Here is a 49675-nt window from a genome sequence, read left to right on the forward strand (position 1 = left end):
GTCTGGACTTCAATCGCATAAAATCCCGACCCGACTTTGACGAGATGTGCCACTACGGCGCTATCGCGTCATGAAACTGTCCTAACCATTGCGGTAAGAGGACGGCAAAAATTATCTTGATTGGGTCAGTCGCAGTAAATGCCATTAAGCCCTCTTTGCTTTTAAGTGCATAACGCTTAGATCCACCTACACTATAGTTATTTACTTCAATGTAAAGAAGTGTAGTCTTTCGCGTGTCCACCTGAGACGCGGATAGGTAAGGGCAAACGCACTATAGCTTGACCAGCATTTTACCGGTGTTGCCACCGTCAAACAGGGTGAGGAAGGCGTCAGGGGTGCTTTCAAGCCCTTCTTTAACTGTCTCTTTATAGTCGATCTTGCCTTCCGCTATTTGCGAGGCCACTTCGTTAAGAAAGTCTGGATAATTTGACCAGTGGTCGGCAACGATAAAACCCTGCATCTTAGCTTTGCGCACCACCAGTTGAGATAGATTGCTGGGGCCAGGGGTAGGCGTTTTGGCGTTGTAGCTTTCGATCATGCCGCATACGGCGATGCGCGCGCCTTCATTTATCTGGCTAAGCGCCGCTTCAAGACACGTGCCACCGACGTTTTCGTAGTAAACATCGATGCCGTTAGGGCTGGCAAGCTTTATGGCGTCGCTTAACTCCTGTGCGGTACGGTCACGATAGCTAACCGGTTCAACGCCCAGCGACTCTAGCCAGGCAAGTTTGTGAGCAGCGCCCGCGATACCGACGACATGGCAGCCCTTGGCTTTGGCTAGCTGTATTGCCATGGAGCCCACTGCGCCGCTTGCCGCGCTGACTAGCACATTATCGCCCGGCTTACAGTCGGCAACCACGTTTAGGCCTGTCCAGGCAGTCATGCCGGGCATGCCTAAAACGCCCAGATAGGCCTGTTCGGGAACATCGATATCGGGTAATGGAGTAGCACTTTGTGCAGGCACCTGCGCGATATCTCGCCAACCGCCCATATGGCTCACTTTATCGCCCACTTTTAGGCTTGAGTCATTGGTCTCGATAACCTCGCCAATGGCACCGCCTTCCATTGGCTTGCCAAGTTCAAACGGTTCCACATAAGTACGTACACCGCTCATGCGACCGCGCATGTAAGGGTCAACTGAAAGCCAGCGATTACGTATACGTACTTCGCCCTCGGCCAAGTCTGGGAGGGTTTGTGTTTCTAATTTAAAAAGTTCGCGGTCGGGTAGGCCGTTGGGATAATCGGTAAGCGTATAAAATTGCGACTGCATAAATGCCTCCTGCGAATACATATCATTCTATATACGTATCATGCGAATACGTATTTCGTGAATACATGGCGTATGGAACGCCTATAGCATAGAGATCATTAGCCTGCTTGCAAGCTCGGTCACGTATACGCCAATAAGCACAATCGAGTAGGAAGGGGAGTTGCCTCCCCTGCCCTCTCACACCACGTCAACACGCCCTAGCCAGGCGGTGAAGTCTTAATAGCGGCTGCATGCCACGCGGCGCGCAGTCATTAATGTTAAAGGAGCAGGGGACATCGTGTATTTCCTCGATAGGTGGTGGCGCCCGGGTAGGGCGCAAAAGCTCACTTGGGCCGGATAAGCCTGCGTGATATGTTAGACATACGTATACCATAGAGGCTCGCTTTTCTGGTGGGGAGCTTTTCTTTGCAACAAGCTGGGGCGTTACTAAACTCAAGAGACTTGGCTCTATGGTTCGATCTCACTTTGGCCTATAAAAGTACCCGAATGGGAGACACTAATGGTAACCCTGACCATAAACGGACAGCAGCACGAGCTGGATATTCCCAGTAATATGCCCTTGCTTTGGGCAATCCGCGATGTAGTGGGAATGAAAGGTACCAAATTCGGGTGCGGCATCGCTAAATGTGGCGCCTGCACGGTGCATTTGGATGGTGTTGCGACGCGCTCCTGCATAACGCCGGTTTCCACTGCCGAAGGAAGTGAGATCACCACCATTGAAGCCATGGCGGATGACGCGGTGGGCAAAAAAGTTCAGCAGGCCTGGTTGGATTTGGGGGTAGCCCAGTGTGGCTATTGCCAAGGCGGACAGATAATGACGGCAACAGCGCTATTAAAGGAAAACACCCAACCAGGCGCTGATGAGATACGTGATGCCATGGCAGGCAACTTGTGCCGCTGTGGTACTTATAATCGCATCCTGGCGGCCGTGGAGCGTGCCTCTACTGAGGAGGTCAGCTCATGAGCCAGTTAAAAGATACTCAGTTAAAAGATACATTGTTGCTCGCCAATGTTAGCCGCCGCGGTTTGTTGAAAGGGCTAGCCGCCGGTTCCGCGTTTTTGCTGGCCGCCCGCTGGGATTTAGGCTTTGCCAATGAACAAGCGCAGTTTGGGGCGGGCGCCATGCCCGGTGGTTGGGTGGATGACCCCAACGTGTTTATCCATATCGATACTGACGGCGTGGTCACCATCGTTAACAACCGTGCCGAGATGGGCCAAGGTATTCGCACGAGCCTCGTGATGGTCGCGGCCGACGAGCTGGGCGCGGATTGGGAGCAGGTTCGGGCAGAACAGGCGAATGCAGATCAGGACAAGTACGGCAATCAAAATACCGACGGTTCTCGCAGCATGCGCCATTGGTACGACCCTATGCGTCGTGCCGCGGCGGCCGCACGGCTAATGCTTGAGCAGGCGGCGGCCGACCAATGGGGAGTGCCGGTGCACGAGGTGCGTGCTGAGATCCATAAGGTGGTGCACCGCTCCTCTGGACGAGAACTCGGATTTGGCGAACTTGCCGAAGCGGCTCGGGAACTAGAGGTGCCCGGTCGGGATGCGTTGGTCTTGAAAGCTGACAACGAGCTGCGCTTTATTGGCAAAGAAACGGGCCTGATCAATGGCGAGCTTAAATCTGCTCACCCCAAAGCCATCGACGGTGAAGACATTGTTTCTGGCAAGGCGGTATTCGGGGCTGATGTGGATCTGGAAGACACCCTATACGCGGTTGTGGCGCGTCCTCCTGTTTACGGCGCAAAGGTGAAAAGCGTCGATGACAGCGAGGCGCTGAAAGTCACCGGCGTCAACAACGTGATGCGCATTGAAGGCACCGACCAGCCCGGCGCATTCCATCCACTCGGTGGTGTGGCGGTTGTGGCAAGTAATACCTGGGCGGCGATGGAGGGCCGCAGGGCGCTGAAGATCGAGTGGGACTTGGACGCGGCTGGAGACAATGCTGATTACACCTCTGAGACTTACCGCGAGTCGCTGGAAAAGGTCGCGCAATCGCCGGGTAAGGTCATTCGTCAATCGGGCGATGTGGAGGCGGCCCTCGAAGAGGCTAGCCAACGGGTCTCCGCGACGTATTACATGCCCCACATGGCTCAGGCGCCGATGGAGCCCCCTGCTGCAGTGGTGAGATTCACACAGGGGAAGGCAGAGGCCTGGGCGCCGGTTCAGAATCCAAGAGCGACTCGCGAAGGTATTGCGGGCGCGCTGGGCCTGGATAAGGAAAACGTCACCGTTCATCAGACACTGCTGGGCGGTGGGTTTGGGCGTAAGTCGAAACCGGATTTTGTGATCGAAGCGGCCTACGTGGCGAAAGCATATGAGGGGCGGCCCATTAAGCTGCAGTGGTCGCGGGAAGATGATATCCAACATGCTTACTTTGGTGCGGTTTCCGTCGATCACCTGGAGGCGGGCCTCGACAGCGAAGGCAAGGCCTCCAGCTGGCGCCATCGCACGCTTTCCCCGAGCATTGGCTCGCTATTTGCGCCCGATCCCAAACACAAGCAGGAATTTGAGCTGGGGATGGGCTTCAATACCATGCCCTTTAGCATTCCAGCCATCCGGCTAGAAAACCCGCCGGCTCCCGCTCACGTGCGCATTGGCTGGTTCCGCTCGGTGTATAACCTTCCCCACGCCTGGGCGATTCAGAGCTTTGCCCACGAAATGGCCGTCGCGGCCGGCAAGGATCACCGAGACTATGCGCTGGAACTCCTGGGGCCGGACCGGGAAGTGCATAACCTGACCGTGGGCGATAGCTGGAATTACGGAGAAGACCCGGACAAGTACCCGATCGATGTGGCGCGGATGCGTCGTGTGATCGAACGCGCCACCGAAGAAGCCGGCTGGGGCCGGGAGATGCCGGAAGGTCGCGGCGTTGGGCTTGCTTTTCACCACAGCTTTGTTTCCTACACCGCCGTTGTCTTCGACGTGGAAGTGAACGATGGCGGCGAGCTGACCATTCACCGGGCAGATATTGCCTTCGACTGCGGCCCCCAGGCTAACCCCGAGCGTATTCGCGCCCAGATGGAAGGTTCCTGCATCATGGGGATTGGCGTTGCCCTGCAAAGCGAAGTGACGTTTGAAAACGGCGTCGCCCAGCAAAGTAACTTCGACAACTACCTAATCCCGCGTATGCCTAACGCGCCAAGAGAGATCCGGGTGCATCTAATCGACAACCCCAACGATGCGATGGGGGGCGTCGGGGAGCCAGGCTTTCCACCGGTGGCACCGGCGCTTTGCAATGCCATTTACGCCGCTACAGGCAAGCGCATCCGGCGTCTTCCGGTCGGTGACCAGTTGAGCTGATGTCCATGCAGAGCTTGGACTATCAGGTCATTGGGCAAGCCATCGCGTGGGTGGAAAACGGTGCAACCGTTTGGTTGTGCACCGTGCTGTCAACCTTTGGCTCCTCGCCCCGGGAACCAGGATCGCTCATGGTGGCAAAGGCCAACGGGGAGCATGTCGGTTCACTCTCCGGTGGGTGCGTGGAAGAGGATTTTCTGGCGCGTTTAGCAGCCGGTGATTACGCGCTGCCAGCCGTTATCGTGCGCTACGGTGCCCCGGCTGATACTTTAGAGGGTTCATCGATTCGCCTGCCCTGCGGAGGTATCTTAGATGTGCTGGTCGAGCGAATCATCGCGACGTCCGATAATCTGGCGCATCTTGAACAGGTTAGGGCGTCTTTGTCGGGTGACAAAACAAACGAGAAAGGGCTTGCGCGATGTATCCGGATGACCGACGGCAAACGCTGGCTGGAAACGATGGTGCCCACCGGGCCACGCGTTGAGTGGCAGGAAGGTGAAGAGATCGCCAAGGTGCGTATTGGGCCCGTCGCGAAACTCATTCTTGCCGGCTACTCAACGGTGGCCGCCGCCTGCGCGCAGTTTGCGATCAGTTTGGGCTATCAGGTGGTGCTCTGTGATCCTCGCGAGGAGGTGACGCGAAATATCGTGTTGCCAGAGGGCGTGGCGTTTATTCCTCAGTTACCTTCGTTATATATCGCGGCCCAGGGAGCGTGCACGCCGTCAACGGCCGTGGTGGCCGCCACCCATGACCCGCGCATTGACGATCTGGCTATGATGGCAGCGGTCAAAACGCCTGCTAGCTATATCGGCGTGATGGGTTCACGGCGCACCTCCCAGGCCCGGGAGGAAAGACTTCGACGCACGGGCGAACTTAATCAGGCAGAAATCGAGCGAATACATATGCCTATCGGGCTCGATCTTGGCAGCAAAACCCCCGCTGAAATAGCGCTTGCGATTGTGGCCGACATCGTTCGAGTAAGGCGTGGGCGCACGCTCGCTGAGCTATGAACCGAACTGCTGCGTTGATAATGGCGGCGGGGGCTAGTTCACGTTTTGACGGATGTAAGCTGCTGGCTGAAGTTAACGGTCAAGCGTTGCTGCAACAAAGCATCGACTTGGTATCCGGAGTGTTGCCAGATAATGTCTACGTGGTTACAGGCGCTTGGCATCGTGAACTCATGCAGGCAAAAAAAAAGAGAAAGCTATCTGGGGGGGCTTTTATTTATGCCGATACCTGGTCTGAGGGCTTGTCAGCCTCTTTGGTAACCGGCATCTGCCATCTAGAGCGCGACTACGACGCTGTGCTTGTCGTGCTCGCGGATCAGGTCGCGCTTTCGCGGGATGACTTAGAGCGATTGTTAGCTACCTTCGATGGGCGCAACATCGCCTGTGGTTTTTACCATGGCCGGCGGGGCGTACCCGCTATCTTTGGCCGAAATAGCTTCCCTCGATTAAAGCAACTTAGCGGAGATCAAGGAGCCAAAGCAGTGTTATACGAAACGGCCATCCCTGTTCTTGAGTGCTCGATCCCCAATGCCTCTCTAGATATTGATAACCGTGAGCAGCTAGCGCAGTGGAAAGGGTAATGTTTAATGTCTTACGCGGAATTCCACGTCCAAGCCACGCATTGGGCGTGGATGGATAGCGTGCCGTCCGCTAGGACGGCTTGGCTTGGTTTTCGATATAGCGCCTGATGATATCCGTCGTGGTGTCATCGCCCACACTGAGCAGGCAATAAGGCCCCGGCCAAAAACGATCGCGCCAACGCTTCGACTTGATCGCATCTCCGTCATCTTTGCGAATCCGGCGGCTGGTCACGGTTTTGATGCTGTTGATCAACTTGGCCGGCATCACCGAGGAATGCAGTTCCAATAGCGCATGTACATGATCGGCTTCACCCGAAAACTCCACCACCCCAACGTCCTGCTGCCCAAGGCAAGGATCGTACATCGGAATGTCTTTCAGTGAAGCTGATGATTGAGGAGCCGGGTGCGTCAATCGCGCATGCCCTGATCTGTGGGGGCCGGGTCGAGCAATCGCCCGGTCTACCCAACCAATTTACTAATCAATCGATACGCTAAATTGTGGTGGGGTATGCTGCTAATGCAGAGTGCTTAAGGGGGGTTTATCGCTAGGCATCGAACTTGCAGGCGTGCAAGGGTGTTGTCGACTAACCTTGAGTCATCCGCCGCTAATTACTCGGGATACTTGGCAGATCAATGCCTGGAGCCCATTCCGACAACCGGAGGCTCTTAACGTGGAATTTAAGGATTATTATCAGGTGCTCGGCGTGGAGAAAACCGCAACGGCCGAGGAGGTTAAAAAAGCCTACCGCAAGCTGGCACGCAAGTTTCACCCCGATATCAGCAAAGAGTCGGATGCCGAGCAGCACATGCAGGAAATCAATGAGGCCAAGGCCGTGCTGTCTGATCCCGAGAAGCGTCTGGCCTACGACCAACTCGCTCAGCAGTATCATTCTGGCCAGGATTTCCAGCCACCTCCCGACTGGGATGCAGGTTTTGAGTATAGCGGGCACGGTTTCGAGGACGCCGACCTCGGTGAATTCAGTGATTTCTTTGCCAACCTCTTCGGCCAAGGCGGCCGGCAAAGGGGAGCAGGGCGCGGCTATCAGATGCGCGGCGAGGATCGTCATGCCAAAGTGGTTATTGATCTCGAAGATGCCTACCACGGCGCTACCCGTTCGATCACGCTGTTAGTGCCCCAGGTCGATGCCCAGGGTCGCGTCAGTTCTAGAGAGCATACGCTTAACGTGGGGATACCCAGGGGTGTAAAAGCGGGCCAGCATATCCGGCTCTCGGGTCAGGGCAGTCCTGGTATCGGCGGTGGACCAGCGGGTGATTTATTTCTTGAAATCCACTTTACCCCCAACCCACGGTATCGGGTTGAAGGACGGGATGTTTACCAAACGGTACCGGTCACGCCCTGGGAGGCTGCTTTGGGTGCAAGTATTGAGACCCCCACGCCGTCTGGAATGGTGAAGGTGAAGGTGCCCTCGGGTTCGCAATCCGGGCGTCGGTTGCGCTTGAAAGGGCGCGGCATTCCTGGGCCTGAACCTGGCGATCTGTATGTTGAGCTAGCGGTAGTGCTGCCCCCGGCCGATAGCGATAAGGCACGGGAACTCTATGAAACCATGGCGCGGGAACTGGCATTCGATCCGCGTCAACGGAAGGGAGGCTAGGCCATGGTACAGCAAGCTATTACCAGCGGTGATCTAATCGACGAGGCCACCCTGACTCTCGACGAGTTGGCGCGTGCCTGCTCGGTGGAAACCGACTGGGTTATTGAGCGCATTGAGAGTGGCCTACTGGCTGACGGTTCACCCTATGTGGCGACTTGGCGCTTCACCAGTCATGACCTGACCCGTGCCCGACGGATGTGCCAGTTGGAGCGCGATTTTGAGGCCGCGCCCGAACTTGCCGCATTGGCGACTGACTTGATCGAGGAAAATCAGCGCCTCAAAGATCGGTTGCGCGCTGCGGGACTTTGAGGAAATGATTAGTTGTTGGCATTACCTGTTGCAATAGGGGCAATGTTGATTTCCGCCTCAAAACCGTCCTGCCGTCCTGTTGCCGGTGACCGAAGATGCAGGGTCATCCCGGCGCCTTTGGCGATTGCATCGGCAATCGCCAGGCCCAGGCCGGAACCGGAAGCGTCTGTTTTTGAGCGTGCAAATCGATTCCGCAATAAAGCGAGCTGATTCGGTGGCACGATGTCACCCCCGTTGCAGACTCTGAAAACCCCTTTATCCTTCAGGCTGACCTCCACCGGCTGACTACGGGAGCCATGCTTGAGGGCATTCTCAATCAGATTGCGCGCCAGAATGGCGAACGCATCGGGGTCAAGGAAGGAATTCACTTCACGCTCCGGCAGCGACAAGACAATGCGTCCCGGTGCCTGGTCCTCAAAATCACGGACAATCATCGCGAGTATGGGCACTAGATCGTGCGGGCTTTGTGACAGTGCGCCGCCGCCTTCCGCTTTCGCCAGCTCCAGCAGTTTTCCGGACAGCACTGACAGACTGCGCAGCGATTCTTCAATTTCTGCGACATTATGTTGCAACGGCTCATCGGATATCCGGGTTTTCAGTCGCTGCACTTTGGCGAGCGCGGTTGCCAGGGGGGTCCGCAATTCATGGGCACTGTTGGCGGTAAAGCTTCGTTCGGACTCAAGGGCACGATGCAATCGCTCCAGCAGTCGGTTGACGGCAACGGCAATCGGTTCAAATTCAAGGGGCAGCTGATTCTCTGCAACCGGGGAAAGATCTCCGGCACCCCGGGATTCTATGGATTGCTGGAAATCGACCACCTTGCGCAGGGAAAGTCGGACAATCCACCAGATACCCAGTAGGCTGACTGGAATCAGAACAATTAACGGCATCAGCAAGGCTAACCCCGCCTCCAGTGCCGATTCACGTCGGTGCGCCAAGGGTTCAGCCACTTCAAGATAGATCGTGTTACTGACCGCCGACACGCCGTATAGCCGATGGGTCGGCGTGTTTGAAAAACCTTCCTTGGGTGTTGTACCAAAAACCTCAGGATTGGCGTCGTGGGACTGGAGCAAGAGATTGCCGTGGTCGTCCCGGACCAGATAAGTCAGGTACTCATCGTGGTTCTGCAGGGCAGGAGCCCTTTGATTCCCGCTACCATTTTCCCGGTTCAAGATATCGGTGACGGCCAGCGGCAGGATGCGCTGGGCGGTTTCTTCCAGGGCGCTGTCGAAGACCTCGTTCATTTCATGTTGTGCCACCAGACCGGAAGCAATGACACCCAGCAGCCAGAGCAGGGTGACGCCGAGAGTAAGGCCGATACCGAGTGTTTTTTGCAGGCTGGTTCTAGTGGCCATGTGTTTCCAGGCGATAGCCCATTCCCCTGACGGTTACGATGGCGTCCCGCCCCAGTTTTTTGCGCAAGCGGCTGACATAAACCTCGATGGTGTTACTTTCGATCTCGGCCCCGAAGGCGTAAAGACGATCCTCTAGTTGCGATCGCGATAGTAGCATTCCGGGGCGCTGGATAAAGCCCTCGAACAGTGCCCACTCCCGGGCCGTCAGTTCTACCGGCAGCCCATTGCGATGGATATGATGGTCGCGAAGATCGACCTCCAGCTCACCCACCTGTATGACCGGGCTCGGATCACCCCGGTACCGGCGGGCGACTGCAGCGACACGGGCTGACAGCTCGGAAAGATCAAAGGGTTTTACCAGATAGTCGTCGGCGCCGGCGTTCAGCCCCTCAATTCGGTCAGACACCTGATCCCTGGCGGTAAGAATAATCACGGGTGTTGTCTTTCCGGTTGCGCGGAGCTTCCGCAAAAAACCGAAACCATGGCCATCGGGCAGCATCAGGTCGAGCAGAATCAGGTCGTAAGCTGTGGTCTGAACGCTTGCCTCGGCGTAGCCGAGAGTTTGCACCCAGTCCACCGCGTGGCCGTCGTCGGCAATCTGATCCCGCACAGCCTCGCCCAGCCCCGCCGTATCCTCCACCAAGAGTACCCGCATCGTTCACCTCTGATCCTGCATTGGAATCAAGATACTACATCCGGAACCTGACAGCAGTCTGAATGGCCATCAAGGCTGTTATAGCGCTGCACGGACCTTCAGCTGACTGTCAGGTTTGGACGCTAGCCTTGCTCAAAACATTCCAGGTGTCGATCGCAGGAGATGTCATGATCCGGATAATTTTGCCTTTCATTGTGCTGGTTTCAGGCCTCTGGGCCTGGAATCTCGCTTTGGGTCCTGGGGCCGGTTCCCCTTGGGCGGTCTACGATCAGAGCCTGCTGCTCAGCGGGCTATTATCCATTGCATTGATGTCGCTGGCCATGATGTTGGCACTGCGTCCGGTCTGGCTGGAACGACCACTGGGCGGGCTGGATCAGATCTACCTGATCCACAAATGGGCCGGCATCCTGGCGGTGGTATTCGCCGCCGCCCATTGGCTGATTGAAATGGGCGACGATGTCATCGAGTCGATTTTCGGCGAGGCAGGTAAGTTCGACCAGGATTATTCCGGGTTTATCGACGCCATGCGCGATGCCGCGGAAGACATAGGCGAATTCGCCGTTTATCTGTTGTTCGCGATGCTGCTAATCACCCTGTGGCGCAAGTTCCCCTACAAATACTGGCGCTACCTGCATCGCGGCATGCCGGCGCTTTACCTATTGCTCGCGTTCCATGCAGCGTGGCTCACTCCGCTGCAATGGTGGCAGCAGCCAATCGGACTACTGATGGCGATTCTGCTGCTCGGAGGCAGCCTTGCCAGCGGGCTGTCTCTGACAGGCCGAGTCGGCCGGCGTCGCCAGGTTCGCGGCACGGTCACAGCGATCAAAACCCCGGCCCGCGATGTTACCGAGGTTACCTGCCACCTGGGACCGGCATGGCGCGGGCACCGTGCGGGACAATTTGCCTTTGTGACCTTTGATCGGCTGGAGGGGGCGCATCCGTTCACCATTGCCAGTGCGGATCGGGCAAATGGCACCGTCACTTTTCTCATCAAATCCCTCGGCGACTATACCCGCAATCTCAGCCAGAAAATCAGCGTGGGTCAGACAGTGAAGGTTGAAGGGCCCTACGGCCGTTTTAACTTTGACCGGCGCAACCGCAAGTCCCATCAAATTTGGATAGCAGGCGGCATCGGTATCACGCCATTTCTGGCCTGGCTTGAAGCCCTAGACAGCAGCACCGCCACCGCGCCTGAAGCAGATCTGCATTACTGCACACGCAACGCCGATGAGGATCCCATGGTGGGTCGACTCCGGGTGCTTTGCGGGGGATTTCCTGGCATTCATCTTGAGATTCACGACAGCAGCAGGGGGCAGGCGCTGTCAGCAGAGAAGCTGTCTACCAATGGACATCCGACTGCGAACGCAGAGGTCTGGTTCTGCGGCCCGGCAGGACTGGGGCAAGCCATCAGAAAAGGCTTGCGGGCTGCACCCTTGCGCCTGACGCGCTTCCATAAAGAGGCCTTCCAGTTCCGCTGATAAGGCCTGGCTTGTTCAGGTCACTGTCAGGTTGGCGCCGTAGAGTGAATGTAACGAAAACAGCAGGAGAATCACCATGAAAACCAAACCCCTTGTTCTGAGCCTTTCTTTGCTGCTTCTGAGCGGTACCGCACTGGCCAGTGATGACTGCGACGACCCGGTGGCGAATTGGCAGCCCCGTGAAAATCTGCGTGAAAAGCTGGAAGCCGAAGGCTGGACCGTGCGCCGAATCAAGGTTGACGACGGCTGCTATGAGGTTAAAGGCCGCGATTCCAATGGTGTAAGGGCAGAGGCTGAATTCGCCCCCGCTTCACTGAAGATGATGAAGTGGGAACGGGAAGAAGACGATGATGATGACGAGTACGAGGACGAACGCGATGACAGAGACAGGCTGATGAACGAACAGCAGGGCGATGCCAAAACCCGAATGCCAAGCAACGGCATTGTTAAAGGTCGCCCCAGTGTAACGGTTGAATAACCCGCCAGTACCTTGTGTTTATGAGTTACGCAGTACCTGTTTTGACTGGAGATACCCCATGAAGAAAACCCTGTTTGCGCTGGGCCTGGCGATTGCAGTGGCTATGCCCGCCTTTGCCCAGGCCCGTGAAGTGACCTTCACGACCGAATTGCAGAATTACCGGGGCGATGGCGCCTACGTGGTGCTTTACCTGACCGATGCGTCCGGGACCTATCAGGGCACGCTCTGGGTGGCCGGTGAGAAATCCAAATACTACAAACATCTGAGTGGTTGGGCCCGGGGCAGCAGGCTGGACCCCGCCGAGTACGACGGCCTGACCGGGGCCAGTATCACCAGTGGCCGCACCCTGAAAATCACTCTGAACCTGGATGATTCGCTGATCGATAGCGGTCATGAGGTTCGTGTTGACTCGGCCGTTGAGGATATGCGCGATATCAGGGCGGATGTCGTGGCACCCCTGACCACGGAAGGCTCCGGCAAGCCGGTGTCTGGGCGCGGGTATGTACGCTCTCTCACCTACGATCTTCAATAAGCTGGCAGGAGTTAGAGCTATGTTGCGCAAGTTCCACGGCTTACCGGGCCTGCTGGCAGGGCTGTTGCTGATGGTTCTCTCCGTTACGGGTGCTGTGTTGGCTTTGGCGCCTGCGCTGGATAGAGCCTCAGCGGTCGTTCCGGCTTCTGGAGACGTCAGTGTTGCCGAACTGGCAGGCCGGGTAGTGGCCCAATACCCCGGGACTGAACAGATCGTGCGAGAGCCTTCCGGCAAGGTCATTGTTTATTACAGCCGTGATGGCCAGGTCGGGGCGGACCTGGTCAACCCGCTAACCGGTGAGGGTATTGCACCCTATGAATCGTCGGCTTTCTTTGGCTGGGTCAAGGATCTGCATCGTTCGCTCATGCTTGATGATGCCGGTAGAGCGCTGGCCGGGGTAATGGCCGCTTTGATGGGGCTGCTGTGTGTCTCGGGAATGCTATTGCTGGCCCGCCGCATTGGTGGCTGGAAGAATTTACTAAGACCCTTTTCCGGCTCTGGCAGCAAACGGGTCCACGCCGAGTTGGCGCGATTTGCCGTGCTTGGCTTGCTGTTGTCAGCGCTGACCGGCAGCTATATGTCGGCGCAGCGCTTTGGCTTGCTGCCGGAAGCATCCGCAACCGGACCAGGGTTTCCGGCTGAGGTCTCCGGCGGGCAACCGGCCCCGGTGGGCACCTTGAACGCGCTTGGTAATGTTGACCTGGGTGAATTTCGTGAACTGGTGTTCCCTTATCCCGGCGACCCGCAGGACGTCTATTCCCTGACCACTACTGGCGGCTCCGGCTTTGTCGATCAGGCGACCGGTGAGTTACTGCAGTACCAGCCACGCTCTGAAGGCAGCATCGTGCAGCAGTGGATCGTCAGTCTGCACACCGGCGAGGGCCTGTGGTGGCTGGGTCTGATTCTCGGGGCTGCGGCGCTGACCGTGCCGGTGCTGTCGGTGACGGGAATGACCATCTGGTGGCAGCGCCGCCGGTCGCCAGGGAAGTTGCCGGACAATGCCGATGCCTCTCTGGCAGACACCATTATCCTCGTTGGCTCCGAAGGTAATACCACCTGGGGGTTTGCCCGGGAACTCCACGCCAGCCTGAACAAGGCGGGGTTTCATGTGCATTGCAGTGAAATGAATGCCCTGGCAGACCGTTATCCTCAGGCCTCCAGGCTTTTCGTGTTGACCTCGACCTACGGCGATGGCGACGCACCCGCTTCGGCCCGGCGGTTTATGGCCAGGCTTGGCAACTTCCGCCCCGGTAAGGCGCTGAAATTTGCAGTACTGGGCTTTGGTGACCGGCAGTTTTCCAACTTCTGCAAGTTCGCGGTGGACGTGGACGCGGCGCTCGCTGATAAAGGGCTTAGCCGGCTGCACACCGTTGAACGGATTGATCGATGCTCCTCACCGCAATTCAGAGAGTGGGGAGAAAAGATCAGCGAGGAAATCGGGGTTCCACTCGCGTTGGATTACAGCCCGTTGCCGCCCGCCACGGTCGAGTTGGAATTGATAGAACGGGCAGATTATGGGCTCGCAGTGCAGGCGCCTACCAGCATTCTGCGTTTCAAGGCAGCAGAGCCGGGCGGATGGAGGAAGTACCTTCCCAGCAACCACAAGACGCTGCCAGCATTTGAGGCAGGCGACCTGCTGGGCGTGATGCCGCCGAACGGACAGGCCCCGAGGTTCTACTCACTTGCATCCTCTGCCACGGACGGGGTTCTGGAGATATGCGTTCGCAAACAACCGGGCGGGCTTTGCTCCGGGTATTTGCACGAGCTCAGGCCGGGTGATCGTATCGAGGGTTTCGTTCGCGAAAATCCTGACTTCCGGCCGGCCAAGGGCAGCAACCCTGTGATACTGATCGGGGCGGGGGCTGGAATTGGGCCATTGGCTGGCTTCATCAGAAAAAATACCAGCCGCAGTCCTATGTACTTGTACTGGGGAGGACGCAGTTCGCAATCGGATTTTCTTTATAAACCAGAACTGCGGCACTACCTTGATGACCATCGGCTGACCGGACTCAATACGGCGTTTTCCCGATCCGACGAACGCGCCTATGTTCAGGATAAGCTCCGGCAGGATGAGTCGGCGGTGCGCCAGATGGTCAGTACGGGGGCCCAGATTCTGGTCTGTGGTGGCCGGGATATGGCAGCGGGGGTAAGGCAGGTCATTGATGATATTCTCAAGCCCCTGGCAACCGATGTTAAAATGCTCAAAGCTCAGGGGCGGTATCTGGAGGATATTTATTGATGGGCGACGCAGCGAACAAAAACTTCATAGAGTGGACAACAGTGTTCCACCAAGCAATTCAGGATGAAAAATGAACACACCACGTAATTACTCTGGAATCTCTACGCTCAATCACTGGATCACCGCTTTATCGGTGGTTGCCATGCTTGTGTTCGGGTTTGTGGCCGCTTTCGCACCAAACGAGAACACAGAAAACTACATTATGGGCATACATATCGCTCTCGGATTTTTCGTTTTCTGGTTCATTCTTTGGCGGGTAGGCTATCGGCTTTATGAAGGGTTCCCTCCAAGCCAGGGACAGTCACAACTGGAGCGGCGAGCAGCGTTCTGGGTGCAAAGCCTGATCCTGCTGACGCTGACCCTTCAGGTTATCACTGGGCCTCTTTATATTTTTACCGAAGGAGAAGCGATGGATGTATTTGGCTGGTTCAGCGTTTCTTTACCAATGAAATCGCTTGGAGTGCTGCACGAGCCGGCGGAATCTATCCACGTCATTCTGGGTACCTATGTCTTGCCCACCTTAATTGGTCTGCATTTCCTGGGCGCGGTCAAACACTACCTGACCCGGCGTCAGGAGACACCTGCGGATCTTTCCTGATCGGGAAGCGCCAGAGCCACAGACGGTTATAAGGGATCTGGCTGAACGAGAGATCATTTCTCGTGGCGCATTAGCCACGGCAGGGTGAGGCTGGTGAGCAACACCGTGCCTACCGTCACCACCATCATGGCGTTAAAAGCCCGGGGCTCTGCGCCAGCCTCCAGTGCCTTCTGCATAATGACCATGGCGATTTCGGCTCTGGGAATCATGCTGACACCGATCAGCAGCGCGCCATAGAAACCAAGACGCCGGTAGGCGGGTAGGCCGCTGCCCAGAATTTTGCCAACGATGGCTGCGACTAACAGCAACAGCCCCGGCCACAGCGCGGTGGAAAAAGCGGACAGATCAATGTGCAGCCCCAGGCCGATAAAAAAGAAGGGGGTAAAGACCACGTATAAGCCGTTAAACACGAGTCTTTCTTTGGCGGCGTGGGTATCCCGACTGAAGGCGAGACCGGCAAGAAAGGCGCCCACAGCGAGCGACAAACCACTGAGTTCAGCCAGCGCCGCAATGATAAAACCGATCGACAGCATCAGCACCATCGGTTCATGTCGGGTTTCATAGCGCTCTACAAACTGCGTCAGTCGTTTTTCAATGTAGACCGAAAACACCCAGCAGGCGGCTACAAACGCCGTCAGTGTAAAGAGCACCCTGGCCAGGGTTGTACCCACATCCAGCGCGGTGATGCCCTGGCCGTTGGCCAGCAGCGGGGCAAGGGCGACCAGTATGGCCATCAACACGATGCTGCTGATGTCGTCGAGTTCCGCCACGTCGACAAACAGATTGCCACGTTCGGTCTTCAGCTGTTTGGCGTCCTGCCAGATGGTGACGGTGACCCCCAGACTGGTAGCCGTTAGCGCGACACCGACAAAAATACTGGTCAGCATTGCAAATTCGGCAAGGTAATAGGCGGCGGCAAACCCCAGGGCGCCACTGAACAACACATTCCAGAACCATATCCAGGAGGCATTGGGCAATTGTTTCAACAGGCCTTTCAGGTCACTTTCCAGGCCGACCTTGAACACCAGTAATACCAGGCCGGCTTCGGCCAATAATCCCAGGCTGTGCCGGCTACCCTGATCGAGCAGCGGTATTCGGGTATTTAGCCAGCTCATTGTCGAGCCCACGCCAATGTAGATGATCAACAGCGGCATAAAGCGCCGGATAAAGATACCGCGAACCAGCAGGGTGAAAATCATCAGAATACCCATCAGGAACAGTGAGTAGGCCGAGGGAATTTCAGGCAGTGACAGTTCATTCATGGCGAGGTCGGCTATTAATGGAGGAAAGTTGTACAGGAAGCCAAATGTTGACACAAAGGCCGGGCTGTTGGTCCACCCGCCCCGTCAGCGTAAGCTGGCCGCCGTGAAGTTCGGCAATGCGGCGGGCGATGGCAAGTCCCAAGCCAGCGCCGGCGCCCAGGCGTTGATCCAGCCGGACAAAACGACTTAGCGCCCGCTCCCGCTCTTGTATTGGGATGCCGGGGCCCTGGTCGCATACCATTACGTGATAACCCGCTCCAGAGGGAGCGAGGTGGGTGTTAATAACCGTATGTTCAGCACTGTATTGAATGGCATTGGCAAGCAGGGAGCGCATTAGGGTGTTGATCAAGGCACTGTGGCAGCAGATGAGAGCCTGGCCGGCTTCGTCCTCCAATACTGGTTCAATATTCTTTTTCAGGGCCAGGGGCGTAACGTCGGCAATGCTTTGTTCAATAATCGCCGATAGGTTGTGGTACTCGGGAGCAGAATCGATTCCTGCATCAACCCGGCTCAGTAACAGCATTTGCTCTACAAGGTGCGCCATACGGTCGACGGACTGGATTAGCCCCTGAAATTGCTCTGGGTTATTCGTACAGGCTTTCTCAAGATTCAACCGCAATACCGCCAGCGGTGTTCTTAGCTCATGGGCGGCATCGGCGGAAAACCGTCTTTCACGCTCAAGTGCCTGGTTCAGTCTTTTCAGAAGGCCATTAACAGCCTGCACCAGGCCAACGACTTCCTTGGGTGCCTGGCTGTCATCGAGTGGATGGATGCGTTCCGGCGCCATATTCCGCACGGGCTTTTCCAGCCGACGCAGGGGGCGAAAACTGATCTGGATCGCAGCAACAACGGCCAATACCAGCAGTGGCAGCGCCAGAAGTAGGGGGAAAACGTTACCGAGAGCCAGCTCCTGGCTGAGCTCCTGGCGGATGTCCTCACGCTGAGCGGTGCGTATCCAGAAATCTGTGGTCGGATCCTGAAGCGTGAAAGTGCGCCAGCGGTAGCCTTTGGATTCGGCCCAGGAGAAGCCTGGCACCAACCCTGAAGAGTCATCAGCGTTGAGGGTGTCCAGCAATGGGATACGTTCGGGCGTCCAGACTTCGAAGGCCAGTTTCTTTTCGTATTTGTGTCCGACCCCTCTGGGCAGTATTTCGTTGTCATCCGCTTCAAAATCGATGTTGTCTCCGTTCGCGAGAGGCAGCTCCAGAGTTTCGCTCAGGGTTTGCGGTAACTGCTCCATCGATTGGGTCTCAGTCAGATGGCGAACCAACCCCTGCACAATGCGGGTGCTTTGAGCCAGTTCGGCATCGAACAGCTCTTCCAGCTCATGATTGCTTTCAATGTAGCTCCAGGTGGCGGCGACAAGAGCTATCAGAAGAACGGTTGAGGTGACCAGTAAGGTCAGCGTTCGCGCCAGCGACATTCCGGTGCTCCGGCAGCGGCCTGGCTGTCGAGCAGGTATCCGACTCCACGGATGGTGCGGATAGTGGCCTTGCCAATCCGGCGACGCAGGTGATGAATGTGCACCTCAAGGGCATTGCTTTCCGCACCCTGGTCCCAGCCGTATAGCTGCTCTTCAAGTCGCCTGCGGGTTGCCACCTGATCGGGATGGCGCATAAGGTAGTTTAGAATCTGGAATTCACTGCGGGTCAGAGTGACTGTTTCTTCCGCCGTGGTGAGCTGGCAGGCATCGGTGTTCAACACCAGCTGCCCGACCGTCAGCCCATTCTGAGGTAGCGAAGACCCCCGGCGTGTGACTGCCCGGATACGGGCCTTCAATTCTGCCATGGCAAACGGTTTGGTCAGATAATCATCCGCACCCGTATCCAGGCCCTGCAGCTTTTCGTCCAGGTTTGCTCTGGCAGTCAGAATGATAATCGGCGTTTGGTTGCCCTGTTTCCGGCTACGCCGGAGGATTTCGAGGCCGTCTACTCGGGGCAGGGTCAGGTCCAGGACAACCAGGTCGAAGTGCTCTTCCATCAGAGCATTCAGCGCCTGCTGGCCATCATCAAGCCAGTCCACAGTGTTCTGATCCTCTCGAAGCATGTCCAGCATGGTATTTGCCAGGTGATGGTCATCTTCTACCAGCAGTATGCGCATCGAACGGAATCCGTATTGGGAAAAGTTTTCAGAATGAAAGTGTAAAGGATCTTAGCCGCTTTGCCGCTTTTTCTTCACGGTATCGGACTCGGCGGTGCGGGAGGCGTCCTCCGTCAGTCGGAATAGGGTATAGCGCCGGTTGCCATCGATGGCTTCGGCCCGCCCTTGCAGTGTCTGAATCACTGATTTTTCGCCGCTGTCTACCGCAAGCAGAACTTCTTGGCCTGCCGTGCTCTGGGCGAGGCGGTGATCGAGTGCTTCCCGGGACATGATCTGAGCATTGCCGTGGCTGTAAAAGCGTGCGGAAAAGGGCGCCTTATCCAGGTAAAACAGGTCATCAGGGGAAACGCCAGGCAAGGCATCCACCCTCGCCACCAGTTCCCGCTCGGTTTTGAGCTGACCGGGGTTGAGGGCGAACCAGCTGCCGGCTGCTGTCCCGGTGATCGGAATGACCAGTGCCATCGCCAGGGTGTATTTGGGCAGGAATCGGCCGTCTGCGCCTGAGAGCAGACCGGCTGTCAGCACGGCCAGAAATGGCAAGCCGGGCAAAACATAGGTCCATAGAATGTTACCGGAAAAGGTGAAGAACACCGCCGGCGTTAGGGCCGCGGCCAGGATCAGGCCGGTAAGGCCAGGTTTTTTCGGCTGCCATTGCGGGAAGTCGGTACGGGCTCCACGCCAGCGAGTTAGCCCCCAACCGATCAAGGCGATCAGGCCCCAGGGGAAGCTGGCCATCAACAGGTAAAGCCAGATGGTGCCCCGAGTGAACTCGTGGGCGTTGCCATAAAGATCGCCGGACCAGTCGCTGATGATAAAACGTTTGAGGTGTTCGCCCACGATAAAGTAGTCAAGAAATCCGGGTGTTTTCAGTTCTGCCAGGATGTACCAGGGTACTACCAGAACCAGCATGAGAAGCGTGCCGCGAAGCCACGGCAGGCTTTGCCAGAGTGTCTTCCACTGACGGTTCAGGGCTACCCAGGCAAAGACTGGCAGGCCAGTCAGAACCAGTGCCAGCGGGCCTTTTGCGAGCAGCCCGATGGCCAGGCCAACAAAGAATGCCCAGCCCCAAAGGATCGAGCCTCCCTGCAACCGGATGATCAGGCTGGCGATCACCAGCGTGGTCGCCAGCACCAGAAAGGAATCGGTCATTACGGTTCCGGCGCTAATAAAGCCGAGCGCCATGGTGCTGTAGATCACCGCAGCCCAAAGCCCGCGAGCACTTGATGCCTCGATATTGGGCCCGCCTTGCAAGGCTTTCGCCGTTTCATACACCAGGTAAACAATGCCGGTATTGGCCAGCCAGGAAGGCAGCCGACCAGCGAACTCAGTAATGCCGAACAATTTGAAGGACAATGCCTGAGTCCAGAAGGACAACGGCGGCTTCCCCCAGAAGGGGACGCCATAATCGAACCATGGCGTGATCCAGTCTCCGGACTCCGCCATGATCCGGGCGATTTCCGCGTACCGTGGTTCAGTGGTGTCAGCGAATGGCAGTATTGCGGTCAGTCCGAGGCGGATCGCCAGAACGGAAACCAGAAGCCACAGCAGGGTGTTAATGGTTCTGGTCATTAACGGCTACCTTCAAAGTCGGTTGATAATCCAGGATACGGTCGTCACTGTCCTCCGCGAGGATGAAGACTGGACGTTGCTTGGTTTCCATATAGATTCGGCCGACGTATTCACCGAGCAGTCCGACGCACAGCAGCTGGACCCCGGAGAGAAAGGTGACTATCGCGATCATGGAGGCATAACCTGGGGTGGAAACGCCCAGTATCAGAGCCTTCAGAACTTCCCAGGTGCCGAACAGACCACCAGCGCCCGCGGCCAAAAAGCCAAGAATCAGGGCGATGCGAAGCGGACGGGTGGAAAACGAGGTGATGCCTTCCATGGCCAAATGGACCAGTTTCAGGTAGTTCCACTTGGTTTTGCCGGCTGCACGGGGATCGCGATCAAACTCCAGCGTCACAGTCGGCATGCCAACCCAGGCAAACATGCCCTTGAGGTAACGATTGCGTTCCGGAAGCTGGTTCAGGGCGTCCACGGTGCGTCGACTCATCAGCCGGAAATCGCCGGTGTCTACTGGGATCGGGGCATCGCTGATGCGATTGATCAGCCGGTAGAACACTGAGGCGGTCATCCTCTTGACCCAGCTCTCACCGGTACGGGAGCGTCGTTTCATCAGCACTACATCGGCTCCTTTGTACCACTCGGCCACCATGTCGGTAATCAGCTCGGGCGGATCCTGGAGGTCGGCATCTATCAGGACCACGGCGTCGCCCCGGGCGTGATTCAGGCCCGCGGTCACGGCGGCTTCCTTGCCAAAGTTTCGTGACAGTTGCAGTACCCGGATATCCGAGTACCGGCGCCGCGCTTTTAACAGCAGCGCAACAGAGTTGTCGCTACTGCCGTCATCGACGAACAGCAGCTCAGTGGCAGTCCCCAGCTGGCGGCATACCCGGGCCAGGCGATTCAACAGCGTCGGAATCACGTCGGCCTCATTGTGAACCGGTATAACGATGCTAAGCATGGAATCAGGGCGTGTCATTGGTCTGTTCCTCTTGGAATACAAACTTCTCGGCAAGGAGATAGTTGGCCAGAGTCGCGACTCCTGTGGCGACAATCTGCGAAGCCATGGGCGCACCAGTGATGGTGTACATGGCGGTAAAACCTGCCAGGTTCAGGCCCCATCCCAGGCCGGCGCCGACCAGGTAGCGGGAAAACGCCACCCGGTGCGGGAGGACGGAGCGAAAGGTATAGCGGTACTGAGCAAGGTAATTGACGGCGAGTCCCGCCGTGGCGCTGGTCGCTGTGGCCATAACGACGTTGGAGCCGGCCCGGATTAGCGTAAACATGACCAACCAGTGCATGAGTGTTGCGAAGCCGCCGCCAGACAGGAACCGGAGTAATCTTTTCCATTGGGCTGGCTGGCTTGTGGCTGATCTCATACAAGGTTACGACCTGATAGCTGGTGTCGGGCAACTACCACGGCACTTTACGTGGGCTTTCTTAAGCGAGCCTTAATCGGGAGGCCGGTAAAACCTTAAAGCCGGCTTAAGAAATCCATGGCCCGGGCTTAAGGCTCCATTAAGCCTCGCTCTCTATTCTGTCATTCATCACCATAGGGCATCGCGCCCTGATGTTATTGAAGAAAGCGCCCATGACTGACCCGCTAACGATGTCCACCTGTTGTCTCCCGGATGACCGTGATGTGGTACCGGTCTTCCGTTGTGCCGGGTGATGGTTTAGTAAGATTTCTTCGCAAACGGCCATGGCTGACACGGTCGCTGGCTTTATCCGCCAGCGGTTTTTGCAGGCCTATGGTGCCGAACCCGACCTACGGATTCCGGAGCTTCTGGCCCTGACCACCGCGGGGACAGTCGGGGTTCAGAATGCCGGCCATGAGAGACTGTTTCTGGAAGATTATCTGCCGGTTCCGGGCGTTGAGCGCTAAAAGGTCGCGGAGATTGCCCACTTGGCCTGCGTTGAAGCCGGTGTCAGCCGGTATCTGTTTGCGTCCCTGTCGGTCTGGCTGGAAAGTGCGGGTTACGAATGGATGGTGTACACCGGCACAGATCAGCTGCGTAGTAATAGCTTCCATCGCCTGGGGATTGCCACGCAGGTTCTAGGCGATGCCGATCCTGCCCGGCTTCCCGATGGCGGGGCTGGATGGGACCGGTACTATGATCACCACCCGGTGGTGATGGACATCAGCGTGTCGGATGGGCTTGCCGCTCTTCACCAGGCGGGCCTTTTACGATTTATTCAGCCGGTTGTGCCGTTTGTTGATGGCGGAAATGAGCTTCAGGAGAGTGCGTTTTATTCCAAGGTGTAAAGGAGATTTCAGTCGAAATGTTCATGGCATGATCCTCCATCGAGTGGAGGTCAAAGAATGGCTCAGCTCAAGCGTTTCTTGTGCTAAATTTAACTAATTTCGATTCTCGATCCAAAGCGGTCAATTAATCAAAGCTAAATTAATGTGGAATGGTGGCCTCTAAGTGCCAAGAAATAAATCTTCAGGCTGTTCTTTCTGCCAACGCAATGCCACTGTTCTGGCTTGTGCTAGATGTCGGCAGTATGTCATTCCCCGACCTCCTTATGCACGCCCGCACGTCGCAATTTAACGATGATCCTTGTTTTCAAGCCGACGATGATCAGTTTGACGCCCTCATGTTTCATTTCAGCAATCAATGATTGAAGGGCCACAATGGCTGTGCCATCCATACTTGGCACATCGTGCATATAGAGAATGACCGTTTTAATTTTAGAATCTACCAGGTGCAGTGATGTCAGTACTTTTTCCGCAGCTCCGAAAAACAATGGACCATTGATGTCATAAACTGCCACCTCAGCTGGGAGCCCATTGATGGAAGGGTGATTGTCACTGTCAATTTGATCCGTTTGAGTTAACAGTGACATTCTCCGGATGAACAACGCAGCGGCTAGTCCAACGCCTACAGCTACTGCCAAGACCATATCGAAAAGTACGGTAAGGCCAAAGCATATAACCAAGATAGCGACGTCTCCTGGAGGGGCTGAACGTAGAGTGGTCAGGAAATGTCGTGCTTCACTCATATTCCAAGCAATGATAAACAGCAGCGCCGCGAGTGCTGCCATTGGCACTAAGCCAAGCAGCCCAGCGAGTGCGATGACCGCTAGTAGGACAACGAGTGCATGAATAACGGCAGATATCGGCGAACGAGCGCCACTGCGGATGTTGGTTGCCGTTCGTGCAATGGCGGCTGTTGCTGTAATACCGCCAAAAAGAGGGGCCACAATATTTCCCAGTCCCTGTCCGATTAACTCAGCGTTGGGATCATGCTTGGTCTTTGTTAAACCGTCGGCCACCACGGCGCATAACAGTGACTCAATGGCACCCAACATCGCAATGGCAAACGCCGGGCCTAAAAGTGCCCGTATTAGCTCAAAACTTATTTTTAGTGGCTCCCCATCGGGTCCCGGTAGATGCCAAGGTGCCAAGAAGGTTGGCGGGATAGGCGGGATTCCATTACCTGTTTCTCCATTTATCTCCCAGGTGAAGCGAGACGCTATTGTTTCCACTACATTTCCGGTTTCCTGACCACCGAACCATTGATTAACGCCATAAGCGGCAAGCGCTCCGATAACCAAGCCCACTAGAGGTGCAGGGATCGGGATGTGAAGGCGTGGCCATATGAGCATGACTATCAAAGTGAATGCGCCCACGCTGAGTTCAAGCGGATTTAGTGTGGGCATTGAGGTGACGATAACGGTGACATTTTCGACAAAATGTTCACCAAGCTTCCCTGTTTCCAACCCAAAGAAATCTGGTACTTGTAACACGGCAATGACAACAGCAATACCAGCCGTAAACCCAAGCACTACTGGATAGGTCACTTTGTCCAGGAAGATTCACCCGCCGAAATCGGGCGGGCGGTTGCGGACTGGCTTAAACGACTTTAACCAGCAGGTCTACGACGTATCAGTAACAGCAGAGCCAGTGCCGCCAGCAAGCCGATACAGATTGAGAAAATAATGGCGGTGGTTTGCAGGCCGATCATGCTCGCCATAACGCCAATGCCGATCACGGGCAGCGAAATGGCGATATAGACAATCACAAAGAAGGTCGAGGTAACGGCGGCACGCTCTGCAATCGGGCTTGCCGCTGCTATGGCACCCATACCGGCCCGGAAAGCGATACCCTGACCCGTACCGGCAATAATGGCACCTAAGAGGAACAGGGCGAGCGATTGCAAGTGAATCCCCAGTGCTATGGGGATTACGCCAATCACCAAAGTAATGCATCCCAGCGGAAGCCGGAGTTTTAGCGGTAGTGTGCCCTGGATGAGCTGGCCAAAAATTGATGCGATAAAGATGCTGCCAGCAACAGCCCCGATCAGCAATTGGTGATGATAACCCAGCACCTTCCCCATTAGTGCTGGTGCAATTGATGAGAAGAACCCACATACGGCAAAACCGGCAAAACCTGCTATTGCCGCAGGTATAAAGACCCCTCGCACGTTCGAAGGTACGCTGAGGCGCTGAATCGAAAGTTTCGGTTTTGCCGGTTTCGGGACGGTTTCCGGCGCCGACCAGATACAGAGCAATCCCAGCAGCGCCAGGCCAACGTGCACCAGATAAGTCAACTCAAGGGGCGCGGGCAGGTACTGGGAAAGGGTGCCGCCTAGCATGGGACCCAGGCCCAGCCCACCCATATTCGCAGCCGTGGCAAAGAAGGTAGCCCGGCCACGCCAATGTGGCGGCGCCAGCTCCATCACGGCGACAGTCGCGGTGCCGGTGAAAATGCCGGCAGATAACCCCGAAAGCACACGGCCAGAGAGAATAATGGCCAACAGCCCATCGGCCTGCCAGAACAGCAGATCACTGATCACCGCGCAGGCCAGGCCCGCAATCAACAACGGCCGACGACCCAGCTGATCAGACCAGGGGCCGGTGATTACCAGTGCCGCAATTACGCCGCCAGCGTAAGCCGCAAAAATGATGGTAATCATCAGCTCAGAAAACCCAAAAGCATCCTGGTAAATGGGGTAGAGCGGGGTGGGCATGGTGGTGCCCATCATGGTGACGCTGAAGGCAAAAGCGGCGCCAAGGAAAATCAGTAAATCAGAAAAACGGCGTGACTGTGTGGAGGGCATGATTGGACGCCAAAATATATAAAATTGAAGGTGGTTAGACTAACAGAGCCTAAGATCAATGTGTCTGCCCGGAATTTAACGAATGCTCTGTCAGGAGAACCCGGATGACTCTATCAACCGTGAAAAAAACCTGAACCGTTCCTCTGGAAAAGGTACGCCGTTACCTTGAACCCGGGCCGATTGTACTGGTGTCCTCTTTCTGGGAGGGTCAACGTAATATCATGGCTATGGGCTGGCATCAGGTTATGGCCTTTTCGCCTTCACAGCTGGGCTGTGTTATTTCCGCGGGCAATCACAGCTTTGACATGGTGCGCCGTAGTCGAGAATGCGTGATTAATGTGCCTACAACCAGTTTGACAGATCAGGTTATCGGGATTGGCAACAGCAGTGGGGCTGACACCGATAAGTTTAAGCAATTTGGTCTCTCTGCCGGGGAGGCCAGGGAGGTATCGGCACCATTGATTCAGGAATGTTATGCCAATTTTGAATATCGGCTGGTTGATGACAGCCTGGTGGACAGATATAACTTTTTTATCTGGGAAGTGGTGAACGCCCAGGCAGCAACCTCTCCGGAATACGCCGAAACCCTTCACTACACAGGTGACGGGGTATTTATGGTGGCAGGGAAGATTGTCAGCCGGCGTGAAGAGTTCCTGCCACAGATGTTATGAACTATGTTCTGGCCTGCCTGCGCTCAAAACCGCTGAATTGCCGGGCATTGATTCCCTCGGCAATGACCTTGACCAGGTTGCGGGCGCTGTCCAGGCGCAAGGTGGCGTTACCTTTCATGGCTACGGCGACATGGGGAATCCCCTCGCCGTCGGCACCGTGGTAGCCGGCACATGGATCCCGCTGCGCATGCCCCTCAACCGTGCGGATTTTCTTACCGTCAAAATAGGGGGCACCGGTGATGCAGGTTCGCACCTCTTCACTACTGCCATCCGGGTTGTCTACGATCACCGTGCAGGCGCGGCAAAATGCCCTGTCCGCAACTGAGCCGGGTGGCCACGAGGTGATATCTTTCCCGTGCAAAGCGCCGGGCGATCGCGGAGCCAAGGTGATCTTCGGCTCCGATGACCAGAGCGATGGGCTTGTCGATGATTGCCTTTGGATCTCCTGATTCCCAAAATGGGCAAAACCTATCAATTCATTGTGGTCAAGGCACCGCCGGAAAAGGTCTGGGAGACGCTTCGCGACTTTCATGACTTGAGTTGGGCGCCGGATGTGGTAACCAATGTGGATGTTGTCGGGGACAAGAAAGGCCACCAGCCCGGTGCGAAACGGTTACTAAACGGGGTATTCACGAGACGCCGCATGCTCTCGATGACGATAACCGGGAGCTTTCCTATAGCCTCGATGAGGGCCCTTCTCCGGTTTCTTTGGATGAAGCCAGCAGCTACGAGGGGCATGTGAGGGTCCGCTCGGTAACCGAAAGTGGCGAGGGTGCCTTCGTGGAGTGGTATTCACACTGACCATCGCTACGGTGATTGGCCATTGGATTATTTACCATTTCTTGGTGTCGGGCACGGATTGCCCTCGCATCAGCATAGGCAGAACCGGCCGGAGCTGGAGTGGGATATTCTACGCATTTGCTAGCTGGGTCGCACCCTCAAGACCAAGATACGAACAGGGACTGCGGATGGAGAACTCCTTGAACATCAGAAGGGCGATCATCAGTGCTTCCGGGGCTTTTTCGGCAACCAGCAGGCGCGCCGCGGCCGATGTCAGTTCGGTTTCAGAGGGCGGGGTTGGCCGATCGGGTGGCGTGAAGTCATATCCGTCGTGTGATAGAAAAGCTACTGCTGTGATCCCAATTCAGCCGCGACTTTGGAGCCCCCATGACCGCCTACTTCATCCAGGCCTTTATCTATCTGATTGCGGCAGTGATCGCCGTGCCTCTGGCGACACGCTTTGGGTTGGGGTCGGTGTTGGGTTATCTGGTAGCTGGCGTGATCATTGGGCCGGTGACCGGGCTGGTGGGGCAGGAGACCACCACCATCCAGCATTTTGCTGAGTTCGGCGTGGTGATGATGCTGTTTTTGGTGGGTATGGAACTGGATCCGAAGGCCCTCTGGGCGGATCGGCGCAAGCTGCTGGGGCTGGGGGCCTGCAGGTGGCACTGACTGTTGCCGCCGGAACGGGCATTGGCCTGTGGGCCGGCCTGGTGTGGCAGACAGCGTTGGCGGTCGGATTTATTTTTGCACTGTCGTCTACCGCCATCGTGTTGCAGACCCTGAACGAAAAGGGGCTGGCAAAATCCGAGGGTGGTCGTAGCGCGTTTTCGGTGCTGTTGTTCCAGGACGTTGCCGTAATTCCCATTCTCGCACTGGTGCCGTTACTCACTCTGCCGAGCCTGGTCGGCGGTGGCTCAGCGGGTGGCGAAGATCATGGCAACACCCTGAGCCTGGTTGCCCACCTGTCCGGTTGGGGTCATGCCCTGGTCGTGGTGGCGGCTATTGCGGTGGTAATTATCGGCGGTTACTACCTGAGCCGACCGCTGTTCCGCTATGTGATTCAGACGGGACTGCGGGAGGTGTTTACCGCCACCGCCCTGATGCTTGTAATCGGTATTGCCGCGCTGATGAGCCTGGTCAACCTGTCCCCGGCTCTGGGCGCTTTTCTGGCGGGATTGGTACTGGCCAATAGCGAGTTCCGCCATGAACTGAAAGCCAACATCGAGCCCTTCAAAGGGCTGCTGCTGGGCCTGTTCTTTATCACCGTCGGGGCAGGCATCGACTTTGTCGTGCTGGCAGATGAATGGGGCCTTGTGTTACTGCTGGGAACGGCAGTGATCGTCATCAAGGCGCTGGTGTTACTGGTGCTCGCACTGATATTCAATATTCGTGGCAGCAATGGCTGGCTGTTTACCCTGGGGCTGGCCCAAGCCGGTGAATTCGGCTTTGTGCTGCTGACCTACAGCGTGCAGAGTTCGGTGGTGCCGCCGGACCTGGCCAAGATCCTGTCCCTGGTGGTGGCAATGTCGATGTTCCTGACACCCGTGCTGTTTATCCTCTACTATCGAGTGGTGTTGCCCCGTTATCGCCGGGCCACCAACGAGAAACGCGAGGCGGATGCCATCGATGAACATGCGCCAGTGATTGTCGCGGGTGTTGGGCGCTTCGGTCAGATAGTCTGCCGATTTCTGCGTGCCAATAACATTGCCGCAGTGGTACTGGACCATGAAATTGAACAGATCGAGAACGTCCGTCGGATCGGCATCCGCAGTTACTTCGGCGATGCCAGTCGGATTGATTTGCTGGAGACCGCTGGCATTTCCCAGGCAAGGCTGTTAGTGGTTGCCATTGATGACCGGGACCGTTCGATCCGGATGGTGGAGCATGTCAAACAGCTCTACCCGGATATCTGGGTACTGGCCCGGGCCTTTGACCGGGGCCATGGCTATCGCCTGCGGCAAGCGGGTGCCGATGATGTGATCCGCGAAACCTATCATTCCGCCCTGGAGATGGGGGGCCATGCCATGACGGCACTGGGTGTACATCCGCTGCGTTCACGGCAGATGACCTGGGCTTTCCAGAAGAACGAGGAGGCCCACGAGGACGAACTTTACGAAGAATGGAAGGATATCGAATCAGGCATCCACTTCAGCTCGCGCTACGGCGACCTGTTCATGAAACTGGAAGAAACATTAAGCGGTGTCATGCAAAGCGACTGGGATGAGCCCAGCCGCGAGGATGTCCCCATATGGACGCCACCGAGGGAGGACTGAGTCATGAAGAATTTGCCACCGTATATGGGAGAACATGATCAGGTCGTTCTCTTCGACAGCGTGTGCAAACTCTGCAATGGCTGGGCGAAATTCCTGATTCGCCACGACCCGCAACGGGCGTTCCGCCTGGCATCGGTCCAGTCACCCCAGGGGCAAGCGCTGTTGCAATGGTTTGGTCTGCCCACCGATGAATACGAAACCCTTGTGCTCATCCGACAGGGCCGCCCGTGCCTATGTTCGGTCCGCGGCCATCATTCGCATCTTCTGGAGTCTGGGCCTGCCATGGAAACTCGGCGTGGTTGCTTGGCTGATCCCGAGACCAGTTCGTGACTGGCTCTACGGTCGTATTGCCAGCAACCGCTATCGGCTTTTCGGCAAATATGATACCTGTCTGCTACTCACGCCAGATCACCGGAGCCGTTTCCTCGATGAGTGATCAAAATCCTGTGCTGAATGTGTTCCGGTTTACCCGGGCGTTTAGGAAGGGAAACGGTTGGCACTCAAGCATAAGATGCCCAGTGCGGCTTGGCTTAAAACACCAACCCGCCGCGCTATTTGGCTGCATCAAGCAATTTGATGGTCGTTGAAAATTTTTACTGGCCTAAAGCGGATGTGATCTTACCCAGCAACAGTGGACACTGGTTTAAGCGATCATTCGGGCTTTGAGGGCCTCTGAGCTGATCATCCCAATAGCACTTTGCCGCCGTTACATATTGTAGTCCAGTTCGATGTACTCAAATACCTGACGTCTCATGGCATTTCGCATTTTAAATTGTTCTCCATGGATCGATTCAACCTTGAGGATATGGAAGAAGCTTTCGGCACAGTGCCCAAAGGCAGTTCTTTGGTCAACTGGGTTGAAAATCACCGATCACCGCAAGTGTCGGATAGCAAATTACTGCTGTCGAACTATTGTTCCATTGCGCTCCGATGCGCCGCAAAGCCAAGCGTTATATCAGTCCACGCTTAAAGGCCGCTTTTGGCCGGACAACGACGGCCCGAAATAGGCCGTCGTTTATTCTCATCAAACTTCTGTCTGTTCTGCCATTTCCAACGCGTCATCTACCTCTATCCCTAGATACCTGACGGTGCTTTCCAGCTTCGTGTGACCCAGGAGCAGCTGCACTGCCCTTAAGTTTTTCGTGCGACGGTATATCAGCGACGCTTTGGTGCGGCGCATCGTGTGCGTGCCATAGATTGACGCATCTAAACCAATTTCGGTGACCCAGGCTTTCACGATACGGGCATATTGGCGCGTGGAGAGATGCTTTGCGCTATTGATTCGGCTGGGAAACAAGAAGTCTTCGTTTCTGAGTTGAGCAAGCTTTATCCATTCCATAATAGCGATACGGGTTTGCTCGGTTATTTCGAACTGGACAGGTCGATGCGTTTTTTGCTGCATCACGATTGCACGTGGGGATATGCACGCACCATGGGCTATATCCAGTACTCGTAAATTGACGAGGTCGCAGCCTCGTAATTTGCTATCGATGGCTAAATTGAAGAGGGCGAGGTCTCTTGTCTTTTTGGCAAGCTGTAGACGCACACGGATGGCCCAAATATCACTAAGCCGTAGAGGCGCCTTCTGCCCAACTAACTTGCCTTTATTCCAAGGTGTAAAGGAGATTTCAGTCGAAACGTTCATGGTATGATCCTCCATCGGGTGGAGGTCTAAGAATGGCTCAATTCACACTCGTCATGTGCTGAGGTTAATTCATGGTCAGGGCTAATCGACCCTTAGCAGACTTTTAGCACCTACGCATATACATAGCAGCCCCATGCCCTCGGAAACGCTAGGTGCCTGAGGATGACTCCTGTCAGATAGCGCGCTGGTTGACGCGGGCGGAGAGCTGCTCCGCCGATTCCTTGCGTTCGGAGTAGCGGTCGGTGAGTGTCTCGCTGTGCCCACGCAGTAGCAGCGTGAATTTCACCAGCTCTTCCATGACATCGACAATGCGGTCATAGAAGGGCGATGGCTTCATGCGGTTGTTGTCGTCAAACTCCATGAAGGCCTTGGGCACCGATGACTGGTTGGGGATGGTGACCATGCGCATCCAGCGACCCAGCACGCGCAGCTGGTTGACGGTATTGAACGACTGGGAGCCACCACTCACTTGCATGACCGCCAGGGTCTTGCCCTGGGTGGGGCGCACCGCGCCCAGTGCCAAAGGAATCCAGTCGATCTGAGTCTTCATGATGCCGGTCATGGCGCCGTGGCGCTCCGGCGAACACCACACCATGCCTTCCGACCACTTGGCTAGCTCGCGCAGCTCCTGAGCCTTGGGGTGGTCGGCCTCGACGTCATCCGGCAAGGGCAGGCCGCTGGGGTTGAAAGTACGCACTTCGCATCCGAACCAACGGAGCAGCCGCCCAGCTTCTTCGGCAACGAAACGTGAGTAGGAGCGTTCTCGCAGGGACCCGTAAAGCACTAAAATACGTGGCGCATGCTGGGGTGCATCGGGGCCTGCCAACAGCGTCGTATCGATGGGACGCAACTGGGAAGGATCAATATTGGGTAGGTCTGCTAGCATTTTGATGTCGCTCATGGCGCGATTCCTGGATAATAAATGTTTTCACCTTCTTCCTTGACGAAGTGCGCTACTGGATGCTCAAGGAGATCCAGCACCGTCTCCGAGGGTCGACATAGCCTGGCGCTCTTCCGTGTCACTACAATCGGACGGTTGATCAAAATCGGTTTCTCCATCATGGCATCGATCAGCTGTTCATCCGTCAATGCCGGGTCGTCTAACCCCAACGCTTCGTAGGGGGTTCCCTTGCGCCGCAGCAAATCCCGTGGACGGATACCCATCATCGCCAGCAGCTCCACGAGACGTTCCCGGCTTGGGGGCGTCTTGAGATATTCGATGATCTCGGGGGTTTCACCAGAAGCCTTCATCATCGCCAAGGTATTACGCGATGTGCCGCAGTTTGGGTTGTGATAGATTTGGGTGAGCATAGCGTCTCATTTCCTATCTTGATTCGGAATTGCAATCACTCAAGGACGCCGCCAAGGGGCCACACACCGCCGGATGCCCCGCGCAGCAGTCGTTTACCAGAAAGCGGATTGCCTCCTGCATGTGACTCAGATTCGCTCGGTAGATGATCGAGCGCCCCTGGCGACGGGATACCACCAGACCTGCCCGCGACAGTACCGACAGGTGCGCTGACATCGTGGCATGTGGCACCGACAGCTGCCGTGCGATCTCACCGGCGGGGAGCCCATCCGGTTCTTGCTGTACTAGCAGGCGAAAGACATTGAGGCGTGTCTCTTGGGCCAGAGCGGAAAAGCTCTCAATCACTTTTGATGTTTCCATATTTTTAAAAATATGGAATTATTGTGAGTTCGTCAAGCTCCTCCTTCGAGGTAGAGCCGTTAAACGTCCTAGAAGCACAAATATCTATTTCCGTATATACATGAAAAATCGCATCAATAAGGCCCACCTGATGAGACAGCGACGTGTTTTGTTCCTGTGCAATGCCAACTCCGCCAGGTCCCTGATGGGAGAAGCCCTGTTACGCCATTTGGCTGGCGACCGCTTCGAAGCGGTCAGCGCTGGCTCTGAACCCGATCAACCCCATGAACTAACCTTGGCGACCTTGAGCAAGCAAAGCATCGACACTCAAGGGCTTGCCAGCAAGTCCCTGGACGACTTTGCCGACGAGCATTTCGACACGGTGATCGTGCTCTGCGACAAAGCCCATCAGGCGTGCCGCGACTGGCAGGGCAGCAGCGATGAGTTTCTCTATTGGGATATCCGCGATCCTCGCCTGATCGAGCGGTGGGATGCTTACGAGCAGGCGCTGGCCGAGATCCGTCAACGGCTAATGCTGTGGCTGGAGATCCAGGGGCGCGACGACATGGAGCGCTGAAAAAATCGGTTCATTGAGACCTATAAATAAATTCAAAGCGAGGTAACTATAACTCTGCGTATTGGTATCAACGGTTCGGACGCATCGATCGGCTGACGCTGGGCAGCCTGTGGCCCCACATCGAGTTGGACGAGGTCGAGGTCATGGCGTCGAGTATGTGACCACAGGCTTCAATGCAGTGGCCGCACGTCATCGAACCGTACTTCACAAGCGTCACCGGCGCCGTTGGAGAACCCATGGCGGGTTCAGCAGCCGCCGGTGACGGCACAAGCAGGTAGATCAACGACAAAATCAGAATACTCGGACTCGGGGCGATTCAATGATTAAAAAAATTTTCCTGCGGAGGTTCTGCTATTAATTAAAAGCTGCATGATGCTAGCCAAGTCAGCGGTGGGAATATAGTCACGGCTTCCCTCTGGACTATCTCACTCGGCCACGCCGCCAGTGCTATCTCCTTCAGGACCGCTATCTGATGCTGGGTTAGCCGCCACTCATCCTCAAGCACCTTTTGGGTCTGGTTCTTCTGCTTGCGGGCATGGTGATACGGGTGCATTCGAGGCAGGTCCTTCTAACGATTCTCATCGCGATGACGCTTCTCCATTTCCCGTCGCTGTAAATTCCGGGCAGTACGGATATTGACATAATGCCTGACTCAGTTCAGCATTTGGCCATTGTTATATACGGATAGGCATATATGATAACGCCTGAACAGTTTTTCCAAGCGCTTTCAGACACAACCCGACTTAACAGCCTGTTGCTTATAGAGCAGGAGGGACGGCTCTGTGTCTGCGAGCTGGTGCAGGCACTGGATCTGTCCCAACCCAAGATCTCGCGTCACCTTGGCCAATTGCGAGGTCAGGGCATTGTGGAGGATGAGCGCCAGGGCCAGTGGGTGCATTACCGGCTGAGCGGGGATTTGCCGGACTGGGCCCGGGAGGCGCTCCGAAACGTGCTGGCTACCCGGGATCTGGGCGGGCTTACCGACCGGCTCACGGCAATGCCACAACGGCCGTCACCGGTCGCCTAGCAGTCGTTACAACACAACGAGGGTGTCTGATGAACATACTGTTTCTTTGTATGCGCAATGCCTGCCGCTCCCAGATGGCCGAGGGGGTTCTGCGTCATCTGGCCGGGGATCGCATGGGCGTCGATTCGGCGGGGATTGAGACTCATGGCAAGAACCCGAGAGCGTTGCAGGGGATGGAGGAGATTATGCAGCAGTTCCGTGTCGTGCGCGATGACATCAGGGCACAGGTTGAATCTTTAACTAGCGATGAAATGGATGGAGGTCAAGCGTGAGCACAACTGATGATACCCCCAATATCAAAGAAGGTATGGGGTTGTTTGAGCGTTACCTGTCGGTCTGGGTAGCACTTGCAATTGTAATAGGTATTGCCGTGGGTCAGTTCGCGCCCGTGGTGCCCGATGTGCTGTCGCGTTTTGAATACGCGCAGGTGTCGATTCCGGTCGCGATCCTGATCTGGGCGATGATCTTCCCGATGATGGTACAGGTGGATTTTGATTCTATCGCGGGTGTACGCCGCCAACCCAAGGGGTTGGTCATTACCACGACGGTTAACTGGCTGATCAAGCCCTTCACCATGTTCGCCATTGCCTGGTTCTTCCTGCTGGTAGTCTTCGAGCCGCTGATCGAGGCGGGCTTGGCGCGTGAGTATCTGGCCGGCGCTATTCTGCTGGGGGCAGCGCCCTGTACCGCCATGGTGTTCGTTTGGAGTTACCTCACGCGTGGTGACGCCGCCTACACCCTGGTGCAGGTATCGCTCAATGACCTCATCATGCTGTTCGCGTTTGCGCCCATTGTCATGTTTCTACTGGGCCTGTCGGATATGACCGTTCCCTGGGCGACGATCGCGCTGTCGGTCTTTCTCTACATCGTGATTCCTCTGGTGGCTGGGTATGCCACGCGCCGCTACGTGATTGCCAATAAGGGCATCGACTATTTCGACAACGTCTTCATGAAGCGTCTAGGCCCGGTGACACCCGTTGGTCTGATCCTGACGCTCGTGCTGCTGTTCGCGTTCCAGGGCGAGGTGATCCTTCAGAACCCGCTGCACATCGCACTGATTGCGGTGCCGCTTATTCTCCAGACTTTCCTTATCTTCGCGATTGCCTACGGCTGGGCCAAGGCCTGGAAGGTGCCCCATAGCGTGGCGGCCCCGGGGGCCATGGTCGGCGCCAGTAACTTCTTTGAGTTGGCCGTGGCGGCGGCTATTTCGCTGTTCGGGATTCATTCCGGTGCGGCATTGGCCACCGTGGTCGGCGTATTGGTCGAGGTACCATTGATGCTGGGGCTGGTCTGGATTGCTAACCAGACCCGCCAGTATTTCCCGGAAGAGCAGGTAAGTAGTTGATGACCGGGCTCGACATCGAGATAACACCGCAGGCCAGGGACTGGGTTGCCCGGCAGGGTGGCGTCATGATGATTCGCGCGTCCACCCGTAACGGCTGCTGCGGGGGTTCTACCTCCGTACCGGTAGCAGACCTGGGCGAACCGGAGGACCTCGCGGGATATGTTTCAGAGATGAAAGAGGGCATCCGCGTTTATGTGGCGGAGGATCTACGGGTTGAGCATCCGCTGAAGGTGCGGCTGGAAAGATTCCTGGGGTTCCGGCGGCTTTTTGTTGACGGTGTTGAACTGGCATCGGGGACACAACGGAAAAGGGGTGAGTGATGTTTAAGCATGCGTTGATTGGAATTGATTTTTCACCCGCCTGGCCCTGTGTGCGCAGGCGAGTTGAAGCATTGCGGAATTGGGGGCTGGAAAGTGCGACGTTGGTGTACGTGCTCAGCAGCCGGTATCCGGCAGTGCCCGAGGAAAGCCATAGTGCCTACTACGAGCAGCGCCTGACCGAGGAGGCCGACCAACTCGCGTCATTGGGGCTCAGTGTGGATTGGCAGATCCGAACTGGCGAACCTGGAGCCGAGCTGGTTGCGGCCGTTGGCGATACTGGCGCTGATCTGTTGCTGATGGGCAGTCGGGGCCACAGTCGTTTCCATGAGTTTTTCTTGGGCAGTACCGCGTTGGATGTCGCGCGACTGGCCCAGTTGCCGTTGTGGCTGGAGCCCGTGGGAGAGCAGTGTTTGGCAGCAGATAAAACCATCCTTCTGGCCACGGATGGCTCCACGGCGGTGAAAGCGGCGGAAACGCTTTTCGCCTACCTGGCCAAGCAGGCGCAGAGAGCGCTGGCAGTAACGGTGCTTGAAGACCCCGAGAGTGAGGACAAAGCCGTTACGGAGGCCAGGGCGCATCTCGCGGCGCTTTCTGACGGGATGCCATCGCTTGAGACCCGGATCGTGGCGGGCGACCCACGTCACGCGCTGCTTGAGACGGCCAATGCGGAAGATGTGGACCTCCTGGTAATTGGCAAGCGGGGGCGCAATCCCCTGCAGCAGCTGCTGATGGGGAGTGTCGCCGAGGCGGCCTGCCGTGGGTTGGATATGCCAGTGTTGCTGGTGTCGGGAGAGGGCAGTTAAAACCAAAGACGCTGATGGTCTCTGAAACGATAGATGAACAATGTTGTAAGTGGCGTGACGACAACGATTTTATTGTAGAAAAAAACAGAGACCTTTCTTGGTACCGATGATATTAAAAGAGGCTACAGCAATGACCACAGTCACCGTTTATGACCCACCCATGTGCTGCTCAACCGGCGTTTGCGGCACCGACGTCGAGCAACAGCTGGTAACGTTTGCCGCCGATCTGGACTGGCTGAAGAACCAGGGCGTCACCGTGCGGCGTGTTAACCTTAGCCAAGAGCCCACCGAGTTCACGACGAACGAGGAAGTAAACGCATTGATGCAGGCTTCGGGCGGCGATGATCTGCCGGCCATCCTGATTGACGGCAAGATGGTTTCCAAAGCGCGCTACCCCACACGCAAGGAGCTGGCTGCCTGGAACAATCTGCCCTTTGAGGCTCAGGATACCGCCGCACCAGTCTCGCCCTGCGGCTCATCAAACACGAAAAGCTCTTGCTGCTAAGGATAACCTGAATGTTTGAAAACCTGCCGAAATTCGTATTTTTTACCGGCAAAGGCGGCGTGGGTAAAACGTCTCTGGCTTGCGCAACCTCCGTTAATCTTGCGGATGCGGGGCAGAAAGTGTTGCTGGTAAGCACCGATCCGGCGTCCAACGTGGGCCAGGTATTCGACACACGCATTGGCAATCACATTAAACCAATTGCCAATGTGCCCGGGCTCGAAGCGCTGGAAATCGACCCCGAAGCGGCCGCGGAAGACTATCGTGAGAAAATCCTTGGCCCGATACGGGCCAGTCTGCCGGAGAAAGCCGTAGCGAGCATCCAGGAACAGTTGTCGGGTGCCTGCACCACCGAGATTGCCGCATTTGATGAGTTCACCGCGCTGCTCACGGATGAGGCACTTACCGGGCGCTACGACCATATTATTTTCGACACCGCGCCCACCGGCCACACCATCCGGTTGCTCAAGTTACCGGGTGCCTGGAGCGGATTTCTGGAAACCGGCGGCGATGCCTCCTGCCTTGGCCCACTGGCCGGACTGGACAAGCAGCGTGAGCGCTACGCCGCCGCCGTCCAAAGTCTTTCTGACGAGGCTCTGACCCGCCTGGTTTTGGTGGCTCGGCCCCGGACAAGCTCAATGGTGGAAGCCGCGCGAACCCACCGGGAGCTGGCCGATATCGGCATACGCAATCAGCATCTCGCCATTAACGGCATGATGCCTGCTGAAGCCTCGGACGATGCCCTGGCCACCAGCATGATCGAGCGTGAGCGCACCGCCGTGGAAGACGCCGACTCAGAGCTCGCGGGTTTACCGCAGAGTCACTTTTACCTGCGCCCGGAAAATCTGGTGGGGCTGGATGCCCTGCGGCGGATGAATCAGCCGGTGGAAACCCTGCGCTCCGAAACGCCCCGGCGGGCTCTGGTCGATCTGCCACCCCTGTCCCGCCTGGTTGACGACATTGAGGCCGACGGTAAAGGCCTGGTGATGACCATGGGCAAGGGCGGCGTGGGCAAAACCACCATTGCAGCGGCCGTTGCCGTGGAACTGGCCGCCCGTGGCCACGAGGTATTGCTGACCACCACCGACCCGGCGGCCCACCTGACGGAAACCCTTGCGGGTGATGTCGACAACCTGACCGTCAGCCGCATTGACCCCGAGGTGGAAACCCAGGTTTACCGCGACCACATCATGGCAACCCGCGGTGCCAGCTTGGACGCCGAGGGCCGCAAGATGCTGGAGGAAGATTTGCGTTCCCCTTGCACCGAGGAAATCGCGGTGTTCCAGGCCTTCTCCAAAACCATACGGGAAGCCGGGCGTAAATTTGTGATCATGGATACCGCTCCCACCGGGCATACACTGTTGCTGCTGGATGCCACCGGCTCATACCACCGGGACATCATGCGTCATGCCGGGGAAACCAGTGCCCACATGGTGACACCGATGATGCGCCTGCAGGACCCGGCACAAACCAAAGTGCTGATCGTGACCCTGCCGGAAGCCACACCGGTGCTGGAAGCCGCTCGCCTGCAGGACGACCTGAAAAGAGCGGAAATCACACCCTATGCCTGGGTGGTCAACGCCAGCCTGGCGGCCACTGAGACCAGTCACCCACTGCTGGTGGCCCGGGCCGCAACCGAAGCACCGGAAATAGCCCGGGTCGAAGAAACCCTGAGTGCCCGCTATTCGGTGGTTCCGATGCTGGCGGACGACCCGGTCGGGGCCGAAAAGCTGCGTGCGCTGGTCGGACGCTCGAAGGAACGGGCATGAGGACTGCGGCGATGGACATGCCTGAAACGCCCCTTGTCAGTGGCGACTGGCTGGCCGCACGGCTTGATGCCCCGGGGCTGGTGATCGTCGATGCCCGCAAGGGTGACGGTTATGCGGAGGCGCACATCCCGGGCGCGCGGCAACTCATGCTCAATCCGCTTTTGCACCAACCCGGCCGGGTGATATACCCCGAGGATTTCGCGGCGGAAATGGTACGGCTGGGTATCGGGCCAGACACGCTGGTGGTGGCTTATGACGACGGTAACAACCTGTTCGGCGTGCGCCTGTGGTGGGTTCTGCGCTACTACGGCCACGACAACGCTGTTGTTCTGGATGGCGGTTGGGAAAACTGGATATTGGCAGGGCTGCCCAGGACCGACGAAGCCCCGTTGGCCCCGGAACCGGGGGCGTTCAAGGCATGCCCAAGCCCAGAGTACCTTGCCGAGACAGCGGATGTGCGCGCCGCGATGGACGACCCGGATCGGCAGATCCTCGACGTGCGCGGGGATGCCGAGTGGCTGCGTGCCACACCGACCGAGGCCTCCCTGGCCGGGCACATTCCTGGCGCGCGGCACATGGTCTGGACCGACTGCCTCGATCCCGCCACCCGCCGCTTCCGGCCCGCGGATGAGTTGCGCGCGCACTTCACGGCGCTTGGGTTACGGCCGGAGGCTGAAATCATTACCTATTGCCAGGGCGGCATTCGCGCCGCGCATACTGTTCTGGCGCTAACCCTCGCGGGCTTTGCCCGTGTGCAAAACTACGAGGGATCCTGGGCCGAATGGAGCCGGGCGCAGATGCCTGCAACCGTCGAACGCGACCTCACGATCCCCGAACAGGACTAAAGGAAATACGCATTTTTATGACCCGAATTTTGTTTTTGTGTGTCTCCAACTCAGCCCGTAGCCAAATGGCCGAGGGCCTGGCAAGACACCTGTTAGGCGAAAACGCCGAGGTGATGAGCGCAGGCTCCCAACCATCGCAGGTTAATCTGCACGCTATCGCGGCCATGGCGGAAATCGGTATCGATATCAGCCAGCAGCAGAGTCAATCGGTGGACACCATCGACCCAGCCGCCATCGACATGGTGGTCACCCTGTGCGCCGAAGAAGTCTGCCCGATTCTGCCGGGCAAAGTGAAACGCCTGCACTGGCCAATCAGCGATCCGGCCAGTGGCACTGGCGACCGGAGCAGTGAAGAAAACCTCGAACAATTCCGCATCGCCCGGGATCAGATCAAAGCCCGCATCGCCGTGTTGTCAGGCTTGCTCGACATACCGCCAAGCCCTTCGGCAGAAGAGTTTCATGGTAGCATTCGCGTCCAGGATCTGCCGGGCAGTGTGCGCTTTTACGCCTGGCTGCTGAACACCTGGCCGAAGGAATGGACCCATCGCTATGCGACCTTTATTTGCAATGACCTGAACCTCAATTTTGTTCTGGTGGTTTCAGATGGCAAGGAGCTGCACCACGACACCCTTTACCACCTGGGTATCGGTGTTGCCGACCGGGGCGCGGTGATTGCGGCCTATCACCAGGCCGTCGCCTTTGGCGCGCCCATTGAAAAGCCGCCGCGTACCACCTGGAAGGGCACGCCCCTGCATGAGCTGTGGCTGACCGACCCCGATGGCACGCTGATTGAAATCTACGCACGCCTGACCAACGCTGAGTTGGCGCACAAACCCGCTGACGAATTACCGGAGTTTCTGGTACCAAACACCGGCCCCGATGCGGTCTGATGTGCAAATCGTTGAATTTCGTGGCGGTATGGCCCCATTGAAAAAACAGGAAAGCGGCGTAGTCTGCAATCTTCGCCATGGCGAAGATGACGGCCACACCAGGCTGAGCGGTGAGCGCTTTTACCGAATGTGGCATTGTGATTTACGTTCCTATGCCATACCTTTTCGTGCTCGTGATATTCCACTTCGGCAATGGGTGTTGGCGAAGGATGGTGTGCAGGGGTATCCAAGAGTGACCTGAATCAGCCTAAGCCGGTCACGCTCCACCGACGGTAGTGTAACGAAAGGTTAGCATATTGTCTGAGGTTAGTTGGCCACGACAGCATGGCTTCATAAAGTCGTTAAGAAGGGCACTTAATAGTGCTTAAAAAAGATAAAAGGATAATCCTGATGAGTCTAAAACTAATGAGCCTAAAACACTATACCGTTGCCGGCCTGTTTGTACTGGGCACGGTCTTTCCCGTAATTTCGGCCGCTGCGGATGCCGAAGCTGGCGAAGCCAAGTCAGCGGTCTGTGCAGCCTGTCACGGTGAAAACGGCATTGCCCAGATACAGGGCTATCCGAACCTGGCGGGTCAAAATGAGCAATATCTGGTGTCGGCGCTGAAAGCCTATAAGAACAAGCAGCGTAGCGGTGGCCAGGCATTGACCATGCAGGGTCAAGCGACGGCGCTGAGCGCCGACGATATTGCCAACCTGGCAGCTTTTTATGCCAGCCTGCCGGCAGGTGGCGAATGATCAGGCTTTAGGCGTCCTTAACGGAACGCCTGTAAGGGGTATAAATGCACCCAAAAGAAAAAATCTGGAGAGTGTAATGAAACTTTCAAGAAGACAGTTCCTCGCCTTTACCGGCACGACCGCAGCCGGTTCAGCTGCTCTGGGCGGCAGTCTACTGTTGAACCCGGCCCATGCCGCTGAGGGCAGCGAGCAGCCCGGCAAGGTAAATCTGGACTACCCCACGACTGCCGTCAGCAAAGCGGGTGATTTGAAGGTCGGACAGCCAGTGTCGTTTACCTATCCGGACGCTTCGTCACCATGCACTCTGGTGAAAACCGGTCGCAAAACCCAGGGTGGCATAGGCCCGGATGGCGATATTGTTGCCTACAGCATTCTGTGCACCCACATGGGCTGCCCGGTGAACTATTCCAGTGAGGAGCGCACCTTCAAGTGTCCCTGCCACTTCAGCGTGTTTGATTCCGAGCTGAATGGCCAGATGGTATCTGGCCAGGCGACGGAAAACCTGCCCCGTATTCTTCTAAGCTACAAAGATTCCGATGATTCCATCACGGCAGTTGGTGTAGAAGGTCTTATCTACGGCCGCCAGGCCAACATTTTGCCAAGCGCCTGAGGAGAGATCCATCATGTTTGAACACAAGAAGGGGCGGATTGCATTACCCCCGGCCAACGCCCAGAAAACCCAAACCTGCTGCCATTTCTGCATCGTCGGCTGCGGTTATCATGTATACAAATGGCCCGCTGAACAGGAAGGCGGGCTAGCGCCTAACCAGAATGCCCTCGGCCTGGATTTCCGCAAACAGGTTCCGCCCTTGCAAGTCACCATGACCCAGACGATGACCAATGTCATTCAGGACGATGATGGCAGTTACCAGCGGATCATGATCCTGCCGGACAAGGACTGCAAAGTGAACAGCGGCCTGTCCTCCACTCGTGGTGGCCAGATGGCGTCCATCATGTACTCGCCACAGACACCGGTCGGCAGTAAGCGGGTAAAATACCCGAGGGTTCTCGCCGGCGACGAATGGCGGGATACCAGCTGGGAAGAGGCCATGGCCCTCTACAGCCACCTGACCAAGCTGGTGTTGGATGATGCCGGCCCAGACCAGCTGATGTTCAACCTGTTTGATCACGGCGGCGCTGGCGGAGGCTTCGAGAATACCTGGGGCACCGGCAAGCTGATCTTCACCGGGTTGGGCACAAAGATGGTTCGCCAACATAACCGCCCGGCTTACAATTCCGAATGCCACGCCACCCGTGATATGGGCATCTATGAGCTGAATAACAGCTACGAAGACGCCCAGATGGCCGATTGCATCTTCACCGTTGGCGCCAACGCCTACGAGACTCAGACCAATTATTTCCTGAACCACTGGCTTCCTGGTCTCACCGGCCAGTCCGTGGACAGAAAGCGGGAAGTCTACGACGACGGCGAAACCATCCAGCCAACCCGGATTATTCTGATCGACCCCCGCAGGGCTCTCACAGTGGCCCTTCTTGAGGAGGCAATCGATAACGAAAACATCTTGTTCCTGGATATCGAGCCGGGCACCGATACCGCCCTGTTCAACGGTCTGCTGACCTACGTGGTTGACCAGGGCTGGCAGGATGACGAATTTATCAAGGAGTACACAACCGGCTTCGAGGATGCCGTAAAAGCCAACCGCATGAGCCTTGATGAAACCAGTCGGATCACAGGGATCAGCAAGGACAAGATCATCCAGGCGGCGGAATGGGCCTACAAGCCAAAAGAATCAGGCCACCTTCCCAGAACGATGCACGGTTACGAAAAAGGCATTATCTGGGGCAACGATAACTATCGCATCCAATCGGCGCTAGTGGATCTGGTGCTGGCCACCCACAACGTGGGCCGCCGGGGTACCGGCGTCGTCCGTATGGGCGGTCACCAGGAGGGCTACTGTCGGCCTCCGTTCCCGGGTGGTCGTCCGGCGCCCTACGTGGACCAGGAGATCCTTCAGGGCAATGGCCAGATGCTGACCTCCTGGGCCTGCAATTCCTTCCAGACCACCCTTAATGCCGAGCAGTACCGCAATGAAGTCCTGCGCCGCAGTGCTATCGTCAAGCAGGCCCTGCGCAAGGTTCGCGGTGCCGGGCCGGAGGAAAAGGCGAAGGTCATTCATAAGGCGGTCAAGGAAGACGGCGGCCTGTTTGTAACGGTTATCGACCTCTATGCCACCAAGTTTGCTGAGGCCGCGCACATGGTGCTGCCTGCCGCACATACCGGCGAAATGAACCTGACCTCCATGAATGGCGAGCGGCGCTTGCGTCTATCGGAGAAATTCATGGACCCTCCAGGCACCGCCAAGCCGGACTGCCTGATTGCCGCCGACATGGCCAATGCCCTGCGCAAGCTTTATGAAGCAGAGGGCAATACCGACATGGCCAAGCGCTTTGAAGGTTTCGACTGGAAAACCGAGGAAGACGCCTACAACGACGGTTTCCGTCGTGCCGGTCAGCCCGAGGCACCGATTATTCATAGCCAAGGTGGTGCTACAGGGCATCTGGCCACCTATGATCGACTACGCGCTGCGGGCAACAACGGCGTTCAGCTACCGATTAAAGAGTACAAAAACAGCGAGTTGATCGGTACGGAGATGATGTATACCGACAACAAATTCGATACCGATGATGGCAAAGCGCATTTCCTGCCAGCGCCCTGGAACGGTTTTCCAGAGATGGTCGATGATCAACGCAAGAAGTATCGATTCTGGATCAACAATGGACGTACCAACCAGATCTGGCAAAGTGCTTACCATGATCAGCACGTTGAATTCCGACGCGGCCGCTATCCCATGTCCCCGCTGGAAATCAACCCGGAAGATGCAAAGGATCTTGGCATTGAATCCGGCGACCTGTTGGAGCTATTCAATGACTATGGCGCCACTACGGCTGTAGCGTACCTGGAGCCAGACATCAAGCAGGGCCAAGTGTTCATGATGGCCATGTATTTCAACTCCGTCATGGGCGATTTGGTCACTCCTTGGACCGACCGGAACCATATCCCTTACTACAAGGGAGCCTGGGCAGATATTCGCCGAATCGGCCAGATTGATGACTATGCTGACAAAGTGAGTTTCAAACGTCGAAGATACGTCTAGTCTAGAGTTGGGCGCCCGATGGAAAAGGCGCCCGTTCTCTGGTCTTACTGGCAATTGTTATTTACGTTAACTTCGCCAAAAAGACACTTCAGTGACAATCGTTTTCGGAAAAGGCACGGTCATGAACGATCCAGATTCGAGCAGTACCCCTAAGACCGACAATCCGGATGAAAACAGACCTGAAACTCCGCAAATCAGCAGTAAAGAACAGGTTATTGTGGTTGGTGGCTTTAACCTTATTCAGAAGCTGCTATTGATTGTGACGGGGTTTCTGACGCTGGGCGCGGCCGGGGTGGAAATTCTGAATGTCTACGAAAAAGGGGAGATTGAACTTGCCGATATTCTGTTGTTGTTTCTCTATACCGAGGTGGTTGCTATGGTGGCAGTGTCCTACACCGGACAGGGCTCAGTGTTTGTCTATCCGATTTTTATCGCGATTACGGCACTGGCGCGACTGATCGTGCTGCAGGGCAAGGACATGAATCCACAGAACATTTTGTTCGAGGCCGGAGCTATTGTGCTGCTGGCGATCGGCGCTATGATCATTTTGCGTTTTCCCCGATCTTAACAGTCAATTGAGCCGCCGAACTCTGAGACAACAAAGCATGATGCAAAATCAAAGGTCAGAGCCGGGATCGGACCCGCCGGAATAGGCCGCATAGGGTAAACACAAAGGCGTCCCCCTGCGCGGGTCTAAAATGACGTCCGACTCGACCCCGAAGACCTGGCGCAGCATCTGTCTGGGCTCGCCGGCCAAAATGTCCGCCACGCTGATACCCACGAAATCCTCTATATTGGCACTAACCTGACGAATCCGCCCCATGTCGGCATCCAGACTCACCAAGCAGCCCATCGGCTGGATGGCACCGGGTACGTGCACCGGTTCATGGGCACAGGCTTCCAGGGCCGCTTCTATCTCCGCCTCGGAATAGAGGGGTTTATGTCCCAAAGGTGATAATCTGCCCTTGGTCAAGATGGGTATGTAAACTAGCAAAAGTCATATTGGCCTTCTCAACCATCCTCTTAATGTCATCCTGATAATGGCACGCCAAATCCCTGCCGAACCAATAACGAAAAGCTATCTACCAAGCAAGTTGGAGCCTAGAAAAAAATAAGGCAGCATTCGTCATTTCTATCCCATATGTCTAAAAATAGGTTCTTGGGCGACAACATACCCTTTGCACTGCGTCCTTTGCGTTTGGCCAGTTTGGCGCGAAACGCAATGATGCTCACTTTGATAATCTCCCCAACCGACTTTTATCGAACGCTGGTATGAGTAAGGTATTCAGAATCGAGCTGGCGTTGCGCACATGTGAGGCACGTATTGTTTTCTACTATTTGCTAGCTGTTTCTCGCTGCGGTATTAGCACCCATTCATTCGTTAACCAACAGTAACACGAAATATCGATAGCAATTTCATCGGCGTTTGTTGGCTACAGCGTCTTCAGTTGTTTTGCCGCACGCTTCGACATCTGATCTTAGGAGTTCATTCTGCTCTTTGAGGAGGGCAAGGATTTGCTCGTTCTGCTCCTGCAGTCTTGGCAAGACAGATGTAATTACCTTTGGCGGTGAGTTATCCGGCATCGCCTTCATCATTCGTTCCATCATCTTGCGTCGCATAGTGAATAAGTTGATACGTCGTCGCCCACCCTCTTTCAAAAAGTAGCTGCCAGCGACTAATGTAGCGCTAGCGAGCACACCTATCATTACATATCTCTTCATAGCCACCTCCTATCTGTTGAGGCCTGCAACGTACAAAAGCTGACTGGTTCGGCAATTTTTTCGAGATCCCCAAGTATCATCACCACACTGTAGCAAAATCAATTTGTGACACAGTAGAACTAGAATCTGGGTGCCGTCCATGCCATACCTATACTGCTGTTGTGGAGGCTATATTCTGGCTCACTTCAGATGACGCATTCCACACCTAACGACGAAGAGCCTCTCATATTTTTCAACAGCCAAGCTAGATTATGGCGCTTCTCATTCCCCCACTGCCAAGCTCGTTGGAGCCTAACACGGATCTCCCTGACATCTCTGAGCCGCAGAGGTTTTTTGGCCTACCAACTTGCCTTTGTTCCAGGGTTTCCTGTGAGCCATCAGCAATACGCTTATGTCTCTCCCTCCTAAAGCGTTTCTTTAGGATGGTTCAAAATGAGCAGTTTTCCCCGAAAATTTCGTTCTAAAATGTCGGCTAACGTAAGTCGCTGAATTCTATATACGCAGGTGCTAAAAGGCCGCTTTTGGCCGATTTTGCCACTAGCGACCCAAAGCGGCCATTTCGAGCGGGGATGCAGTCGGCGAGCGAATTTTGGCTATACGACCTAATGGAAGTTAATAGCACAAAGGATCATAGGTTTGGGAGAATCTGGCAGGCTGCATTTGCCGGAAAAAGTGCCAGCACGTTTATTTAATCATAGGGCGCGGCGTCAATACGCTAAGACTTTACTTGGTGGGGCGAGCCAATAACGCGCCCCCCCGCTCCTGATGGAGCGAGGGGTAATGGTAATGAAAGCGGGGGTTAGTCGCGATCAATTTCCGTCACTTGATCGCTGCCTTGACGCAGGCTGATCTCAAGTTCCTGGCCGTCACCATCGCGTCCTTCAATCTCAATCATGCCGCTTTCGTCAATTTCGATCTCCTCAAACTTGGTCATACCTTCCGTCTTGGCGACCTCAAACGCTTGGCGAACCTCGTCTGCGCTCATGCCCCAGGCTCCCGTGATCAACCGCTCGCGCTTTTCCCGGAGGGTTTCACCGCTCTCCAAGGAAAAGCGCGTTTCTGCAAACCACTCGTCGTCTAGCCAACCTTCGACTTCAATACGGCCTCGGCTTTTCGTTTCAATTTCTTCAAAATGGGTGAAACCGTAGGTCTCCGCGTGGGTTAGCACGTCGTCAAGGCGTTCTAACGGTTGATTGTCTGCTTGAGCGGCACCTGCCGCTGAGGCCAGTAGTAAGGCGGAAGCAGGAATGAGCCACATTTTTTTCGTCATCTTCATCATAGACTCCTGTAAAAAGTTACCGATTGACTCACCTATCGCTAAGGCAACAATAGCGAGGCGATGAGCATGTTATAACCCCTATGAGCTTTCCCTAAGCTGACACTGTCGTTCATGTAACGTTCATGTGGCATTTGGCATTCTAGGCGTATGCAAAAAGCGCAACGATTTTTCCGTTTTGGCCTGTTGCTCGTCATGGTGATGGGGCTTTCTGCCACCCAAGCCGACGATAACGCGCCCTGGCAATCGCTTCACGGCGAGGTACGCCGTGGGGAAGTGGTGCCTTTGGAATCGATTTTAGACTGGCTGGCGGCGCACTATGTGGGGGAGGTGTTGGAAGTCGAGGTTGAGCGCGATGGCGGTTATGTTGAATATAAAATCAAAATGCTGGGAGAGCAGGGGCAGCTCGTGGTGTTTGAATTCGATGGCCACACCGGGCAACTCATGGAAATGGAAGGCGTGGGGATTAAGGCAATGCAACGGAAGTCGGAATGAAATGTTTACTCGTTGAAGATGATCGGGCGTTGGCTGATGCGCTGGTCAATGCGCTAGGTGACGGCGATTGGTTGGTCGAACAAGCGTTAACCGGTCAGGAAGCGGATTTTTTGGTGCGAACGGAAGCTTATGACGCACTGATTTTGGATGTGGGCTTGCCCGACGGTGATGGCACACGCTGGCTTGCGGCCTGGCGGGATGATGGCATTGACTTGCCGGTGTTGATTCTCACTGCTCGTGAGCGCTGGGCCGATAAAGCCGCCGGATTTTCTGCCGGGGCAGACGACTATGTCACCAAACCGTTTGAAGCGGCGGAGGTGCTTTTTCGCCTGCATGCATTGGTACGTCGTAGCCATGGCCACGCTCATCCGATCATCAAGGTAGGTGAACTTAGCTTGGATACCCACACCCAGCATGTCACGCTCGCCGGACGCCCTATCGGATTAACCGCGCAGGAAACCCGGCTACTGAGTTATTTGATGCATGCCGCGCCGAGAGTGGTCGGCCGTACGGAGCTTTCCGAACACGTTTACGACCGTGACCATGAACCCGATTCCAATGTGATAGACGTGCAAGTGAGTCGCTTGCGCCGCAAGCTGGGGGCTTGGCGTATTGTGACGCGGCGTGGTCAGGGATATCACCTAGTGGCGGATGCGTCGAATCCCTCATGACACAATTTAGCGTATGGCGAAAACGCTGGGCAACGCGCGCCATTGCCACCCGTTTGCTGCTCGCCGCCGTGCTGATAATTGGCTTGGCGCTACCGCTGGCGGGAGGGGTGCTCTCGTTGCACTATCGCGACGCCGCCACACGCGCGTTCGAGGAGCGCTTGCAGGCCATTTTGAACGTGGTGATTGCCGGGGTAGCGTACGACCGGGTCAGTGATGAATTGCGCATCGACAGTGTGCTAGGAGATTCCCGTTTTAAGCAGGTGTTTTCTGGCTGGTATTGGCAGATTCGCCATGAGGCAGGGCAAACGCTGACATCTCGCTCGCTGTGGGATCAACGTTTGCCCGTGCATGAGGACGATGGGCTAGCGGTACACACATTGGACGGGCCTCGTGGACAGTCGTTACGCATGGTGGAGCGTGATATTCGATTGGCCGCGCTGGATGCCCCGCTGCACGTCAGTGTGGCGGGAGAGGAGAGTGCCTTGGACGCCGATATTCATGCATTTCAGCGTCTGCTCTGGGGTGGGCTTTTCGTACTCGGTGTATTGCTGTTGGGGGTGTTAGCCCTACAGATCCGTTGGGGGTTGGCGCCGCTTCGACGGCTGCGCTCGCGCTTGGATGCGATTGAACAAGGTGAGGCTCAAACACTGCCCACTGACTTTCCCGAGGAGTTACGTACGTTGGCCACCGGCATGAACGCCGTATTGGCGCGTGATCAGCGGTTGATTGAGCGCGGTCGGCACGCAGCGGGGAACTTAGCGCACGCGCTAAAAACACCGCTTAGCGTCATGCGCCTCAATGTTCACCAGCTGCCGACACAGATGCGCCCCACCTGGGAGGCCGAGCTGAATCGCCTCGATAACGCCGTGCGCCACCACTTGGCGCGCGCTTCCGCCGTGGGAGAAGGCGCGCGGATGGCACCTATCGGACTCGAAGCCACGCTATCGCCGCTATTGGCTGGGTTGAGCCGCTTAGCGCAGCGCCGTGGCTTGGTGTTAGAGGTCGACTGGGGGCCATCACCTCGTGTGCACGTCGATGTACAGGACATTCAGGAACTCGTGGGGAACCTGCTCGACAATGCCTTACGCTGGGCGCAGCACACCGTGAAATTGAGGGTCGCGCAAGACGGTGACCGATTGAGCCTCAC

53 protein-coding genes and 3 pseudogenes are annotated in these 49675 nt (G+C 56.3%); 35 read left to right on the forward strand and 21 right to left on the reverse strand.

The window, feature by feature from the left end; translation table 11 throughout:
• Positions 1-271: 271 nt before the first annotated feature.
• Positions 272-1270, reverse strand: coding sequence for an NADP-dependent oxidoreductase (locus QC823_RS13705; protein WP_309656913.1), 999 nt, complete (start codon positions 1268-1270; stop codon positions 272-274).
• A gap of 499 nt (positions 1271-1769) precedes the next feature.
• On the opposite strand from QC823_RS13705, the gene QC823_RS13710 reads away from it, so the two are divergent.
• From QC823_RS13710 to QC823_RS13725, 4 genes are read left to right on the forward strand one after another with little or no spacing between them, the layout of a single operon-like run.
• Positions 1770-2234, forward strand: a complete 465-nt coding sequence (locus QC823_RS13710; protein WP_309656914.1) for a (2Fe-2S)-binding protein — start codon at positions 1770-1772, stop codon at positions 2232-2234.
• The gene (locus QC823_RS13715; protein WP_309656915.1) at positions 2231-4576 is read left to right on the forward strand and encodes a xanthine dehydrogenase family protein molybdopterin-binding subunit; all 2346 of its coding nucleotides are present in this window, start codon (positions 2231-2233) and stop codon (positions 4574-4576) included. The genes QC823_RS13710 and QC823_RS13715 overlap by 4 nt, the downstream gene beginning before the upstream one ends.
• A gap of 5 nt (positions 4577-4581) precedes the next feature.
• Positions 4582-5583: an XdhC family protein gene (locus QC823_RS13720; RefSeq protein ID WP_309656916.1), complete on the forward strand. Its 1002-nt coding sequence runs from the start codon at positions 4582-4584 to the stop codon at positions 5581-5583.
• On the forward strand, positions 5580-6161 hold the full coding sequence (locus QC823_RS13725) for a nucleotidyltransferase family protein (RefSeq protein WP_309656917.1): 582 nt from the start codon (positions 5580-5582) through the stop codon (positions 6159-6161). The genes QC823_RS13720 and QC823_RS13725 overlap by 4 nt, the downstream gene beginning before the upstream one ends.
• A 70-nt stretch (positions 6162-6231) precedes the next feature.
• Here QC823_RS13725 and tnpA read toward each other — a convergent pair whose 3' ends face one another.
• Positions 6232-6525: an IS200/IS605 family transposase gene (gene tnpA / locus QC823_RS13730; RefSeq protein WP_309656918.1), complete on the reverse strand. Its 294-nt coding sequence runs from the start codon at positions 6523-6525 to the stop codon at positions 6232-6234.
• 307 nt (positions 6526-6832) lie between these two features.
• Here tnpA and QC823_RS13735 point away from each other — a divergent pair, with 307 nt between their 5' ends.
• Both QC823_RS13735 and QC823_RS13740 read left to right on the forward strand, forming a co-directional pair.
• Complete coding sequence (locus QC823_RS13735; protein WP_309656919.1) at positions 6833-7774, forward strand: DnaJ C-terminal domain-containing protein; 942 nt, start codon at positions 6833-6835, stop codon at positions 7772-7774.
• A gap of 3 nt (positions 7775-7777) precedes the next feature.
• Positions 7778-8083, forward strand: coding sequence for a chaperone modulator CbpM (locus QC823_RS13740; RefSeq protein ID WP_309656920.1), 306 nt, complete (start codon positions 7778-7780; stop codon positions 8081-8083).
• A gap of 8 nt (positions 8084-8091) precedes the next feature.
• Here the strand turns inward: QC823_RS13740 and QC823_RS13745 are convergent, their stop codons facing one another.
• Together QC823_RS13745 and QC823_RS13750 are read right to left on the reverse strand one after the other, a co-directional pair.
• A complete protein-coding gene (locus QC823_RS13745; protein WP_309656921.1) occupies positions 8092-9438 on the reverse strand; it encodes an ATP-binding protein in 1347 nt (448 codons plus the stop codon).
• Positions 9428-10093 (reverse strand): response regulator, encoded by a 666-nt coding sequence (locus QC823_RS13750; protein ID WP_309656922.1) that lies wholly within the window; start codon positions 10091-10093, stop codon positions 9428-9430. The genes QC823_RS13745 and QC823_RS13750 overlap by 11 nt, the downstream gene beginning before the upstream one ends.
• A gap of 62 nt (positions 10094-10155) precedes the next feature.
• On the opposite strand from QC823_RS13750, the gene QC823_RS13755 reads away from it, so the two are divergent.
• The 5 genes from QC823_RS13755 (at position 10156) to QC823_RS13775 (ending at position 15418) form a co-directional block, all read left to right on the forward strand.
• Positions 10156-11571, forward strand: coding sequence for a ferredoxin reductase family protein (locus QC823_RS13755; RefSeq protein ID WP_309656923.1), 1416 nt, complete (start codon positions 10156-10158; stop codon positions 11569-11571).
• Positions 11572-11647: 76 nt separating this feature from the next.
• Positions 11648-12049 carry a PepSY domain-containing protein gene (locus QC823_RS13760; RefSeq protein ID WP_309656924.1) on the forward strand — a complete coding sequence of 134 codons (402 nt, stop codon included), beginning with the start codon at positions 11648-11650 and terminating at the stop codon, positions 12047-12049.
• A 58-nt stretch (positions 12050-12107) separates the two neighbouring features.
• Positions 12108-12581, forward strand: a complete 474-nt coding sequence (locus QC823_RS13765; protein ID WP_309656925.1) for a DUF2271 domain-containing protein — start codon at positions 12108-12110, stop codon at positions 12579-12581.
• Between the two features lie 19 nt (positions 12582-12600).
• Positions 12601-14820 carry a PepSY domain-containing protein gene (locus QC823_RS13770; protein WP_309656926.1) on the forward strand — a complete coding sequence of 740 codons (2220 nt, stop codon included), beginning with the start codon at positions 12601-12603 and terminating at the stop codon, positions 14818-14820.
• A gap of 70 nt (positions 14821-14890) precedes the next feature.
• The gene (locus QC823_RS13775) at positions 14891-15418 is read left to right on the forward strand and encodes a cytochrome b (protein ID WP_309656927.1); all 528 of its coding nucleotides are present in this window, start codon (positions 14891-14893) and stop codon (positions 15416-15418) included.
• 53 nt (positions 15419-15471) lie between these two features.
• On the opposite strand, the gene QC823_RS13780 is transcribed toward QC823_RS13775, so the two are convergent.
• The 6 genes from QC823_RS13780 to QC823_RS13805 are packed head-to-tail and all read right to left on the reverse strand — an operon-like array spanning position 15472 to position 21725.
• Positions 15472-16680 carry a cation:proton antiporter gene (locus QC823_RS13780; protein WP_309656928.1) on the reverse strand — a complete coding sequence of 403 codons (1209 nt, stop codon included), beginning with the start codon at positions 16678-16680 and terminating at the stop codon, positions 15472-15474.
• The gene (locus QC823_RS13785) at positions 16673-18103 is read right to left on the reverse strand and encodes an ATP-binding protein (protein ID WP_309656929.1); all 1431 of its coding nucleotides are present in this window, start codon (positions 18101-18103) and stop codon (positions 16673-16675) included. Before QC823_RS13785 ends, QC823_RS13780 begins: the two co-directional genes overlap by 8 nt.
• The gene (locus QC823_RS13790; RefSeq protein ID WP_309656930.1) at positions 18082-18780 is read right to left on the reverse strand and encodes a response regulator transcription factor; all 699 of its coding nucleotides are present in this window, start codon (positions 18778-18780) and stop codon (positions 18082-18084) included. The genes QC823_RS13785 and QC823_RS13790 overlap by 22 nt, the downstream gene beginning before the upstream one ends.
• Before the next feature lie 51 nt (positions 18781-18831).
• Positions 18832-20349 (reverse strand): ArnT family glycosyltransferase, encoded by a 1518-nt coding sequence (locus QC823_RS13795; RefSeq protein ID WP_309656931.1) that lies wholly within the window; start codon positions 20347-20349, stop codon positions 18832-18834.
• Positions 20333-21325, reverse strand: coding sequence for a glycosyltransferase family 2 protein (locus QC823_RS13800; RefSeq protein WP_309656932.1), 993 nt, complete (start codon positions 21323-21325; stop codon positions 20333-20335). Before QC823_RS13800 ends, QC823_RS13795 begins: the two co-directional genes overlap by 17 nt.
• Positions 21312-21725 carry a GtrA family protein gene (locus QC823_RS13805; RefSeq protein WP_309656933.1) on the reverse strand — a complete coding sequence of 138 codons (414 nt, stop codon included), beginning with the start codon at positions 21723-21725 and terminating at the stop codon, positions 21312-21314. The genes QC823_RS13800 and QC823_RS13805 overlap by 14 nt, the downstream gene beginning before the upstream one ends.
• 323 nt (positions 21726-22048) lie before the next feature.
• Between QC823_RS13805 and QC823_RS13810 the strand changes: the two are divergent.
• Positions 22049-22612, forward strand: a pseudogene (locus tag QC823_RS13810) (thermostable hemolysin).
• Between the two features lie 245 nt (positions 22613-22857).
• Here the strand turns inward: QC823_RS13810 and QC823_RS13815 are convergent.
• Positions 22858-24153 carry a SulP family inorganic anion transporter gene (locus QC823_RS13815; RefSeq protein WP_309656934.1) on the reverse strand — a complete coding sequence of 432 codons (1296 nt, stop codon included), beginning with the start codon at positions 24151-24153 and terminating at the stop codon, positions 22858-22860.
• Between the two features lie 62 nt (positions 24154-24215).
• Positions 24216-25412, reverse strand: a complete 1197-nt coding sequence (locus QC823_RS13820; RefSeq protein WP_309656935.1) for an MFS transporter — start codon at positions 25410-25412, stop codon at positions 24216-24218.
• Between the two features lie 143 nt (positions 25413-25555).
• On the opposite strand from QC823_RS13820, the gene QC823_RS13825 reads away from it, so the two are divergent.
• Entirely contained in the window at positions 25556-26083 is a 528-nt protein-coding gene (locus QC823_RS13825) for a flavin reductase family protein (protein ID WP_309656960.1), read from the forward strand.
• Between the two features lies 1 nt (position 26084).
• Here QC823_RS13825 and QC823_RS13830 read toward each other — a convergent pair whose 3' ends face one another.
• Entirely contained in the window at positions 26085-26678 is a 594-nt protein-coding gene (locus QC823_RS13830; protein ID WP_309656936.1) for a (2Fe-2S)-binding protein, read from the reverse strand.
• Here QC823_RS13830 and QC823_RS16255 point away from each other — a divergent pair.
• The 5 genes and pseudogenes from QC823_RS16255 to QC823_RS16260 all read left to right on the forward strand — a co-directional run bounded on the left by QC823_RS16255 (position 26565) and on the right by QC823_RS16260 (position 29575).
• Positions 26565-26825, forward strand: coding sequence for an SRPBCC family protein (locus QC823_RS16255; protein WP_422823668.1), 261 nt, complete (start codon positions 26565-26567; stop codon positions 26823-26825). The two genes, QC823_RS13830 and QC823_RS16255, sit on opposite strands and share 114 nt — an antisense overlap.
• Positions 26826-27250: 425 nt before the next feature.
• Positions 27251-28359 (forward strand): annotated as a pseudogene (locus QC823_RS13835) (monovalent cation:proton antiporter-2 (CPA2) family protein); the annotation flags it as partial.
• A 36-nt stretch (positions 28360-28395) separates the two neighbouring features.
• Positions 28396-29139: an NAD-binding protein gene (locus QC823_RS13840; RefSeq protein WP_309656961.1), complete on the forward strand. Its 744-nt coding sequence runs from the start codon at positions 28396-28398 to the stop codon at positions 29137-29139.
• Between the two features lie 3 nt (positions 29140-29142).
• Positions 29143-29469 (forward strand): thiol-disulfide oxidoreductase DCC family protein, encoded by a 327-nt coding sequence (locus tag QC823_RS13845; RefSeq protein ID WP_309656937.1) that lies wholly within the window; start codon positions 29143-29145, stop codon positions 29467-29469.
• Positions 29417-29575, forward strand: coding sequence for a thiol-disulfide oxidoreductase DCC family protein (locus QC823_RS16260; RefSeq protein ID WP_422823669.1), 159 nt, complete (start codon positions 29417-29419; stop codon positions 29573-29575). Before QC823_RS13845 ends, QC823_RS16260 begins: the two co-directional genes overlap by 53 nt.
• Before the next feature lie 207 nt (positions 29576-29782).
• Here QC823_RS16260 and QC823_RS13850 read toward each other — a convergent pair.
• The 5 genes and pseudogenes from QC823_RS13850 to QC823_RS13870 all read right to left on the reverse strand — a co-directional run.
• A pseudogene (locus QC823_RS13850) lies at positions 29783-29965 on the reverse strand (IS3 family transposase); the annotation flags it as partial.
• A 198-nt stretch (positions 29966-30163) separates the two neighbouring features.
• The gene (locus tag QC823_RS13855) at positions 30164-30784 is read right to left on the reverse strand and encodes a tyrosine-type recombinase/integrase (protein WP_309656938.1); all 621 of its coding nucleotides are present in this window, start codon (positions 30782-30784) and stop codon (positions 30164-30166) included.
• Between the two features lie 172 nt (positions 30785-30956).
• Entirely contained in the window at positions 30957-31685 is a 729-nt protein-coding gene (arsH, locus tag QC823_RS13860; RefSeq protein ID WP_422823666.1) for an arsenical resistance protein ArsH, read from the reverse strand.
• Positions 31682-32095, reverse strand: a complete 414-nt coding sequence (gene arsC, locus QC823_RS13865) for an arsenate reductase (glutaredoxin) (protein WP_309656939.1) — start codon at positions 32093-32095, stop codon at positions 31682-31684. The genes arsH and arsC overlap by 4 nt, the downstream gene beginning before the upstream one ends.
• A gap of 13 nt (positions 32096-32108) precedes the next feature.
• Positions 32109-32438 (reverse strand): ArsR/SmtB family transcription factor, encoded by a 330-nt coding sequence (locus QC823_RS13870; RefSeq protein ID WP_340324235.1) that lies wholly within the window; start codon positions 32436-32438, stop codon positions 32109-32111.
• 145 nt (positions 32439-32583) lie between these two features.
• Between QC823_RS13870 and QC823_RS13875 the strand changes: the two genes are divergently transcribed.
• The 14 genes from QC823_RS13875 to QC823_RS13940 all read left to right on the forward strand — a co-directional run bounded on the left by QC823_RS13875 (position 32584) and on the right by QC823_RS13940 (position 44932).
• Positions 32584-33009 (forward strand): arsenate reductase ArsC, encoded by a 426-nt coding sequence (locus QC823_RS13875; protein ID WP_309656941.1) that lies wholly within the window; start codon positions 32584-32586, stop codon positions 33007-33009.
• A gap of 694 nt (positions 33010-33703) precedes the next feature.
• Positions 33704-34036: a metalloregulator ArsR/SmtB family transcription factor gene (locus tag QC823_RS13880; RefSeq protein ID WP_309656942.1), complete on the forward strand. Its 333-nt coding sequence runs from the start codon at positions 33704-33706 to the stop codon at positions 34034-34036.
• Between the two features lie 29 nt (positions 34037-34065).
• A complete protein-coding gene (locus tag QC823_RS13885; protein ID WP_309656943.1) occupies positions 34066-34308 on the forward strand; it encodes an arsenate reductase/protein-tyrosine-phosphatase family protein in 243 nt (80 codons plus the stop codon).
• 35 nt (positions 34309-34343) lie between these two features.
• Positions 34344-35381: an ACR3 family arsenite efflux transporter gene (gene arsB, locus QC823_RS13890; RefSeq protein ID WP_309656963.1), complete on the forward strand. Its 1038-nt coding sequence runs from the start codon at positions 34344-34346 to the stop codon at positions 35379-35381.
• On the forward strand, positions 35381-35701 hold the full coding sequence (locus QC823_RS13895; protein WP_309656944.1) for a CC/Se motif family (seleno)protein: 321 nt from the start codon (positions 35381-35383) through the stop codon (positions 35699-35701). The genes arsB and QC823_RS13895 overlap by 1 nt, the downstream gene beginning before the upstream one ends.
• On the forward strand, positions 35701-36504 hold the full coding sequence (locus QC823_RS13900; RefSeq protein WP_309656945.1) for a universal stress protein: 804 nt from the start codon (positions 35701-35703) through the stop codon (positions 36502-36504). The genes QC823_RS13895 and QC823_RS13900 overlap by 1 nt, the downstream gene beginning before the upstream one ends.
• A 130-nt stretch (positions 36505-36634) precedes the next feature.
• Positions 36635-37009: an arsenite efflux transporter metallochaperone ArsD gene (gene arsD, locus QC823_RS13905; protein WP_309656946.1), complete on the forward strand. Its 375-nt coding sequence runs from the start codon at positions 36635-36637 to the stop codon at positions 37007-37009.
• 11 nt (positions 37010-37020) lie between these two features.
• Positions 37021-38775 carry an arsenical pump-driving ATPase gene (arsA, locus tag QC823_RS13910; protein WP_309656947.1) on the forward strand — a complete coding sequence of 585 codons (1755 nt, stop codon included), beginning with the start codon at positions 37021-37023 and terminating at the stop codon, positions 38773-38775.
• An 11-nt stretch (positions 38776-38786) separates the two neighbouring features.
• Positions 38787-39620 carry a sulfurtransferase gene (locus QC823_RS13915; RefSeq protein ID WP_309656948.1) on the forward strand — a complete coding sequence of 278 codons (834 nt, stop codon included), beginning with the start codon at positions 38787-38789 and terminating at the stop codon, positions 39618-39620.
• Between the two features lie 17 nt (positions 39621-39637).
• Positions 39638-40510 carry a VOC family protein gene (locus tag QC823_RS13920; RefSeq protein ID WP_309656949.1) on the forward strand — a complete coding sequence of 291 codons (873 nt, stop codon included), beginning with the start codon at positions 39638-39640 and terminating at the stop codon, positions 40508-40510.
• A 390-nt stretch (positions 40511-40900) separates the two neighbouring features.
• Complete coding sequence (locus tag QC823_RS13925; protein ID WP_309656950.1) at positions 40901-41248, forward strand: c-type cytochrome; 348 nt, start codon at positions 40901-40903, stop codon at positions 41246-41248.
• Positions 41249-41324: 76 nt separating this feature from the next.
• Complete coding sequence (locus QC823_RS13930; RefSeq protein WP_309656951.1) at positions 41325-41858, forward strand: arsenate reductase (azurin) small subunit; 534 nt, start codon at positions 41325-41327, stop codon at positions 41856-41858.
• Between the two features lie 13 nt (positions 41859-41871).
• Entirely contained in the window at positions 41872-44364 is a 2493-nt protein-coding gene (locus QC823_RS13935; RefSeq protein ID WP_309656952.1) for an arsenate reductase (azurin) large subunit, read from the forward strand.
• A gap of 121 nt (positions 44365-44485) precedes the next feature.
• On the forward strand, positions 44486-44932 hold the full coding sequence (locus QC823_RS13940) for a phosphate-starvation-inducible protein PsiE (RefSeq protein WP_309656953.1): 447 nt from the start codon (positions 44486-44488) through the stop codon (positions 44930-44932).
• Between the two features lie 48 nt (positions 44933-44980).
• Here the strand turns inward: QC823_RS13940 and QC823_RS13945 are convergent, their stop codons facing one another.
• The 3 genes from QC823_RS13945 to QC823_RS13955 form a co-directional block, all read right to left on the reverse strand.
• On the reverse strand, positions 44981-45313 hold the full coding sequence (locus tag QC823_RS13945) for a hypothetical protein (protein WP_309656954.1): 333 nt from the start codon (positions 45311-45313) through the stop codon (positions 44981-44983).
• A 467-nt stretch (positions 45314-45780) separates the two neighbouring features.
• A complete protein-coding gene (locus QC823_RS13950) occupies positions 45781-46086 on the reverse strand; it encodes a hypothetical protein (RefSeq protein ID WP_309656955.1) in 306 nt (101 codons plus the stop codon).
• A 799-nt stretch (positions 46087-46885) separates the two neighbouring features.
• Entirely contained in the window at positions 46886-47362 is a 477-nt protein-coding gene (locus QC823_RS13955) for a PepSY domain-containing protein (RefSeq protein WP_309656956.1), read from the reverse strand.
• A gap of 150 nt (positions 47363-47512) precedes the next feature.
• Between QC823_RS13955 and QC823_RS13960 the strand changes: the two genes are divergently transcribed.
• The 3 genes from QC823_RS13960 to QC823_RS13970 form a co-directional block, all read left to right on the forward strand.
• A complete protein-coding gene (locus tag QC823_RS13960; protein ID WP_309656957.1) occupies positions 47513-47857 on the forward strand; it encodes a PepSY domain-containing protein in 345 nt (114 codons plus the stop codon).
• Entirely contained in the window at positions 47854-48528 is a 675-nt protein-coding gene (locus tag QC823_RS13965) for a response regulator transcription factor (RefSeq protein WP_309656958.1), read from the forward strand. The genes QC823_RS13960 and QC823_RS13965 overlap by 4 nt, the downstream gene beginning before the upstream one ends.
• Positions 48525-49675, forward strand: a 1151-nt coding sequence (locus QC823_RS13970; RefSeq protein ID WP_309656959.1) for a sensor histidine kinase, incomplete at its 3' end; no start/stop codon positions are given. The genes QC823_RS13965 and QC823_RS13970, both read left to right, overlap by 4 nt.

Source organism: Vreelandella vilamensis (assembly GCF_031451755.1).
Lineage (GTDB): Bacteria > Pseudomonadota > Gammaproteobacteria > Pseudomonadales > Halomonadaceae > Vreelandella > Vreelandella vilamensis.

What these genes read in the sequence shown, in the direction of transcription:
- QC823_RS13705 (WP_309656913.1), bottom strand. Translation starts at nt 1,270, where the DNA reads ATGCAGTCGCAATTTTATACGCTTACCGATTATCCCAACGGCCTACCC.
- QC823_RS13710 (WP_309656914.1), top strand. Translation starts at nt 1,770, where the DNA reads ATGGTAACCCTGACCATAAACGGACAGCAGCACGAGCTGGATATTCCC.
- QC823_RS13715 (WP_309656915.1), top strand. Translation starts at nt 2,231, where the DNA reads ATGAGCCAGTTAAAAGATACTCAGTTAAAAGATACATTGTTGCTCGCC.
- QC823_RS13720 (WP_309656916.1), top strand. Translation starts at nt 4,582, where the DNA reads ATGCAGAGCTTGGACTATCAGGTCATTGGGCAAGCCATCGCGTGGGTG.
- QC823_RS13725 (WP_309656917.1), top strand. Translation starts at nt 5,580, where the DNA reads ATGAACCGAACTGCTGCGTTGATAATGGCGGCGGGGGCTAGTTCACGT.
- tnpA (WP_309656918.1), bottom strand. Translation starts at nt 6,525, where the DNA reads ATGTACGATCCTTGCCTTGGGCAGCAGGACGTTGGGGTGGTGGAGTTT.
- QC823_RS13740 (WP_309656920.1), top strand. Translation starts at nt 7,778, where the DNA reads ATGGTACAGCAAGCTATTACCAGCGGTGATCTAATCGACGAGGCCACC.
- QC823_RS13745 (WP_309656921.1), bottom strand. Translation starts at nt 9,438, where the DNA reads ATGGCCACTAGAACCAGCCTGCAAAAAACACTCGGTATCGGCCTTACT.
- QC823_RS13750 (WP_309656922.1), bottom strand. Translation starts at nt 10,093, where the DNA reads ATGCGGGTACTCTTGGTGGAGGATACGGCGGGGCTGGGCGAGGCTGTG.
- QC823_RS13755 (WP_309656923.1), top strand. Translation starts at nt 10,156, where the DNA reads ATGGCCATCAAGGCTGTTATAGCGCTGCACGGACCTTCAGCTGACTGT.
- QC823_RS13760 (WP_309656924.1), top strand. Translation starts at nt 11,648, where the DNA reads ATGAAAACCAAACCCCTTGTTCTGAGCCTTTCTTTGCTGCTTCTGAGC.
- QC823_RS13765 (WP_309656925.1), top strand. Translation starts at nt 12,108, where the DNA reads ATGAAGAAAACCCTGTTTGCGCTGGGCCTGGCGATTGCAGTGGCTATG.
- QC823_RS13770 (WP_309656926.1), top strand. Translation starts at nt 12,601, where the DNA reads ATGTTGCGCAAGTTCCACGGCTTACCGGGCCTGCTGGCAGGGCTGTTG.
- QC823_RS13775 (WP_309656927.1), top strand. Translation starts at nt 14,891, where the DNA reads ATGAACACACCACGTAATTACTCTGGAATCTCTACGCTCAATCACTGG.
- QC823_RS13780 (WP_309656928.1), bottom strand. Translation starts at nt 16,680, where the DNA reads ATGAATGAACTGTCACTGCCTGAAATTCCCTCGGCCTACTCACTGTTC.
- QC823_RS13785 (WP_309656929.1), bottom strand. Translation starts at nt 18,103, where the DNA reads ATGTCGCTGGCGCGAACGCTGACCTTACTGGTCACCTCAACCGTTCTT.
- QC823_RS13790 (WP_309656930.1), bottom strand. Translation starts at nt 18,780, where the DNA reads ATGCGCATACTGCTGGTAGAAGATGACCATCACCTGGCAAATACCATG.
- QC823_RS13795 (WP_309656931.1), bottom strand. Translation starts at nt 20,349, where the DNA reads ATGACCAGAACCATTAACACCCTGCTGTGGCTTCTGGTTTCCGTTCTG.
- QC823_RS13800 (WP_309656932.1), bottom strand. Translation starts at nt 21,325, where the DNA reads ATGACACGCCCTGATTCCATGCTTAGCATCGTTATACCGGTTCACAAT.
- QC823_RS13805 (WP_309656933.1), bottom strand. Translation starts at nt 21,725, where the DNA reads ATGAGATCAGCCACAAGCCAGCCAGCCCAATGGAAAAGATTACTCCGG.
- QC823_RS13820 (WP_309656935.1), bottom strand. Translation starts at nt 25,412, where the DNA reads ATGCCCTCCACACAGTCACGCCGTTTTTCTGATTTACTGATTTTCCTT.
- QC823_RS13840 (WP_309656961.1), top strand. Translation starts at nt 28,396, where the DNA reads ATGTTCCTGACACCCGTGCTGTTTATCCTCTACTATCGAGTGGTGTTG.
- QC823_RS13845 (WP_309656937.1), top strand. Translation starts at nt 29,143, where the DNA reads ATGAAGAATTTGCCACCGTATATGGGAGAACATGATCAGGTCGTTCTC.
- QC823_RS13855 (WP_309656938.1), bottom strand. Translation starts at nt 30,784, where the DNA reads ATGAACGTTTCGACTGAAATCTCCTTTACACCTTGGAATAAAGGCAAG.
- arsH (WP_422823666.1), bottom strand. Translation starts at nt 31,685, where the DNA reads ATGAGCGACATCAAAATGCTAGCAGACCTACCCAATATTGATCCTTCC.
- arsC (WP_309656939.1), bottom strand. Translation starts at nt 32,095, where the DNA reads ATGCTCACCCAAATCTATCACAACCCAAACTGCGGCACATCGCGTAAT.
- QC823_RS13875 (WP_309656941.1), top strand. Translation starts at nt 32,584, where the DNA reads ATGAGACAGCGACGTGTTTTGTTCCTGTGCAATGCCAACTCCGCCAGG.
- QC823_RS13880 (WP_309656942.1), top strand. Translation starts at nt 33,704, where the DNA reads ATGATAACGCCTGAACAGTTTTTCCAAGCGCTTTCAGACACAACCCGA.
- QC823_RS13885 (WP_309656943.1), top strand. Translation starts at nt 34,066, where the DNA reads ATGAACATACTGTTTCTTTGTATGCGCAATGCCTGCCGCTCCCAGATG.
- arsB (WP_309656963.1), top strand. Translation starts at nt 34,344, where the DNA reads ATGGGGTTGTTTGAGCGTTACCTGTCGGTCTGGGTAGCACTTGCAATT.
- QC823_RS13895 (WP_309656944.1), top strand. Translation starts at nt 35,381, where the DNA reads ATGACCGGGCTCGACATCGAGATAACACCGCAGGCCAGGGACTGGGTT.
- QC823_RS13900 (WP_309656945.1), top strand. Translation starts at nt 35,701, where the DNA reads ATGTTTAAGCATGCGTTGATTGGAATTGATTTTTCACCCGCCTGGCCC.
- arsD (WP_309656946.1), top strand. Translation starts at nt 36,635, where the DNA reads ATGACCACAGTCACCGTTTATGACCCACCCATGTGCTGCTCAACCGGC.
- arsA (WP_309656947.1), top strand. Translation starts at nt 37,021, where the DNA reads ATGTTTGAAAACCTGCCGAAATTCGTATTTTTTACCGGCAAAGGCGGC.
- QC823_RS13915 (WP_309656948.1), top strand. Translation starts at nt 38,787, where the DNA reads ATGGACATGCCTGAAACGCCCCTTGTCAGTGGCGACTGGCTGGCCGCA.
- QC823_RS13920 (WP_309656949.1), top strand. Translation starts at nt 39,638, where the DNA reads ATGACCCGAATTTTGTTTTTGTGTGTCTCCAACTCAGCCCGTAGCCAA.
- QC823_RS13925 (WP_309656950.1), top strand. Translation starts at nt 40,901, where the DNA reads ATGAGTCTAAAACTAATGAGCCTAAAACACTATACCGTTGCCGGCCTG.
- QC823_RS13930 (WP_309656951.1), top strand. Translation starts at nt 41,325, where the DNA reads ATGAAACTTTCAAGAAGACAGTTCCTCGCCTTTACCGGCACGACCGCA.
- QC823_RS13935 (WP_309656952.1), top strand. Translation starts at nt 41,872, where the DNA reads ATGTTTGAACACAAGAAGGGGCGGATTGCATTACCCCCGGCCAACGCC.
- QC823_RS13940 (WP_309656953.1), top strand. Translation starts at nt 44,486, where the DNA reads ATGAACGATCCAGATTCGAGCAGTACCCCTAAGACCGACAATCCGGAT.
- QC823_RS13950 (WP_309656955.1), bottom strand. Translation starts at nt 46,086, where the DNA reads ATGAAGAGATATGTAATGATAGGTGTGCTCGCTAGCGCTACATTAGTC.
- QC823_RS13955 (WP_309656956.1), bottom strand. Translation starts at nt 47,362, where the DNA reads ATGAAGATGACGAAAAAAATGTGGCTCATTCCTGCTTCCGCCTTACTA.
- QC823_RS13960 (WP_309656957.1), top strand. Translation starts at nt 47,513, where the DNA reads ATGCAAAAAGCGCAACGATTTTTCCGTTTTGGCCTGTTGCTCGTCATG.
- QC823_RS13965 (WP_309656958.1), top strand. Translation starts at nt 47,854, where the DNA reads ATGAAATGTTTACTCGTTGAAGATGATCGGGCGTTGGCTGATGCGCTG.